At 43.7% G+C, this 57,671-nt stretch carries 60 protein-coding genes (1 of these 60 running past the window's edge); 38 read left to right on the forward strand and 22 right to left on the reverse strand.

Annotation, left to right across the window (positions count from 1 at the left end; genetic code table 11):
- The coding region (locus tag K2Y18_06740) for a hypothetical protein (GenBank protein ID MBX9805430.1) at positions 1–292 on the reverse strand (292 nt) is incomplete at its 3' end.
- Between the two features lie 190 nt (positions 293–482).
- On the opposite strand from K2Y18_06740, the gene fsa reads away from it, so the two are divergent.
- The 14 genes from fsa (at position 483) to K2Y18_06810 (ending at position 14,765) form a co-directional block, all read left to right on the forward strand.
- Positions 483–1,133 carry a fructose-6-phosphate aldolase gene (gene fsa, locus K2Y18_06745; protein MBX9805431.1) on the forward strand — a complete coding sequence of 217 codons (651 nt, stop codon included), beginning with the start codon at positions 483–485 and terminating at the stop codon, positions 1,131–1,133.
- Between the two features lie 98 nt (positions 1,134–1,231).
- Complete coding sequence (locus K2Y18_06750; protein MBX9805432.1) at positions 1,232–2,209, forward strand: thioredoxin domain-containing protein; 978 nt, start codon at positions 1,232–1,234, stop codon at positions 2,207–2,209.
- Between the two features lie 175 nt (positions 2,210–2,384).
- A complete protein-coding gene (locus tag K2Y18_06755) occupies positions 2,385–3,209 on the forward strand; it encodes a division plane positioning ATPase MipZ (protein ID MBX9805433.1) in 825 nt (274 codons plus the stop codon).
- 145 nt (positions 3,210–3,354) lie between these two features.
- Positions 3,355–3,630, forward strand: coding sequence for a hypothetical protein (locus K2Y18_06760; protein MBX9805434.1), 276 nt, complete (start codon positions 3,355–3,357; stop codon positions 3,628–3,630).
- A gap of 98 nt (positions 3,631–3,728) precedes the next feature.
- Complete coding sequence (locus K2Y18_06765) at positions 3,729–4,541, forward strand: tetratricopeptide repeat protein (GenBank protein MBX9805435.1); 813 nt, start codon at positions 3,729–3,731, stop codon at positions 4,539–4,541.
- A complete protein-coding gene (locus K2Y18_06770; protein ID MBX9805436.1) occupies positions 4,534–5,100 on the forward strand; it encodes a prepilin peptidase in 567 nt (188 codons plus the stop codon). Before K2Y18_06765 ends, K2Y18_06770 begins: the two co-directional genes overlap by 8 nt.
- A gap of 317 nt (positions 5,101–5,417) precedes the next feature.
- Positions 5,418–5,912, forward strand: coding sequence for a Flp pilus assembly protein CpaB (gene cpaB / locus K2Y18_06775; GenBank protein ID MBX9805437.1), 495 nt, complete (start codon positions 5,418–5,420; stop codon positions 5,910–5,912).
- A gap of 13 nt (positions 5,913–5,925) precedes the next feature.
- Positions 5,926–7,689: a type II and III secretion system protein family protein gene (locus K2Y18_06780; GenBank protein ID MBX9805438.1), complete on the forward strand. Its 1,764-nt coding sequence runs from the start codon at positions 5,926–5,928 to the stop codon at positions 7,687–7,689.
- Positions 7,690–7,713: 24 nt separating this feature from the next.
- Complete coding sequence (locus K2Y18_06785) at positions 7,714–8,400, forward strand: hypothetical protein (protein MBX9805439.1); 687 nt, start codon at positions 7,714–7,716, stop codon at positions 8,398–8,400.
- Positions 8,400–9,605, forward strand: coding sequence for an AAA family ATPase (locus K2Y18_06790; GenBank protein MBX9805440.1), 1,206 nt, complete (start codon positions 8,400–8,402; stop codon positions 9,603–9,605). Before K2Y18_06785 ends, K2Y18_06790 begins: the two co-directional genes overlap by 1 nt.
- A 223-nt stretch (positions 9,606–9,828) precedes the next feature.
- On the forward strand, positions 9,829–10,614 hold the full coding sequence (locus K2Y18_06795) for a hypothetical protein (protein MBX9805441.1): 786 nt from the start codon (positions 9,829–9,831) through the stop codon (positions 10,612–10,614).
- Positions 10,615–10,756: 142 nt separating this feature from the next.
- Positions 10,757–11,995 (forward strand): ATP-binding protein, encoded by a 1,239-nt coding sequence (locus tag K2Y18_06800; protein MBX9805442.1) that lies wholly within the window; start codon positions 10,757–10,759, stop codon positions 11,993–11,995.
- Positions 11,996–12,052: 57 nt separating this feature from the next.
- The gene (locus K2Y18_06805; protein MBX9805443.1) at positions 12,053–13,402 is read left to right on the forward strand and encodes an AarF/ABC1/UbiB kinase family protein; all 1,350 of its coding nucleotides are present in this window, start codon (positions 12,053–12,055) and stop codon (positions 13,400–13,402) included.
- Between the two features lie 172 nt (positions 13,403–13,574).
- A complete protein-coding gene (locus tag K2Y18_06810; protein MBX9805444.1) occupies positions 13,575–14,765 on the forward strand; it encodes an ATP-binding protein in 1,191 nt (396 codons plus the stop codon).
- On the opposite strand, the gene K2Y18_06815 is transcribed toward K2Y18_06810, so the two are convergent.
- Together K2Y18_06815 and K2Y18_06820 are read right to left on the reverse strand one after the other, a co-directional pair.
- Positions 14,757–15,629 (reverse strand): DUF2608 domain-containing protein, encoded by an 873-nt coding sequence (locus K2Y18_06815; GenBank protein MBX9805445.1) that lies wholly within the window; start codon positions 15,627–15,629, stop codon positions 14,757–14,759. The two genes, K2Y18_06810 and K2Y18_06815, sit on opposite strands and share 9 nt — an antisense overlap.
- A 99-nt stretch (positions 15,630–15,728) precedes the next feature.
- Positions 15,729–17,525, reverse strand: a complete 1,797-nt coding sequence (locus K2Y18_06820; GenBank protein MBX9805446.1) for a class I poly(R)-hydroxyalkanoic acid synthase — start codon at positions 17,523–17,525, stop codon at positions 15,729–15,731.
- 59 nt (positions 17,526–17,584) lie between these two features.
- On the opposite strand from K2Y18_06820, the gene K2Y18_06825 reads away from it, so the two are divergent.
- The 4 genes from K2Y18_06825 (at position 17,585) to K2Y18_06840 (ending at position 19,506) form a co-directional block, all read left to right on the forward strand.
- Positions 17,585–17,818: a hypothetical protein gene (locus K2Y18_06825; GenBank protein ID MBX9805447.1), complete on the forward strand. Its 234-nt coding sequence runs from the start codon at positions 17,585–17,587 to the stop codon at positions 17,816–17,818.
- A 132-nt stretch (positions 17,819–17,950) separates the two neighbouring features.
- Complete coding sequence (locus tag K2Y18_06830; GenBank protein ID MBX9805448.1) at positions 17,951–18,571, forward strand: CBS domain-containing protein; 621 nt, start codon at positions 17,951–17,953, stop codon at positions 18,569–18,571.
- 87 nt (positions 18,572–18,658) lie between these two features.
- The gene (locus tag K2Y18_06835; GenBank protein MBX9805449.1) at positions 18,659–18,928 is read left to right on the forward strand and encodes a hypothetical protein; all 270 of its coding nucleotides are present in this window, start codon (positions 18,659–18,661) and stop codon (positions 18,926–18,928) included.
- Positions 18,929–19,068: 140 nt separating this feature from the next.
- Positions 19,069–19,506, forward strand: a complete 438-nt coding sequence (locus tag K2Y18_06840) for an RpiB/LacA/LacB family sugar-phosphate isomerase (GenBank protein ID MBX9805450.1) — start codon at positions 19,069–19,071, stop codon at positions 19,504–19,506.
- Between the two features lie 18 nt (positions 19,507–19,524).
- Here the strand turns inward: K2Y18_06840 and K2Y18_06845 are convergent, their stop codons facing one another.
- Positions 19,525–19,746, reverse strand: a complete 222-nt coding sequence (locus K2Y18_06845) for a hypothetical protein (protein ID MBX9805451.1) — start codon at positions 19,744–19,746, stop codon at positions 19,525–19,527.
- Positions 19,747–19,957: 211 nt separating this feature from the next.
- Between K2Y18_06845 and nth the strand changes: the two genes are divergently transcribed.
- Positions 19,958–20,593, forward strand: coding sequence for an endonuclease III (gene nth / locus K2Y18_06850; GenBank protein MBX9805452.1), 636 nt, complete (start codon positions 19,958–19,960; stop codon positions 20,591–20,593).
- Between the two features lie 24 nt (positions 20,594–20,617).
- Here the strand turns inward: nth and K2Y18_06855 are convergent, their stop codons facing one another.
- From K2Y18_06855 to K2Y18_06905, 11 genes are all read right to left on the reverse strand, one after another.
- Complete coding sequence (locus K2Y18_06855; protein MBX9805453.1) at positions 20,618–21,916, reverse strand: hypothetical protein; 1,299 nt, start codon at positions 21,914–21,916, stop codon at positions 20,618–20,620.
- Between the two features lie 102 nt (positions 21,917–22,018).
- Positions 22,019–23,416 (reverse strand): nitronate monooxygenase, encoded by a 1,398-nt coding sequence (locus tag K2Y18_06860; protein ID MBX9805454.1) that lies wholly within the window; start codon positions 23,414–23,416, stop codon positions 22,019–22,021.
- 134 nt (positions 23,417–23,550) lie between these two features.
- Complete coding sequence (locus tag K2Y18_06865) at positions 23,551–24,093, reverse strand: hypothetical protein (protein MBX9805455.1); 543 nt, start codon at positions 24,091–24,093, stop codon at positions 23,551–23,553.
- A complete protein-coding gene (locus K2Y18_06870) occupies positions 24,090–24,590 on the reverse strand; it encodes a hypothetical protein (protein MBX9805456.1) in 501 nt (166 codons plus the stop codon). Before K2Y18_06870 ends, K2Y18_06865 begins: the two co-directional genes overlap by 4 nt.
- Before the next feature lie 14 nt (positions 24,591–24,604).
- On the reverse strand, positions 24,605–24,829 hold the full coding sequence (locus tag K2Y18_06875; GenBank protein ID MBX9805457.1) for a F0F1 ATP synthase subunit C: 225 nt from the start codon (positions 24,827–24,829) through the stop codon (positions 24,605–24,607).
- A gap of 42 nt (positions 24,830–24,871) precedes the next feature.
- Positions 24,872–25,609, reverse strand: coding sequence for a F0F1 ATP synthase subunit A (locus K2Y18_06880; GenBank protein ID MBX9805458.1), 738 nt, complete (start codon positions 25,607–25,609; stop codon positions 24,872–24,874).
- Positions 25,602–25,883 (reverse strand): AtpZ/AtpI family protein, encoded by a 282-nt coding sequence (locus tag K2Y18_06885; GenBank protein ID MBX9805459.1) that lies wholly within the window; start codon positions 25,881–25,883, stop codon positions 25,602–25,604. Before K2Y18_06885 ends, K2Y18_06880 begins: the two co-directional genes overlap by 8 nt.
- An 85-nt stretch (positions 25,884–25,968) precedes the next feature.
- Complete coding sequence (locus K2Y18_06890; GenBank protein MBX9805460.1) at positions 25,969–26,589, reverse strand: hypothetical protein; 621 nt, start codon at positions 26,587–26,589, stop codon at positions 25,969–25,971.
- A gap of 160 nt (positions 26,590–26,749) precedes the next feature.
- Positions 26,750–27,454, reverse strand: a complete 705-nt coding sequence (locus K2Y18_06895; GenBank protein ID MBX9805461.1) for a helix-turn-helix domain-containing protein — start codon at positions 27,452–27,454, stop codon at positions 26,750–26,752.
- A gap of 260 nt (positions 27,455–27,714) precedes the next feature.
- A complete protein-coding gene (locus K2Y18_06900) occupies positions 27,715–28,962 on the reverse strand; it encodes an MFS transporter (protein ID MBX9805462.1) in 1,248 nt (415 codons plus the stop codon).
- A 107-nt stretch (positions 28,963–29,069) separates the two neighbouring features.
- A complete protein-coding gene (locus tag K2Y18_06905) occupies positions 29,070–30,512 on the reverse strand; it encodes an MFS transporter (protein MBX9805463.1) in 1,443 nt (480 codons plus the stop codon).
- A 581-nt stretch (positions 30,513–31,093) separates the two neighbouring features.
- On the opposite strand from K2Y18_06905, the gene K2Y18_06910 reads away from it, so the two are divergent.
- The 8 genes from K2Y18_06910 (at position 31,094) to trmB (ending at position 40,434) form a co-directional block, all read left to right on the forward strand.
- Positions 31,094–32,365 carry a hypothetical protein gene (locus K2Y18_06910; protein ID MBX9805464.1) on the forward strand — a complete coding sequence of 424 codons (1,272 nt, stop codon included), beginning with the start codon at positions 31,094–31,096 and terminating at the stop codon, positions 32,363–32,365.
- Between the two features lie 17 nt (positions 32,366–32,382).
- The gene (locus K2Y18_06915) at positions 32,383–33,624 is read left to right on the forward strand and encodes a hypothetical protein (protein ID MBX9805465.1); all 1,242 of its coding nucleotides are present in this window, start codon (positions 32,383–32,385) and stop codon (positions 33,622–33,624) included.
- Between the two features lie 213 nt (positions 33,625–33,837).
- A complete protein-coding gene (locus K2Y18_06920) occupies positions 33,838–34,095 on the forward strand; it encodes an STAS domain-containing protein (GenBank protein MBX9805466.1) in 258 nt (85 codons plus the stop codon).
- A 5-nt stretch (positions 34,096–34,100) separates the two neighbouring features.
- Positions 34,101–34,787, forward strand: a complete 687-nt coding sequence (locus K2Y18_06925; protein ID MBX9805467.1) for an ATP-binding protein — start codon at positions 34,101–34,103, stop codon at positions 34,785–34,787.
- Between the two features lie 8 nt (positions 34,788–34,795).
- Positions 34,796–35,998 (forward strand): fused response regulator/phosphatase, encoded by a 1,203-nt coding sequence (locus K2Y18_06930; GenBank protein MBX9805468.1) that lies wholly within the window; start codon positions 34,796–34,798, stop codon positions 35,996–35,998.
- Positions 35,995–37,644, forward strand: a complete 1,650-nt coding sequence (locus K2Y18_06935; GenBank protein ID MBX9805469.1) for a hypothetical protein — start codon at positions 35,995–35,997, stop codon at positions 37,642–37,644. Before K2Y18_06930 ends, K2Y18_06935 begins: the two co-directional genes overlap by 4 nt.
- Positions 37,645–37,866: 222 nt before the next feature.
- Positions 37,867–39,648 (forward strand): ABC transporter ATP-binding protein/permease, encoded by a 1,782-nt coding sequence (locus K2Y18_06940; protein MBX9805470.1) that lies wholly within the window; start codon positions 37,867–37,869, stop codon positions 39,646–39,648.
- A gap of 168 nt (positions 39,649–39,816) precedes the next feature.
- Complete coding sequence (trmB, locus tag K2Y18_06945) at positions 39,817–40,434, forward strand: tRNA (guanosine(46)-N7)-methyltransferase TrmB (protein MBX9805471.1); 618 nt, start codon at positions 39,817–39,819, stop codon at positions 40,432–40,434.
- Positions 40,435–40,658: 224 nt separating this feature from the next.
- Here the strand turns inward: trmB and K2Y18_06950 are convergent, their stop codons facing one another.
- The 6 genes from K2Y18_06950 to K2Y18_06975 form a co-directional block, all read right to left on the reverse strand.
- On the reverse strand, positions 40,659–41,141 hold the full coding sequence (locus tag K2Y18_06950) for a hypothetical protein (GenBank protein MBX9805472.1): 483 nt from the start codon (positions 41,139–41,141) through the stop codon (positions 40,659–40,661).
- A gap of 508 nt (positions 41,142–41,649) precedes the next feature.
- Positions 41,650–42,855, reverse strand: a complete 1,206-nt coding sequence (locus K2Y18_06955; GenBank protein ID MBX9805473.1) for a phosphodiester glycosidase family protein — start codon at positions 42,853–42,855, stop codon at positions 41,650–41,652.
- Between the two features lie 3 nt (positions 42,856–42,858).
- A complete protein-coding gene (locus tag K2Y18_06960; GenBank protein ID MBX9805474.1) occupies positions 42,859–44,196 on the reverse strand; it encodes a nucleotide sugar dehydrogenase in 1,338 nt (445 codons plus the stop codon).
- Between the two features lie 87 nt (positions 44,197–44,283).
- On the reverse strand, positions 44,284–44,574 hold the full coding sequence (locus tag K2Y18_06965; protein ID MBX9805475.1) for a GIY-YIG nuclease family protein: 291 nt from the start codon (positions 44,572–44,574) through the stop codon (positions 44,284–44,286).
- 409 nt (positions 44,575–44,983) lie between these two features.
- Positions 44,984–45,499, reverse strand: a complete 516-nt coding sequence (locus K2Y18_06970; protein MBX9805476.1) for a hypothetical protein — start codon at positions 45,497–45,499, stop codon at positions 44,984–44,986.
- 81 nt (positions 45,500–45,580) lie between these two features.
- Complete coding sequence (locus K2Y18_06975) at positions 45,581–46,456, reverse strand: TIGR01459 family HAD-type hydrolase (protein ID MBX9805477.1); 876 nt, start codon at positions 46,454–46,456, stop codon at positions 45,581–45,583.
- A gap of 156 nt (positions 46,457–46,612) precedes the next feature.
- Between K2Y18_06975 and K2Y18_06980 the strand changes: the two genes are divergently transcribed.
- The gene (locus K2Y18_06980; GenBank protein MBX9805478.1) at positions 46,613–47,527 is read left to right on the forward strand and encodes a DMT family transporter; all 915 of its coding nucleotides are present in this window, start codon (positions 46,613–46,615) and stop codon (positions 47,525–47,527) included.
- A 310-nt stretch (positions 47,528–47,837) separates the two neighbouring features.
- On the forward strand, positions 47,838–49,871 hold the full coding sequence (locus K2Y18_06985; GenBank protein ID MBX9805479.1) for a hypothetical protein: 2,034 nt from the start codon (positions 47,838–47,840) through the stop codon (positions 49,869–49,871).
- Positions 49,872–49,972: 101 nt separating this feature from the next.
- Here the strand turns inward: K2Y18_06985 and K2Y18_06990 are convergent, their stop codons facing one another.
- On the reverse strand, positions 49,973–50,635 hold the full coding sequence (locus tag K2Y18_06990; GenBank protein ID MBX9805480.1) for an alpha/beta hydrolase: 663 nt from the start codon (positions 50,633–50,635) through the stop codon (positions 49,973–49,975).
- 187 nt (positions 50,636–50,822) lie between these two features.
- Between K2Y18_06990 and K2Y18_06995 the strand changes: the two genes are divergently transcribed.
- The 9 genes in view from K2Y18_06995 to K2Y18_07035 are tightly spaced (at most 29 nt apart) and all read left to right on the forward strand, a layout consistent with a single transcriptional unit that may run on beyond the window.
- Entirely contained in the window at positions 50,823–51,335 is a 513-nt protein-coding gene (locus K2Y18_06995) for an RrF2 family transcriptional regulator (protein ID MBX9805481.1), read from the forward strand.
- Positions 51,332–52,438, forward strand: coding sequence for a cysteine desulfurase (locus K2Y18_07000; protein ID MBX9805482.1), 1,107 nt, complete (start codon positions 51,332–51,334; stop codon positions 52,436–52,438). The genes K2Y18_06995 and K2Y18_07000 overlap by 4 nt, the downstream gene beginning before the upstream one ends.
- Positions 52,438–53,655 (forward strand): IscS subfamily cysteine desulfurase, encoded by a 1,218-nt coding sequence (locus K2Y18_07005; protein ID MBX9805483.1) that lies wholly within the window; start codon positions 52,438–52,440, stop codon positions 53,653–53,655. The genes K2Y18_07000 and K2Y18_07005 overlap by 1 nt, the downstream gene beginning before the upstream one ends.
- Positions 53,656–53,670: 15 nt before the next feature.
- Positions 53,671–54,072: a Fe-S cluster assembly scaffold IscU gene (iscU, locus tag K2Y18_07010; GenBank protein ID MBX9805484.1), complete on the forward strand. Its 402-nt coding sequence runs from the start codon at positions 53,671–53,673 to the stop codon at positions 54,070–54,072.
- Between the two features lie 10 nt (positions 54,073–54,082).
- Positions 54,083–54,418 carry an iron-sulfur cluster assembly accessory protein gene (locus K2Y18_07015; GenBank protein ID MBX9805485.1) on the forward strand — a complete coding sequence of 112 codons (336 nt, stop codon included), beginning with the start codon at positions 54,083–54,085 and terminating at the stop codon, positions 54,416–54,418.
- Positions 54,411–54,941, forward strand: a complete 531-nt coding sequence (hscB, locus tag K2Y18_07020) for a Fe-S protein assembly co-chaperone HscB (GenBank protein ID MBX9805486.1) — start codon at positions 54,411–54,413, stop codon at positions 54,939–54,941. The genes K2Y18_07015 and hscB overlap by 8 nt, the downstream gene beginning before the upstream one ends.
- A gap of 15 nt (positions 54,942–54,956) precedes the next feature.
- Positions 54,957–56,807, forward strand: a complete 1,851-nt coding sequence (hscA, locus tag K2Y18_07025; protein ID MBX9805487.1) for a Fe-S protein assembly chaperone HscA — start codon at positions 54,957–54,959, stop codon at positions 56,805–56,807.
- Positions 56,808–56,831: 24 nt separating this feature from the next.
- Entirely contained in the window at positions 56,832–57,161 is a 330-nt protein-coding gene (locus tag K2Y18_07030) for a ferredoxin family 2Fe-2S iron-sulfur cluster binding protein (protein ID MBX9805488.1), read from the forward strand.
- A gap of 29 nt (positions 57,162–57,190) precedes the next feature.
- Positions 57,191–57,671, forward strand: partial view of a ferric reductase-like transmembrane domain-containing protein gene (locus K2Y18_07035; GenBank protein MBX9805489.1) — the 5' portion only. Its footprint extends 92 nt past the window's final position; 481 of the gene's 573 nt are visible here — the first part of the coding sequence; the start codon lies at positions 57,191–57,193; the stop codon falls past the right edge of the window.

The following is a 57,671-nucleotide window of genomic DNA, read 5'->3' on the forward strand; positions in this document are numbered from 1 at the left end:
ATCTTGGATCATTCACAATCGTGAGACCCGCATAATTAACATGACCACCTTGAAATCTGACTTCGAGGCCCAACAAAGACCTTTTGACTTGAACAGCTGGTAGAGCTTGCAGGGGAATTTGTGTGTACTGAGGAGGGGCAATGGGGGCAATGGGTGCATTTGGAGATGCAGGAGCACTTGATAATACCGTCTCAGGTTGGGGGGTCTTTGGGGAATTCGCATACAAACTTAGCAAAATGAAAGCTAAGAGGAAACCCGCTGCAAATATCCCAATTCTTTTATATAAATCCATACCCTTGCCCACCCGTTTCATCCTTTATATAACATCGTACCCCAAAATTGATAATAAACTCTGAATAGCGCGAAATAAGTTTGAAGCAAATGTCACATGATTTAACACCACCAAAAATTATTCAGTTGTATTTTGCTTTAGGATCTTGATAATCAGGAGTCAGAGTTACAAATGGGGAGATTTTTGGAAAATGTTGTTTTTTTTAGATACGGCTGAGTTGAATGAAGTTAAAGAATTGATTGAAACAGGCATGGTCGATGGGGTCACCACAAACCCTTCCTTGGCAGCCTCCGCGGGTGTTCCTTTCACCCAACTCATCAGTCAGTTGTGTGAAATGGTTGAAGGACCCGTTAGTGCAGAAGTGACAGCCCTCGACGCTGCCACAATGATCACGCAAGGGCGTCAATTAGCGAAAATCTCTAAGAACGTGGCTGTCAAAGTTCCCTTAACGGTGGATGGACTGAAAGCCTGCCAAGCCTTAGCCAGCGAGGATATTATGGTTAATGTCACTTTATGCTTTAGTGCGACACAAGCGCTTCTTGCTGCAAAGGTGGGCGCAACCTTTATATCCCCCTTCATCGGTCGTATTGATGATGTCAGCCATACAGGCATGGACCTCATTAAGGACATTCGCACCATCTATGATAACTATGGATACACAACCCAAATTCTGGCAGCATCCATCCGCCACCCCCTTCATGTTTTAGAATCTGCAAAAGCAGGCGCAGATGTGGCAACAATGCCTCCAAAAATTCTTCGTCAACTTTATAAACACCCCCTAACAGACATTGGAATTCAAAATTTCCTCTCCGACTGGAACAAAAGCGGCCTGACCATTTAAAAAGAAACAAAAAACCTCGCTTTGAAAACAGGGATTGTTTTCTTCTCCATATTCATTACAATCAAATTTAGATAATTTGTATGAATAAGGAGAACACAATGGTCAGGGAACATAAAATCGCTTTGGGACTTCTGGTCACTTTACTGATCATTCCGACTGCCTTAGCGGCTAAAGATAGGATAATCGGGTCCTATAACAAAAGCGAAACAGCTCAAACTTCACCAAAAGACACTCCAAGTAACTCTGGGAATGAGACCGCTAAGGGTCAAGGAACACCTTCGAGTCAAGTTACAGAAACAGCCACCACACAAACTTCGTTTCCAAAAGAAACCGGGGCTAGTGGAGAAACCACCCCTGCCATCGCGACCAAAGGTCAACAATCAACCGGTGACCTTAGTGATTCCGAATTGGAGAGAAAAATTGGCGAGTTTATAACCAACAATCCTGAAATCATTGTATCATCTTTGCAAAAACTCAACCAAAAACAAGAACGCGCACAACAAGAGAAACTCGAGGCGTCCTTAACACAATATAAAGGATCCATCTCAAAAGATTCTGGTGCAATCCTCCTTGGCAAAAAGGATGCAGAAGTAAAATTAGTCGTCTTTATAGATCCGAATTGTGCTCACTGCCGCTTATTTACCCAAGCCCTTACAAAAGTTCGTGAAGGCTTCCCGAATGTAGGCGTTCTCTATCGCCCTTGGGCAATCATGGGGCCTGAGTCTAACGACGTTGCAAGAGGGTTGTGGGCTATTAAGCAACAAGGACAAGATAAGTTTAATGCCGTGTTTAACGCAATTGCTTCGAGCAAAGAAGTCTTCACTTACGCCAAATTGCTTGCCTGGGCTGAAGAAAATAAATTAGATATCGCGAAATTTAAAGCAGATACAGACTCAAAGTCTACCAAAGAAGCCATCGAAGATACCAAAAAATTAGCCAATGACATTGGTCTTTTGGGAACCCCAACCAGTCTCTTGGTTGACAAAAAGGGCATACGCCTCGTTGTGCCCACAGATGAAAACAGTCTTCATGCCATTTTAAAGGGGGCGGCTTCATCTGAGCCTCAACCTTCTTAACGACTTTATAAAAGCACCAGAGATCCTCCCTTGATCTCTGGTGCTAATTCGTTTTTGCTATATCTGGCATCAAAATAGTTTAAAGAAGCACAAAAAAAATAACTATTCAAAATCAGACCGTTTGAGTTTAAGTTAATTGTAGAGTGGAAATTTCGAAGAATAAAAGGAAACAGTAATGGCCACGGAACAAAAACCATATATTATTGTATTAGGCAATGAAAAAGGCGGCACTGGGAAATCAACGGTTGCCATGCACATCATCGTTCATCTGCTTCGAGAAGGTCGTTCTGTGGGCTCCATCGATGTGGACGCTCGTCAAGGAACATTATCCCGCTATATAGAGAACCGCCGTTTGCGAAAAGAAAGTACTGCTGAAGATTTACCTCTGCCTGATCATATCCCCATCTTTCGCAGCAAATTAGAATCCGTCCCTGCAGCAGAGGCCGAAGAAACCTCTAACTTTGGTGAAGCCTTAGAACGTTTGAAAGGGAATGACTTCCTTGTCATTGACACCCCAGGTAGTGATACCTATCTTTCTCGGCTCGCCCATTCCCATGCTGATTCGCTCATCACTCCCCTCAATGATAGCTTCATTGACTTAGACATGTTGGTGAGGGTTAATGCGGATTCTCTCGATATCTTACGCCCCAGCACCTATTCTGAAATGGTCTGGGAACAAAAGAAGCAACGCGCCATGAGAGACAATGGTTCTATAGATTGGATCGTCCTTCGTAACCGCTTAAGCAGCCTCAATTCCCGCAATAAAGAAGAAATGGAAAAAGTTCTTTCTGCTCTTTCTAAACGCATTGGGTTTCGTCTCGTCGCTGGTTTCGGGGAACGGGTCATCTTTCGTGAATTGTTCTTAAATGGACTAACGCTTCTTGACATGCGTGAAACCAACACGGCCCTCACTTTATCTCACGTTGCCGCAAAGCAAGAACTTGCCACACTTATGGCCATGATCGAGTTGCCAAGCCTACGGAAGAGCAAGACCGCCTAACAGGGCAGAGGCTGTTAAGGAACACCCTACCCTTCCATTAGCCCCTTTCATTACAATCAAATGGGCAATTTCAAAACTTGATTATAGAAAGGGGCAAACTTTAAGCTTCTTCTTGGGCTATTCACCTTTAGGAGAGGATAAATCTATGACCAAAGAACAAATTTTGTCTGACATTGAATCCATTTATCAAAGTGCTATTGCCGAAAACAAGTGGCAAGTCGCCTTACATGCGAAGGAATTACAAGGAAAAGCCTTGGGCCTTTTTAATAAGAAAGTCCTACCAGACATCATTCGAATCTCGGATATGAATGAAAACCAATTAAAGGAATTTATTGACCGCTTAGAAAAGCGAACCCCTGCGCTTAAGCTCTTAGAGTTACCAGAAATAAAAAATGCTGGAAAAGATGGCGGATTAGCTTGATTTTTAATTAATTTATGTTAACTGCAATTATTATCTAGTATTATTTTAAAATTTGTATAAAATTAAACTAAAGATAACTCTTAATTGTTGTGGTGCATATGAAACGTCCTTTGATATTCATCCTTTTATGTAGCTTTTTACAAGTAAGTTGCAACCACACGTCTGATGTGGATAATGAACAAGACAGTCTCGTCCGTGCAGGAGATCGCGTCCATGCGACAGGGGATTCCGCGTCAGCAATAAATGTATATAAAAGTGCCTTAGCAAAAAATCCAACAAATAAACTGCCCATTTATTTAAAGTTGGGTGAGGCTTATATGAACGTTGAGCGTTTAGAAGAAGCCAAAAAAACCTATGAAGAAGCCTTACCGTACGATGAACATGATGAGGTAAAGAAGCACCTGGGGCGCCTTTACCTGAGCACGGGCAAACCAGATCAGGCTATTGCCATTTTTGAAGGCATTATTTTGGTGCACAAAGATGACATCAAAGCCCTTAATGGTCTTGGAGTTGCCTATGACTTAAAAGGAAAGCATGTCATTGCACAAGACTACTACCGTAAAGCTCTCGCTATTAATGGGGAGAATGAGGACGTTAAAAGCAACCTTGGATTATCACTCGCCTTTAGCGGACATTTTAAAGAATCCTTAGAGCTGCTTGAACCTATAGGGGGAGCTGTAAATGCCACCTCGAAACAACGGCACAACTTGGCTCTTGCTTATGGGCTATCAGGAAACCAGGCAAAATCTCAAGAACTTTATGCCAAAGACTTGGAATCAAGCGTGATTAACGAGAATCTTCATGCTATCAATATGGTTCCAAAATGCAATCCATGCCCGCCAGCTTCTACGCCGCAGCCAGCCCCTTGTGTTGAGATAGACCCACTGGAAAGAGAAGCAGAAAATGACTGATACTTATCAACATTTACTTGACTCAATCCCTTTCATGGTCGGATCTATCTTCCTGTTGGCTGCCTTGTTAGACTTCCTCTATTATCGTCTGCCTAACAAGCTGTTCTATGTGATTTTCTACCTTTTTCCGATCTATATTCTTCTATCCTTTAAATTTCACCTGTTCAGCAATTACTTAGTGTTTGTGGGCTCTATTCTCATTGGGTTTACCCTGTTTTCTGCAGCCATTATAGGGGGTGGAGATGCCAAGCTTCTTGCTGCCGTTTCTTTATGGATCGGTTGGAACAATCTGGTACCCTTCTTGCTTTGGATGCTCATTTTTGGGGGCATCGTCTCTTGCGCGTACTTAATTTTTCCGAGCGCCATTCATCACATCACAGCAAAATGGCGCACCTTCATTCAAAAGAGCTCCTTCCTCAAGAAAGGCATCCAATTTTTTGTCTCTGACATGGACCGAATCGAAGGAGAAGTCGTTTCACTACAACAAAAACGGATGATCCCCTATGGTATTTCGATCGCTGGGGCTGGATTAATTATTATATTAAAGGGAATGATGTAAACTATGAAACGTCTTGAACCCATCATCGCTATAATAGCTCTCATTGTTGCCGTACTCGTAGGATTTGGAGTCTACCATTTAGTGTATGTGGCGCCAAAGCAAACTGTTTCCTTAGATCAATGCCCTCCTCTTCCAGAAATGAAAGAAGTGATGGTTGCAAGCGGCATGATCAACACGGGCGACCCCATCGCTCCTTCTATCACTTATGAAAAATGGCCAACCTCCAGTTTACGGGGTCAGATGTATTTAAAAAATCAAATGACACCAGAGCAGATAAAATCTCTCATTGCTCGCCGTATTATTAACTCAGGTGAGCCATCACTAAGAATAGTGTTGTCGATCGAAAAGAACATGGTGTTCTCTCCGCTCTTCTCAATGAAGGGATGCGCGCTGTATCCATTGGTCTCGACCAAAATGCTGGAATGTCTGGCCTTCTGAATCCAGGAGATATTGTCGATGTGATTCTGGCATTGAATCCGACCGGCAAGGAAAAAGAAGACGAAGAAATGAACAAGACAATTCTGTGCGGTGTCCGCGTTTTAGCGCTTGATCAGCATCTCTCCAGCTCTTTGGATGTGGTCAATAAAAAGATTTCTGAGGTCACTCAAACACCTAAATCCGTAACCTTGGAAGTTACACCACGACAAGCTTCAGCTTTGGCTTCAGCTGTTAAATTAGGAAGCCTATCTTTAAGTTTACACTCAACGAATGATGGCAAAAACGTATGCGTTGAATCGTCCTTAAAGGCCGTTGATCAGATTAAGATTATCCGCGGGGATGGAACACAAAACACCTCACAACCGAAACAATAGAGTGATGATGACTATGATGTATGAACACCTAAATATCAGATTGTGCTGCCGATACATTTTCATTGCGTTGATGATGGCGCCCACCTTTGCTGCAAGTTACCAAACTGGAAACCCAGCCCCTGCCGCCAAAGAGGAAGCAAAGAAGGGCTCTGCTGGCACTCCCAGTTCTGCAACGGCTACTGCTCCTGCGAGTTCAACAACCACGACCACAACGACGACCACACCAAGTGCGGCATCGACATCAACAGCCCCTGGAACGCCCCCTGCAGGGACACCAGCAACTCCAGGAACAACTGCTCCAGCAGACCCTGCGGCAACCCCTCCAGCAGCACCTCCCGCTGGGTCACCGGCACCGGAAGCTGTGCAACAATCACCATCTGTTGCAAAAAATTTGGTTCTCGAACCTCCTAAACCAGGGACCCCGGGACTCCCGGCAAAGGATCTAGATGTTGCAACGACGAAGCGCATTGAGCTCGCCAATCACGGGACGCAAGTGATCAATCTTAAACAAGCAGCTGGACAAGTCTTGCTGACAGATCCCAAAGTCGCAGATGTTCAGCTGGTGACGCCATCTACGCTTTATGTTTATGGTCGTTCTCCTGGCACCACGGAAATTATTGTGACCGGGCAAGATATGCAAACCGCATATCGATACCAGATTCATGTGATATCTGACTATCGAGAATTGGAAAATCTCATCAGAGGATTTGTTCCGAATGGCAATGTCAAAGTCCATTCTGTTCCAGACGGCCTCATGGTCCAAGGCACTGTAGACACGGCAAAACTTGCCGAAGATATTCGAGCTCTTGCCCACCGCTATGTAGGGCCACAAGGCAGTGTGGTCAACCAGCTCAAAATAAAGAGCTCCACACAGATTAACTTGCGCGTCAAAATTGCGGAAGTAAAACGTACTGTTGTCAATCAGCTCGGCATTAACTGGTCAACCTCGCCCTTAGAAAACTTACGTTTTGGTCTCTTTACAGGCCGTGGACTTGGAAGCAGAACGCCGACGACAGGTGTACCTACAAATTTTGTCCCCTCAACAACAGCTCCCATACCAGGTGGTATCGGCATGAACTTTCCAGCCGTTGATTTTGCCGGGTCTAGGACAGATTTTTCTGCGTTAATTGATGCTTTGGCTCAAGAAAGCTTGGCCTCTGTATTGGCAGAGCCCAATTTGGTGACAAGATCTGGAGAAGAAGCCAGCTTTCTTGTCGGTGGTGAATATCCATATCAAATTACCCAAGGAGTGGGAAGTGCCCAAACCACGACCATACAATTCAAACCTTACGGTATCAGTCTATCATTTGTGCCAGTTGTGATTGGAGATACCATCAGTCTTCGCGTCCGACCTGAAGTGAGTGAGCTAGATCGTACCGAAATCGTCAGAGACCAATTTGGAAACATAACGCCGTCGATCAGAACACGTCGCGCCGAAAGCACGATGGAAATGGCCAACGGACAAAGTATGATTATGGCAGGGATATTATCTGACGTGTCCGCCGGCGCAATTGATACGTTACCAGGATTGGGAGATATTCCAATCTTGGGGGCATTATTCCGCTCCGCAAACTATAAGAATCAAAAAACAGAATTGGTCATTGTTGTAACCCCTTACATAGTTGAGCCAATTGACAATACAAAAGATATTGTTTTGCCAACAGATGGCCTCAAATATGCCAACTTGTTGGATATGATTCTCTTTCAGCGCATCAATGATCCATCAGGCCATGCGCCTTGCCCAAATTTGATGGGCAACGCAGGCTTCTACTTTTAAAAGTGAGATAATAGGATGACTATCATGCATCGTAAACCGTTGATCAGCAAAGTAACCTTGGCTCTTCTTGCATTCTTGACGTTGGAGGGGTGCCAAGTACCCGATCAACAAGAAATTCCAATGCCAGATAAACCCTATGAACTACAACATGATATGAGACATTATTCTGTTGAGTTCCACCATAAGAGCAGCCAACTCTCATTCCATGAAAGAGCCAGACTTGTGGCGGCCCTTAAGCCCTCCGGGCCAGGTAAGGTCTCGATACACCTTACCATTCCTAACAATGGTTCTGGACTCGGGAAACAACGTCTCAAGCAAATCATTCGAACGGCTCTTGAAGCGGGTTTGAAGGCAAAACAAATCCATCGCAGCAATGATCTTCCTCCAGCTCACGGTTCTTGTATCCAAGTACAATTAGATACCTACCGAGCCATCGCTCCTCTTTGCCCAAACTGGTCAACGGTTTATGGATCTAGCTACAACCGTGGGAACACAAGCAACTTTGGGTGCGCCACGGCCATAAATTTCTTAATGATGATTGATGACCCAATTATTCTCTTCAAGGGCGAACATGCTCTCAGTCATGACGCTGCCAGAGATTCTTTAGCCATTGCTGATCATCGTGCCGGTAAGGATAAAGGAAAGTGGTTAAAAGTCGAAACAGCTGGATCAGGTTCCACAAGTTCTTCTAGCTTAGGGGGCACACAATAATGTCTAAAGTTACTTTTGAAAATTTTGATATTGCTTGCTTCACTCAAGATGAAGCAACTACAAAGGCATGTGTTGAGGCAATATCGCGACTTGGAGACTATCAATATAAAGTCTATGAAGGGGATGTTCAGCTTGCCATTGACTACTCAAAGTCCACGGCCCGCGCGAAAGTCATCTGTGTTGACTGCAGTAAACGCGATTTGCTGATATCAGATGTCGAAAAGCTCATGGAATTCTGCCCTCCCGATACAACTGTGATCATTTTGGGTGAAAGAAATGATGTCAGTATTTTTAGAGATTTGATGAAACTAAATATTTCTGACTATCTGGTAAAACCAGCCAGCGCAGACATTTTATCCCGCTCCCTTAGTGTTGCATTAAAACTTGAAACAGCTGAAGTGCTTGCCAAAAGAAAGCGCTCCGGGAAAGTCGTTCTCTTTATTGGAAGTGTTGGCGGTATTGGAACAACGACCTTAGCAACCAACACTGCGGCGATTTTAGCAAATGAAATGGGCAAAAAAGTCGCCCTGATTGATGCTGATTTTCAGTTCGGAAATGTGAGAACACTTCTGGATTTGCCGGCCTCTCATGCCCTCAATGATGCTCTTGAAAGCCCTGACCGCATTGACGATCTCTTCCTTGAGCAATCAATGAGTACCTATGGTGAACGATTGAGTGTGATCAGTGCCGAAGAATCATTGAACGAAAACATTGAAATGGACCCGGAGCATCTCGCGAACCTTGACCAACTTATGGAACTGATCACCACGAAGTTTCACTACGTGATTGTCGATTTGTGTCGTCACCATCCCATGATCTGGCGTTACTTCAGCCGCCATGCGAATACGGTTTTCTTTGTCAGTGGCTTAAACATTAATTCACTTCGAGATACATTACGCATATCAAATACCTTGAGTGATGAGAAAGAAAACAAGACCCATGCGGTGATCTTGAATCATACCCGAGAGAAAGACGTCATCAATGCTGAGCGATTTGAGGAATTATTAGGTCGTAAAATCGATGTGGATGTTTCCTATTGTACCGCGGCCATTGAAGCCGCAGATCTCGGCACGCCTCTTGCCCTCAAAAACAAGGGATATCGGGCCGATATTGACCGTATTATCGAAGTGATTACAGGGGTCAGCCTTCGAAAGAACCAAGCGCCATTCTTATCAAAAATCGCCAAGGGTCTGGTCGGAAAATAGGGCTTCTTCAGCGCTTTCATCTTAAGTCTACCAGCGTGTTTATGAACGAACCGCTTGTAATATAAAATGATGCTGTGTATTGTCCTAAAGAACTACACAACTCATTACAATAAAAGCTTGTTTCATGAACCCTTTCTCTATGCGATATACCCTATTATTATTGATTTTTTCTTGTCTCTTTCCCTCTCTGGCAGCGGAACCAACCCAAAAGGAAAAAGCATCTATGACAGACACCCACCTCCAGCAATTTTCTCCCGCCTGGCCCCATGGTGAAATCAAACCTATATTTCCAAATGTTTTCTTTGTCACCGGAACCAACAAAACCCATCATGAGGGCACAGACATTCAAACAAGCCGGAACATGACCATCCTTCGTCATGGTTCAGAACTAACGCTGATCAACACGGTTAGATTAACCGATCCCGCCCTAAAAAAACTTGAAGCGCTTGGATCCGTAACAAATATTGTTCGAATTGGCGCTTTCCATGGACGCGATGATGCATTTTACAAGCATCAGTATCCAAAGGCTAAACTATGGGCTTTAAAAGGGACAACTTATGACAGCGGTTTAAAAGTAGACCAAGAATTGGTGCCGAATGGCCTCATGCCCTTTTCCACTTGTTCTATTTTTGCTTTTAAAACATCCTCTCAGCCAGAATGTATCTTACATATTGATCAAGAAGGCGGAATCCTCGTTTCTTGCGACAGCATCCAAAATATAACCTCTACAGATGATTTTTATAGCTCTGAAACCGCAAAATCCTTTCATGAGATGGGTTTGGTAGCATCTGCAAACATTTCTCCCATCTGGCTCGGCGCTACACATACAAAAGCATCTGACTTTGAAGAACTGTTAAAGAAATTCACCTTCTCCCATCTCCTCACCGGCCACGGCGAACCGTTGATGGATAACGCTTATAAGAAGGTATCCGAAACTGTTCAACGCGTTTCAGAGTCTGAGAAAAAACCCAAGGCGCGGGATGACAATAAATTCAAGGCTCTCTTGTAGCTTTTGCTTGGAATTGCTACCATTCTGTTTATTTTCTCGTTTTAGAATAGCAAAAACGCGTTTGCTATTTTAGTAAAAACGCGGCACAATAATAGTAAATATGCGATACTTAAATTAGTAGAAACGCGGGAGCTTCTTTCCGATGGTATTTTATCAAAGATGGCAATTAGAAAACATAAAAAGTGCTTTAAAAACACGTCGCGTAGTACTCTTAAGCGGGCCAAGGCAATGCGGAAAGACAACGCTCGCAAAGCAACTTGTCTCTCCTGAGGTAAAATATTTAACATTGGATGACATAACTTTGCGGGAAGCAGCAACTCGAGATCCTCAAAGCTTCGTTCAGCATAAACATGTAACGCTCATTATCGATGAAATACAAAGAGTTCCTTCTCTCCTTATGGCCATAAAAAAAAATGTGGATGAAAATACAAGACCTGGCCAATACCTTTTAACGGGATCAGCAAATATTCAGTCAATCCCAAGCGTTCAAGAATCTCTTGCAGGCAGAATAACAAAGATCCGGCTCAAAACCTTATCCCAAGGGGAAATACAAGGTGCCCGCCCTAATTTTCTGGAGCATGCTTTTAATCAGAATTTTCAATATGCCTATAAAGCAGCAACTCCGGAAGATGTGTTAAGAATAGCGTCAGCCGGTGGTTTTCCAGAAGCCATTCAGTTGCAAGGACGAAGCAGAAGAAAATGGCATTTAGATTACGTAGAGTCTCTACTGGAGAGGGATCTCAAGGAAATTGCTCATATCCACAAGCATGATGCGATGGGCCGACTTGTTGAGATACTTGCTGCCTGGTCCAGTAAATATATAGATATACCATCTATTTGCTCGGGTCTCTCTTTGCGAAGAGAAACGTTGGAATCATACATTAATGCTCTGGAAAGCTTGTATCTAATTGAGCGCATTCCCGCCTGGAGAAAAACCGATTATGATCGTGTCGGCAAAAAACCAAAGTTTTTTATGGCAGATTGTGGCTTAATATTCTCGCTTTTGTCATGGAATCTAGAAAAGATCAGATTTCAATCAGATCCTTTGGGCAAACTAATTGAAACATTTGCCTTTAACGAAGTGTCTACACAGATTGATATCCACAGCGATATGTATGAATTATTCCAATATCGGGATCGAGAGAAGAGAGAGATTGATTTCATTGTTGAGCGGGAAGATCAATCGTTACTCGGCCTAGAAATCAAATCAGCCGCAGTTGTTACAAAAGATGACTTTAAACATCTGCTCTGGTTTAAAAATAATCTTGCCAAAAACAAAGAATTTGTTGGGATTGTTTTATATACAGGTGATTCTCCTCTTTCTTTTGGAAAAGACCTATGGGCTGTTCCCATTCCTATGCTCTGGGGAGCCACAATCTAAAAGAAGCAAGCCTATTAACATGTTGGCATTATGATATACAATTGCTACCATCCGCTCATGAATGATGAAGACTCCTTAAGTGCTCGTTTAAAACGATATGGCCAGGTTTCCACCGCGATGGGAGGTCTTGCAGCTCGTTTGGTCGGGCAAAAGTTCCTAGGTATTGATATAGATCAACCTTCTCACGCGCAAGGATTGACAGCCGTATTGGGCACGCTTAAAGGGCCTCTCATGAAGGTTGCGCAGTTCTTGGCCACTGTACCAGGCGCCCTGCCCCCTGAGTACGCGCAGACGTTTCTATCCTTACAAATGAACGCGCCAGCTATGGGATGGGCCTTTGTACGCCGACGGATGGTGAGTGAACTCGGGCCCAACTGGCAAGGCCGTTTCCAGGAATTCTCCCATGAAGCGGTGGCTGCCGCCTCCCTTGGCCAGGTTCACCGGGCGAAAGATCACAACGGAAATGATTTGGCCTGCAAGCTCCAATATCCCGATATGGCCTCCATTATTCGTGCAGATTTGGGCCAGCTGAAAGTTATCTTGTCCCTTTATGAAACCTGGAGCCAAGCTCTCGACACTGCCGAAGTCCAAGAAGAGATCGCGCTGCGTTTAGAAGAAGAACTGGACTACCACAACGAAGCGCGGAACATTGGCATTTATCAACAGATCTTTTCTGAAAAGCAATCATCTTTTGGTGTCCACATTCCTAAAGTTTATCCTGATTTAACCACCAAGCGCCTGCTCACCCTGTCTTGGATGCAAGGGGAGTCTCTCTTGAAAGAAGTCGAAGCACCCTTGGAAGAGCGCAACACCTTGGCGCGGCGGTTGTTTATGGCATGGTATTACCCCTTCTACCATTATGGGGTTATCCATGGAGATCCCCATCCTGGCAATTATACAGCCCGGGCGGATGGTGAGCTCAATATCCTCGACTTTGGGTGCGTGCGCATCTTCCCACCTTCGTTTATCAAAGGGGTGATTGATCTGTACCGAGCCCTCCAACAGGATGACCGTGATCTCGCCGTTCATGCTTATGAGGCCTGGGGTTTCCAGAATTTAAATGAAGAAATGATCGATATCATCACCCAGTGGGCGCGGCTTCTTTATGGCCCTCTCCTCGATGATCGGGTCCGTCCCATTCAAGATCTCCTCGATGGAAGTTTAGGCTGGGATACCGCCACCAAAGTTCATGCTGAACTTGAGCGTCTCGGCGGCATTCGTCCCCCAAAAGAATTTGTCTTTATGGACAGAGCCGCCGTTGGCATTGGCTCTGTCATCATGCGTCTTAAAGCCGAGCAAAACTGGCATCAACTTTTTGAAAGTCTTATCGAGAATTTTGATGTGAATGAAGTTGAGCGGCGTCAGAATAGTGCCTTGAAGGGAAAACAATCCCCTAAAATAGGTTAAACAATATTCTGAAATTCAAACACCTTAATCCTTGTTATCCTGTTGTTTTTACTTATTTTTTGAATTAATGGCGAAAATTATTGCAAATTTGTTCAATACATTGTACAATTTCATTCAGTGCATTGAATGATTTTGTTCAATCTACTGAACAAAAATGAAGATCGGGGTAAAAATGTTCAAAAGGACCATCTTTCAAAAAATCTTATCCCGACTTCAGGAGCCTCGAAAATTCATCCAGGTTCTTGCAGGTCCCCGACAAGTTGGAAAAACAACTCTTGCTAAACAGTTAGCAGCCGAACTTGACTACCCCGTAATATATAAAACAGCTGATGATGCTGGCTTAAGAGACTCAGCCTGGATTGAACAACAATGGAAATTGGCCCGCATCGAAGCAAATAATACACTGAATAATAGGGGTTCTTTGCTCATATTAGATGAAATTCAAAAAATTCCACAGTGGTCAGAAACGGTCAAAAAGCTGTGGGATGAGGATAAGATATCTTTTACGCCTGTGAAGCTTGTACTACTAGGGTCGTCTACATTACTCATTCAGAAGGGCTTAACAGAAAGCCTTGCGGGCCGCTTTGAATTAACCCCCATTGTGCATTGGTCATTTGAAGAATGCCGGGATGCTTTTGGTTTAACGTTAAATCAATACATTTATTTTGGTGGGTATCCAGAAGCGGTAGACCTCATTCAAGACCAAGAGAGATGGTCGCGTTATATTAGAGATGCTTTAATTGAGACGACAATCTCTAAAGATATCATGTTAATGACAACGATTCTTAAACCAGCTCTATTAAGACGATTGTTTCTACTAGGTTGTAACTATTCGGGTCAAATCTTATCTTTTCAAAAGATGTTAGGTCAACTTCAAGATGCCGGAAATGCGTCAACACTAGCTCATTATCTTGACCTTCTCTCAGGTGCTGGTCTCTTAACTGGTTTGCAAAAGTTCTCCTCAGAAGTCGTTCGACAAAAAGCTTCAAGCCCAAAATTACAGGTTCTAAATACAGCCTTAATGAGCGCCCAACGGCCTCTTTCGTTTGAAGCAACTCGTCAAGACGGTGATCTATGGGGAAGGTTAGTTGAATCGGCCATTGGTGCTCATCTTGTTAATGCAACGAAAGGGAGTCATATAGAGGTTTTCTATTGGCGTGGAGGTAATTATGAGGTCGATTTTATCTTACGCAAAGGTGACGATATTCTGCCCATTGAAGTCAAGAGCACACTCAAAAAGACAAGCTTGCCAGGCATAAGAGCTTTTAACAAACAATTTGGCTCTACAAGCGCGTTTCTTGTCGGTGGCCAAGGTCTTTCGATTGAAGAGTTTCTCCTGATGAACCCCGAGGCTCTATTCTAGAACGGTTTTTGCTTTCACGGCCAAGTCTTTCCAATATTTGGTGAAGTCTTCTTCGGTGATATCTTGGGGAGCATAAGAATAAGCCCCTTGGTATTCAATGCCGATAAAATGAATTGTGGGATCATGCGCTTTCAAGCTCTTCTCAACATCCACAAGGTTTTTCATCCGATCGTCAACCATAACGATAACTTTTGGATAATATCCTGGTTTGCTCATTTTTTGCTGATATTTTTGCCCGAGGTGGGTCAAAAAAGCAATCAGGGTTTCTCCCTTGGAAATTTTTCCTTCTCCATTTGAAGAAAGAACACCATGAAAAAACATGGGATGAGAAGTCGCATAGCGCGGAAAATCCATGTACGGTGCACATCGACAATAACCTTTAAAACTGTCTGTAAAATCGAGGCCTATTTTTTGAAGTTGATCGCGCCTTATAAAAATTCCTTTCTTAGGAAAACCTAAGAGCTTTCCTGTTAAAGTGGCTGTAAATGCAATCGTCCGCACTCCTTTTCCCTGAAGTTCCTTTATAATTTTAGGGGTTTCCTTTTCCACCAATTGGTGGGACGTGGTTTGAACCATGAGAGTGCTGACCATGTCTTTTTGCTCTGAAGAAAGACCTTCAAGGATTTCTTTATACACGTCTCGATATTTTTTCAACGCTGGGTAATAGGTGGCCGGGTGAATGGGTTGCGTGAGCGTCATATCAATATCAAAGGCCGCCAAAACATCACTTGCCTTGTTGTTTTCAAGAACATTTAAGATCTTTGCTTGAACTTCCCTCATACGCTTCAGGGAAATAATTTCAGCTTGGACCTTTCCTATTCCAAGGGTAAGAGCAAGAGTCATAATTGACTTAAAATGCTTCATATAATGCTCCTTTCAGTGAAAGTTTGCCTTAGATATAGCACAAGTTTAGGAGAACTTCAGGCGGTTATCTGGGAAGGGGTTCACTTAAATAAAGCCCTTCTACTCGTTGGCCCCTGTCGCATAACTTCCAGGCGCATCTTCTATGATTTTGGCTTTGGAAATGGATCGAGCCGGCACCAAGCCACCGTTGTAAGGCTCTAACCAGAGTCGCCACTCTTCCCACCATGACCCTGGTTTTTCACGCGCGTTTGCAAGCCAATTATTCGCATCACTCGGCAATTTATCCCCAACCCAGTAGTGATGTTTCTGAGCATTCGGGGGGTTGAACACCCCACCAATATGTCCTGAACTACTAAGGACGAATTTTCTTACCTTTGAATTTGCAACTTGGGTCAATGCATAAACAGACCGCCAGGGCGCAATGTGATCTTCTTGGGCCGCCATTACAAATAGGGGCGTTGAAATCTTGTTAAGATCAATGGGAACATCTTCGATGAAGAATTTCCCCCGCTCCATGAGTCTGTTTTCAATAAGTATTTCAGAAAGATACGCGCTATGCATTTTCGTAGGTATCCGTAACCCATCACACATCCAATAGAGCATATCAAAGGGAAATATGGCTTGTCCCAAAAGGTAGTGATTCACCTCAGAAGACCATATAAGATCATTGGCTCGAAGCAAGTTAAATGCCTGAACCATATATTGTCCTTCAAGGTATCCTTTTTCAGAGACGTATTCTTTAAGCTTCTTGTTTTGATGTTCACTTCGATACAGGCCTAATTCATCCGTTTTGCTAAAGTCAAACGGTGTTGCCAGAAATGTGGCACTCGCTATTGGAGAGTCATTTTTACCTTTTAGGTATGCCATTAAACTCGCCAATATCGTTCCACCAACGCAATATCCAACAACATTGACTGATTTCTCTTTCGTAATTTTACAGACCTTATCAAGCCCAACTTTAACGCCTTTCAAGATGTAATCTGATAAGTTCATTTGGGCCTTGCGCTCATCAGGATTCACCCAAGACATAACAAAGACCGTGAGACCCGATTCTAAAGCCCACCTAACAAATGAATTTTCAACGCTCAAATCAAAGATGTAATACTTATTAGTCCACGGGGGAACGATAAAGAGAGGCCGCTTGGCAACTTGTCCCGTCGAAGGTTCATATTGAATTAACTGGAACAAGTCATTCTGGAAAACGACTTTACCCGGAGTGGCGCTTAAATTTTTTCCCAACTGGAAGGGCTCCATTGGCCCTTTCGGAATTTTATAATGGTGTGGGGGCATATCATCCGAGGATGATTCAGAAACAATACCCGACGTCAGTATTTCTTGCACATCGTGTTTTAAAGGAAAAGTTGCCAAAGATAAAGCATTAACCAGATTACGCGTATATGATGTCAATTTACCTGTAATCGGAGGGTCAAGTTCTCCGATACAACTTGTTGCCTCTTTTAAAAACTGAACGTTCAAAACGTAAGACTGCTGAAGCAAGAAAAAGAAAGGGTTTTCATCCTCTTCGACGGAGTGAAACTGATCTTTCTGGGATTTACCCTTACCTTTCGTCATAGCTTTCCTTTGAAAACGGTCAAGGGTTGAGTGGAGAAAGGCTTGAACATCAACCAATCGAGAGCTCTTTGTGACCTGTTCACTTTTTGACTGGTCGGACATTTGCTGCATTGTTTGGGTGAATACTTTAGTCACATCCTCAGGATTAAACAGTTTTTTATCCAGCCACGGCGAAGAAAGGATGCCCGAATCAAGCATATTTTTCGAAATCATCGTTTCATTTTCTGCGGCCATCTTTTTCCAGGTATCTTTCCACTCCCCAGAAGTTCCAAAAGAACTCCCTGAAGAGGGAAGAGATTTAAATTCCTTTGGTTGCTTCGTCATAGCGATCTGTTCTAAAATAGGGTTGTATACATCTAAGGTAGTGGTAAAAGATTAATAAAATGCAAAAAAGATTTGGAATTGTTATCGCCTTTTTTTTAAGTGCATGCACAACGAATCCAATTCCTGAGGAAAATTTTGAAGCACCTACTTTGAAATTTCCTCTCTTGGGCAATGTGCCTGACCGCCCTGTTTTACCAACCCCAGAAACCCTTTCCCGTCAGCAAAGACAACTTAAAACTGACCATGATATAGCCGTTGAAAAACAAGAAGCAATTTTAAAAGCTAAAAAATAAAAATCAATTTTTCATGACCAATTTCCACTGCAGAAAATATATGGGCTCTGCGTTAATCAAATATAAACTTTTTCTACATTATACTTATTAAGTTAATGTTTAAATATTTACAATGTAACGAAGGAGTTTAAAATGACAGCGAAAACTAAGAGAGCCACGAGAACTAAGCTTGGCACATCAAAGCCGAAGACAAGAAAATTAGCTTCTAATGCTAAATCTTATAGAAGCTCAAGCACCCAAGCTAAGAAATCTGGCAACACTGTAAAGAGAATTGGTGGAACCACAAAGAGAGCTAGCACAAGTTCAAAGACAATCAAAAGAACTGTAAAGGACTTTATGCATAAAGGCATCCTTCTTATGAAACCAACGGATTCAGTGCAAAATGCAGCACAAAAAATGAACGAAAAAAACAATGGCTGTGTGTTCATTAATGAAAATGAGAGAATCTCTGGCGTTGTCACAGCACGCGACATCGTAACAAGAGGCGTTTCTAAAGGGAAAAATTTAGAAGCTCTTAGACTAAAAGACATCATGTCTGCTAAGATTCTTTATTGTTTTGAAGGTGATTCTTTGGAACAAGCAGCTAAAAGCATGGCGAAAAATCATATTCACCGTTTGCCTGTTTTGAACAAGTCTAAAAAGTTGGTCGGTCTTCTTTCCTTGGGAAATATTGCTCTTCATTCAGGTAGCAAAGCCAAGAAAACTGTAAAGACAACAAAGACTACTAAGGCTGTAAGCAAAAAAAGAAAATAAGTAACTCGATTAAGAGTTGCAGAGTATGTAAGTTCAGTACTCTGCAACTCTTTTCTTTTAAGGCTCTAAGGAGCAAAGGAGATTACAATGAAACAATATCTAATTGCCGCTGTTAGCGTGGCAAGTATCTTCGTAACGGCGTGTTCAGCCCCTCGAGGACCTAGAGAAGAAAGTGGTATGTATATAGGTGGTGCTACCGGTGCTATCGCTGGTGGCCTCATCGGTGCTGCTGCTGGGAATACGACTGGTGCCATTATCGGTGCTGGTGCGGGTGCTCTCGCAGGTGGCGCGATCGGTAAGTCAGTCGGTGCCGGCATGGATTCCGATGATCGCCGGAGCCGCAATTATCGCTATTAATCTTGTCCAATACTGCCAAGTGACCTGAAATGACAATTTTCAGATCATTTGGCAGCCCTTTTTAAATATTTTTTTTTAAATTTTCTTCCCTTAATGATAATCTATCCCTCTAATCTAAACATTAAGAAGGAACCAAACACATGAAAATTGCCGTTGCCTCAGACCAGCTGTACCCGGTTCATACCATTGTTTTGGAATGGCTCAAAGAAAAAGGGCATGAATCTATCCTCTTCGGGGCCTTAAAGACGAACCAAGATGAATCATGGGTTCATGCAGCCGCTCATGCTGCCCAAGCGATTAAAGATGGAACATGTAAAGAAGGTATCTTTTTTTGCTGGACGGGCACGGGCATTTCCATAGCAGCCAACAAAATCCCAGGGATCAGAGCTGCTTTATGTACAGATGCCGAAACAGCCCGTGGCGCCCGCATTTGGAACCATGCCAATGTCCTGACACTTTCCAATCGCCTGTTGAGCCAAGATATCGCCAAAGAGATCCTAGCCGCGTGGTTTGAGGCATATGATGCAAAGAAAGGGGCAACAGGGGTTAGTGAATTAGCGGCGTTAGAAGGGAAATAACCTCAAGAGTACAATTCCTCACGAAATTGCGAATTTTTCTGCTCCATTGCGTCCTTTCCTAGCACCAGCAGATGTGCTTCCTTGGCCCTCCCAATCTCCACCGACTTCTTCCCTGAAGGGAAGAGGGGGATGGCTAGAGGCTGCAGGATGCTCCCGTTCAGATGCCCTTAACGTACTGCAAAGGAGCGCGTAGAGGATTAATTCTGGGACAAGAAAATATTGAAAAGCTCTAGAAGTCATCTTTACCCTACTTTTTTATTAAGTAAATTCTATGATTTTCTATGTTTTTGTTAAGGCAAAAATGAGGGTTGTCAAAGCAATTTAAACATGGTTGATAATTGTGGTAAGTCTTACCTAAAAGTTCATCGCCCCCCTTTTAACCACCCCATAACATTTTTCTATTCTCAGAGTCGAATAAGGTTTAAGAATAAAAGCAAAAAGAGGATAAGGAATGACCCCAAAAAACTTGAATGAGCTGTTCGCGCGTCTAGCAACTCAAAATCCAAACCCCCAGACGGAATTGGCTTACACGAACTCCTATACCCTTCTTGTAGCCGTCATGTTGTCAGCTCAAAGTACGGATACAGGGGTGAACAAGGCCACAAAAGACCTCTTTCCGGTTGCCGATACTCCCCAAAAAATGTTGGGCCTGGGTCTTGATGGCCTGGTGAGCCATATCAAAACCATCGGCCTTTATCCCACCAAGGCCAAAAATATCATCGCAATGTCGCAGATTCTGATCAATCGGTTTGAAGGACAAATCCCGCGAAGCCGGGAAGATCTGGAATCATTGCCCGGTGTCGGCCGTAAAACAGCCAATGTCGTCTTGAATGTAGCATTTCAAGAACCTACTATCCCGGTGGACACCCATATTTTCCGTGTGGCGAATCGTTTGAAGCTTGCTTGTGGGAAAACGCCCCTGGAGGTGGAAAAGGGGCTTGAGAAGGCAATCCCTGAAAAGTTTAGAGTCCATGCCCACCATTGGTTGATATTGCACGGACGTTATGTCTGCAAAGCCCGTGTTCCTCAATGTCCCACGTGTGTCCTTAATGACTTATGTCCCTACGAGCCGAAGACGAAGGCGTAAAGATTGCCCTAATTTAATTCAGGTCTACTTGTTGTGGTGTTCGTGGAGTTGGGCCCATACCTCTTTCACCAAAGCTTCAAGCTCAGGAATCCCTTGGCCTATTGTATTAATAGCCTCCTGTTCCGTCGCATATTCACCTTCTTTGACCAACTCAAGTACGGTTTGCCGCAACGATGACTGTTGTGAGGCTTGTTTGAGTTTCTCAACAGGCACACATTCAACAAGATATTCTTGACTACCTACGAGGGAGTATGCGGCTGAGAGTAGACATCTGAACGGAGATCTTCCTACGTTTTTAGCAATGCCCACAATATCTCCTTTGGTACTATAAGGCGGCTCACCTAATGTAGTATTTTTATCATCAGCAATATCCATACAATGTTTATAAGCCCGATAACTGTGGGGATCTGGATTAGGCCCCGTTGTGAAGGAAGGTGTTGTTAACAAAAGACCGGGCGTTGCATAACCCAAGTCTAAGGGAGCTCTATCAAATATTCTATCATTAGCATTCAAAACAGCCATCGTGTATGGCTGAAGCCCCTTGCCATGGTAAAATCTGACGAGGCCAGTATCAAACAATCTTGCAGGCCCAAAGGTGATGACTTGGATATGGTCCCCTGGCACATCATGAAATGAAAGTGTCGCTAACCGCAACGCGGCCAATTGGGCAACAGCCCCTCCCATACTATGACCAGTGATCTTAAAATAGAGTTCCTTAACAGGTTTGCCGATCTTACCTGCATGGACAGCAATGTGACTGTAAATCTCATCCCAACTTAAGGCAAATCGGGCATACGCCCCCCTATGACACCGTGCACCCCCTGCCACAGCTTTCATGTAGTTTGCAGCTACCAAAAAGGCTGGGGGAGTTCCATAATATTTGTTGGAAAGTTCTTTTCCTTCTAAAATTCTGAGCGCTTGGGGTTTACCTTCTGCTCCCATGAAAAGTCCGCCATACACGATGATGACGTGATCCGCATGAAGGACAATAAGGGCCGTTCCATCCTTCGTTCGCAAAATTGTAGCGCCAGAAAGTTCTAGAGTTTTTTGCAATTCGAGTTCTTCTTTAAATAAAACCACGCTTTTTTCAGGAGGATACATTGGCGCATAGAGCATCCCAAGATAGAGGATGGCATGCTTGGCATCAAAGATCGCTTTGGCCTTCGTGAGATCTTCCTGCGGTTTAACAAGTTCCCAACCTTCTTCAATCCCTGATGGCTTTTTGTTTTCATTATGTTGTGCAGCCCCAGTCATCTCAACTGAAAAAAGTACAGCAATGAAAATGAGCAAGCCGGATATAATTTTATTATTGATAGTTGCCATTATTCACACCCCTTTTATTAAAATATAATATAATTATTGAGGTGAAATTCTTGATTTTTGGTTAATTAACGGATTTTAAAAGAAAAAACAGCTTCGCGCCCTTTATTTCCCAGTTTGAAGGCGCTCGACGAGTTGCTGGACCGTTGGAACGAACCCATTGGCATAGTAAGGATCTTTGGCAAAGCGATAAGCTTGGTGACCAGCAAACATGAGCTGGTGATTGACATCATCGCTGTGACTAATGGCCTGGAGGGTCTTTTGGATACAATAAGACCGCGGATCGGCCTTCTTGCCAGTTGATCCTTCCTCATTTTGCGCCCAATTGCTGAAGTTACAGGCAGATAGACAGCCCATGCAATTGATCTGATCGGTCAAAATTTCATTCTGTTGAGGTGTTGTTACAAACACGAGGGTAGAATCCGGTGTGCGCATGGCTTCTGTAAACCCTGCCTTGACCCAAGATTCTGCTTGTTCCTTATCATGGGTGGTCAAATACACCAACCGACCTCTTGCGCCCACAGGAAATCCCTCTGTGTGCTCCCCAACAGGGGCGATGCTATAGGCGACTTGGCGCAAGGACCTTGCTTCCAAATCTAACAAGAAATCATTGCGAACCGCAGAGGAATAAAAACCGGTGGGGCTATAGCGATTCAAACGAATATCACCCTCCTTCAGGGTGAAGAGCTTCTTCTTCCAGGCATCTGAGATGGGGCTTTCTTGAGTCAAAAGAGGGCGCGTTCCAAATTGGAAAGCTATGGGGCCGATCTCAGGGTTGTCCAACCAGTCGTTCCATTCGCTCAAACACCATACGCCGCCGGCCATAAAGATGGGCGTGTTATCGAGACCACATTCTTTCATAGCGCGACGCAACTCAATCACACGGGGCATCGGGCTTTCAGGATGGTCAGGGTGTTCACTATTGGATAATCCATTGTGTCCGCCGGCCAACCATGGATCCTCATAGACAACGCCTCCCAAAGCGTCCGGGAAACGATTGTAGGCGCGCTTCCACAAAATTCGAAACGCACGGGCAGATGAGACGATCGGATAATAATGAACCCCGTAGTGCACACAAATTTCAGCCAGCTTATAGGGCATACCAGCACCACAGGTGACCCCATGGACCAAGCCCTTGGCTTTTGAAAGAACACCGTGCAAGATGGGCTCAACAGCCCCCATTTCCCACAAAACGTTCATGTGGATACGCCCTTGACCGTTGGAACGTTCATGAGCAATTCTGGCTTGGGTAATACCACCTTGTATGGAGAATTGAACCAATTCCTCATGACGTTCGCGGCGGGTCTTTCCATGATAAATAATCGGAATAATATTCCCATGCTCATCGTGCGCGTCTGCGTTGACGGCTGAAAAGGTTCCCACACCCCCTGCTGCGGCCCAGGCGCCTGAACTCTCCCCGTTAGATATGGCAATCCCTTTGCCCCCTTCAACTAAGGGTAAAACTTCACGACCAGAGATAATGACATTTTTCAACGGCTTCATGACAGATGCTCCAAACGAATAACGATGCGCGTCTCTAATTTTTCAAAGACATTTATGATGCACTTTGTTTTTTTAGCGGTATTTTGAAAGGATGGCAAGATAAGTTTGATTTATTTGGGTGGTATTTGTGAGTTTCACACTCTTATCTGGCTCTTGGCTCGGGCTTTCTTTGGTTTAACCGCAACAGCGGGACGTCGCTTGGTGAGCTGGGCAGAGATCTGAGCAATAGCCCCATCGTTGATTGTTTCTTGTTGTTTTGAGGTAAATTTTGAAGTCACTAGCGCTTCAAATGCCACCAAGGTCTGCATGGATGCTTCCTCTTTAATGGTTTGTACCGCTTCTTGATGCATTCGCTTCATCATGTTTTCTGCCGCGTGCTGTCGAGATGTAATCATTTTATTAATCTCCTGCAAGGCTTGCTGGCGCAAAACCATGGCTTGCTCTTCGGTTCTTTTGGCAATGAGCTCTATCTCTTCAACAATTTCTCCTTGTTGGCGTCGTTCGTCGTTCAAATCCTGAATAGCCGCCTCTTTCGCTTGTGTGGCATCCTCGAGTGCTTGACGGATGGTTGCAATTTTTTGATCCAAAGCGTCCATGGATCGGCGGTAACCAAGGCGGTAGGCAATGCCCATAAAAAGGATAAAGCTGATAGCGACGATGAAGGTTGGATCAATCATGATGATTTCTTTCCCTTCTCAAGGACCTCTAGGACAAGTTCTTTGATTTCGGCTTGGCTAAGGGATTGCCCGAGGAGACGAGGAGATGTCGCCTTAATCACTTGAGAGACGAGAGGTTCAATATTTCCCAAAATCTTGTGGGTTTTCTCCTTTAGATCTTCTCGGATATTCTTAGTCTTTAAAATCAGCTCCTCATCTAAAACAGCGAGACGACTTGTTTTTCTATGGTGTATTTCAGCTAATATCTGGTGAATATGTGCATGTGCTTTTCCCCGGGCTTCAGATAGACGCGCGAGATTTTCTTGCCTCAAGGCTTGGCCTTGTGCCCTCAAGTCCTTCGACTGACTCCAGTCTTCTTGAAGACGTTGTTCGCGAATCCCGATGGACGTCGTTAGGCGCGGTACGAGATACCGGGCCATCACGCCACATAAAAAGACGAAACAAATTATCAGCCAAAATATTTGGGATGGAAATGTTGTGACATCAAATTGTGGCATGGCGAAGCATCACCCTATTTTGATAAAATGATCAGTGCTGTCACGAAAGCAAGCAACGCAATAGATTCCGTTAAGGCGAACCCAATTAACCCAACTTTCATCACATCATCTTTAGCCGAAGGGTTGCGCGCTATTGCTGTTATCAGATTAGAAAATATATTTCCCAAACCAATTCCAACCCCTAACAAGGCCATCATTGCCAAACCTGCTCCAATCATTTTTGCCGCTGCCATATCCATGTTTTGTAAGCTCCCTTGTTGAATAAATTAATGTCTCAAGATTCAATGTAAATTCAAGGCATCATGCAAGTATATACAAGTTAATATAGTAAAGATATATGCCTGAAGTAAAGCGATCAAAAACTCAAAACCCGTGATGGCGACATTGATAGCAAGCGCCGCCACAGCCACTGGAAAAAAGACAGATCCAGCCAAAGCAATCGCAAAACTCCCAAAGAGTTTGAGCATGGCATGTCCAGCAATCATGTTCGCAAAAAGTCGGATGGATAAGCTGACGGAGCGCGTTAGATAGGACATAATCTCGATCGGCACCAAAAGGGGGACAATAAAGACAGGCGTATTCGCAGGCCAAAACAATCGCAAGAAATGGAATCCGTGACGGGAAAATCCTATGATTGTCACAAAGAAAAGAACCATTACTGCTAGAGAAAAGGTAACAATGATATGGCTTGTAAACGTGAAGCTATAGGGGATCATGCCCAACAAATTTCCCATTAGAATAAACAAGAATAGGCTGAAAATATATGGGAAATAATCGAGGCCCGCTTTGCCGGTATTGTCACGAATCATATCTGAAATAAAGGTGTATGCAGCCTCACTGATGACTTGTAATCGATTCGGTACCAGGGCTTTTGGGTTGACAGAAAAGTAAAAGAAAGTCGTGATGACAAGGGTTGCCAACACCATAAAGAGGGAAGAGTTGGTAAACGAAATATCCCACCCTGCCAGCTCCAAGTGGATGAGGGGGTGAATCCTAAATTGATGTAACGGGTCAACCATCTTTATCCTCATTTGACGGGGGATTCTTTGGGGCTGATGGGCCCCACAAACCCAGCATACGAAAAATATTCAGCAAACCGGCGCTTGCCCCCAATATAACCATCACCACAAGCCCCCAGGGCTGCGTATTAAACACTGTATCTATAGCATAACCGAGAACAAGCCCAACGAGAATCCCTGATGTGAATTCAAGGCCCACGCGGTACGCAAAACCTAAGTCGGATAAAGGAGAGAAAGGTTTCTTTTGAGGGATTTTTTGACGGCCTTTTGTCACATTCGCACCTTCCTAATGTTGCCCTTAGTAAAAAAGTAGCATAGGTGGTGTTGGTTGCGGTGAAAAAAGTTATCCTTGCCCCTCCTCACAAGCTCCCTGTGAACGGGTGGATTTTTAAGTACTGTTGAATGGCAGGGTTATTGCGCTGTTCTTGCCACAATTCTTGGCGAAATTTCAAACAGACTTCATACATAAATTCAATGTAAGCTTGAAAGGTTTGCTTATCAGCTGGAATCGTCATCACGGAGACGGTTTCTGTTCCAAGATCAATCAGACCGATGAAGCTGAGAAACTCGCGATAAATGTCGAGATCTTCGGCTTGCTTGTCATCGCAGTAGATGACAAGGGTTTTCGCATAGTTGGTGGCGCAAAACAAAAAGAGTTCCTTCAAAATTTTCATTTGATACTCTATCAAAAGGATAACGAACAAGGAATCGTCTTCCATAACAAAGGTATTGAGAAGTTTCTCCTCAATCTTCGGAAAATGACAAATCACAACGCTTTCCCCTTGTTCATCGGGAGAGGGTTCAATTTCCAAGATCAACTCACATCCCAAATAATGGGAAGGATCCTCAACTGTCATCGTATAAAGACCCGGCCCCTGCAAGTGAACGCAAGAACTGAAAGGACCACGAGGTCCTTGTTCAAGCGGCTCTAGCGCTTGTGTCACTTCATGTTGATTTTCTTTTTGAACGAGCTGAAACATTTTTTTGTCATCTCCTTGAAACAGATACATGTATCTATTGTAATACGAATTATGGATACATGTGTCAATTCCAATTTTGTCGCACCCCAAAAATATGTTAATTTTATGTTGTTTTCTATGGAAGTTGCCTAAATGGCCTATGGGAAAAGCACAGGTGCGCTTAATTACGGGATCTTATTGGGTGAAGATCGGGGTCGTGAAGAGAAGAATGATTGGAAGAAATGGTTGGCTGGGTGTAGATGTTTCCAATGGATTCATAGACGTGCCAATGACGGGATACTTGGGCAAGAGAAAAGGCCTCAATTTCTTCAACAAGAGGGGGCATCCCATCATCCGCCCTTAAGGTACAAGCAACAATGTTCCTGCCATCTGTTTTAATAATTCTTCTCAGGGCTTGCTGACCTCGGGACCCTTCAATGATACAAATATGGCCATTCAGCAAAGAAAATTGATTTTCATTTGTGATCTTCTGACCTCCAACAATATCGCCCTTATTGTAAATGGGGGACATGAGGGAATCAGGAATGGTGAATATGATGGATAACGGATTGATTTTCTTAAAATAGATAACTTCATTTTGGATGTTTAAATCGTCGTTAATAAGAGCATCGCCCTGATTTGACGCTTCCGCCTCTTTTCCATAATATAAATATTCAAAGCTGACGTCGATTCCCGCAAACAAGAATATGCGGGAGTATTCTCGTGCTTTTTGAAGCGGGAGTTCCCTTGCCCCCAATTCAAATGACTTTAAAGTGTGTTCATTAATGTTCACCTCATGGGCAAATTGAGCTCGAGAAAGCCCCGTTTGCTCGCGCAAGGTGCGTAATCTGTTCCCACGTTCAATTGCTTCTGTTGTTTTCGCCATATTATGGTTTAACTCTCTGCTTCAGGTAACAAACACTTTTATTTAAAGTTTTCACCCCACAGACCAAAACGGTGAATAGAGTTTGAGTTATGTATATATTGTGCCACAAGGGGCTATTCTTTTTTTTCAAGGACAAAACTTATGAGTCCTCAACTCTTATATTGGCACAAAATTTGATTTTTTTCACTCAAAATCTTAATGCATCCTATTCTTTATAAGAATCAGAGGACATCTTCAACGATACGTTTGCTCTGATAAGCCTAGCTTTTGTTGGGTTTTAAAGAAAGGAATCCTGCCTTACTCTCTAAGCCTTCAAAGTGTCGAATGCCATAGAGATAAGCGATTGTCATCGGCAATGTTATGATCCACAACCCATAAGCACCAAAATAGCTTCCCAGATATACCAACCCAAACGACGTGAGAAGGTACACGCCTGCACGCGAGAAGGCAAACAACAGACTCGCCAGGGTAAAGCGCCGATAGATCGGTAAGTGATAAATAAAGACAGCTTCTGCAGGTACGCTATCAAGAGGCAAAATTAAAATAAGCGTTTGCAACATAAATACATGAAAGGGGGTATTTAAATTGCCAATTAAGAAAGGTAAAGCCAACATCAGCATCACAATGAATATGCCTCTGATTTTGAGGATTTTTACTGGGTGAATCCGATGACTCAAAATCGAAAGTGCCACAAGAGGAATCATGAAGATGATGGACAACAGAAAATTGTGGTAAATGATTTGGGCAGATGTATATCCAAAATCCTCCTTTAGAATGGGGTTAAAATATATATAGCCCAGGTACAAAGACAAGGGCCATCCGCAAGAAACAAAAAAGTATGACACTAGAGTCTTTGCTCTGATGCGCTCTTTCCAAGAAGAGATGGGCGACTGAGTTTCTGGCTCAGGGATGTCATCTTCCTCGTTCAGCTCTGAGATAATCTTTCTCATTTGTTGTCGTTTCAACTCTAGGAAATCGGGTGTTTCCCGAAGCCTTGTTCGAGCAACGGACCCAACAATCGCGATGATTGCCCCAATCCAGAAGGCCATTCGCCAATTCATATCAAAGGACAATACAAGGACCCCTACGCCCAGAGCCAGGGTCGTTCCAATGGATGCTCCGATGGTGATAAAGGCAACTGAGGGGTAAGAAGTTGGACGCCGAACAGATTCTGCAACATAAATTTGGGCCCCTACGATTTCCCCCATCGACGACATGCCTTGAGCCATTCTGCAAGCGATCATAATCCAGGTAGCTGAGATGCCAATTTGTGCATAGGTAGGAAGGTTTGCCATGAGAATACAGGACATAGACATAATAAGAGTTGTTAAAATAATGGTTGATTTTCGGCCAATATTATCTCCCATCCATCCAAAAATTATCGCCCCGATTGGCCTAAAAACAAAGGTAGAAGAAAAGGCAAATGCGGCGAGCAAAGAAGCAGAATAGGCATCTGTTTTCGGGAAGAAAATATCATTCAAAAGAACAGCCATGTGGATATAGAGCATCAGGTCAAAGTACTCAAGAACCGTCCCTATCTGCAACAATCCAATCGATTCTTTCTGCTCACGATTTAGCGACGATAATATCCCCACAACAGTTCAACCTTTCTTGTTTAAGCCATAACCGTTGCTTCTTCTGTGAAGTTCTTTGTCGGTAAAGCTAGATTCCCTGTCTTACGCTCCAGGGCTTCAAAATACAAAACGCCATAGATATAGGCGAGGGTAATCGGTAACGTAATAAACCAGATCCCAAAGGGCCCAAAAGAGTCACTCAAGATGACCAATCCGAAGGAAGTGATGACATACATCATGGCTTGTGTCAGGGCATACAAAAAGGTCGCAAAGGTAAATCTGCGTCGGATGGGCAAATGATACATAAACACCGCCTCTGCAGGGGTTGCATTTAGAGGCATCAAAAGAACCAAAGCCTGAATTAAAAAGATATGGGTTGTGCTCTCGAAGTTCATGATCAAAAGAGGAAGCATTAACATAAAGAAGAAAGTGAATACCCACCTCGTTTTTAATATTCGAATAGGATGATACTTGCTGCTTAACATTGCCCAAGTTAGATTTGCCAATAACACAATCAGAGATAAGAAAAAGTTGTGCTTAATGATGTCCGCTGGAGAATATCCAAAACTATCTTTTAGCGTCGGATTAAAATAGAAAAAAGCAAGGTAAAAGGTCAATGGCCAACCACAATATATTGTGGCAAACGACATTAAGGTCTTCTTATTAACGGCCTGTTTCCATCTCGATGCTTCTACTTTCGCGGAATCTTTTGCACTCTGTATAAATTCCATGGCTTTTTGTAAGTGTTGATCTGGCTCGGCTTCTTTAATAATGCTTAACAGTTCCTCCGCCTCTTCGCGATCATCTCCCTGACTCACACTGGCAATACCTTCTTTGAGCTGTTGTCTTTTCATCTCTAGAAACTCTGGCGTTTCCCGAAGGCGGGTTCGTGCAATCGCCCCAACAAAGGCAATGACAGCCCCAACCCAAAAGGCAAGACGCCAATTCATGTAAAAGGAGGTAACAAGAGAGGCAACACCCAAGGCAAACAAAGACCCCAAGCTTGCCGCGATCGGGATAAAGGCAACAGCTGGATAGGACGCGGGGCGCCGAATACTTTCTGCTACATATATTTCTGCCCCAATAATTTCCGCCATAGATGTCATGCCTTGTGCCATTCTGCAGATGGTCATAATCCAGGCAGCTGAAATACCAATCTGGGCATAGGTGGGAAGATTTGCCATCGTTAAACAGGAAATTGACATGATGAACGTTGTAATAACAATTGTGGATTTTCGTCCAATGTTATCCCCGATCCATCCAAAAATGAGGGCGCCAACAGGCCTTAAAACGTAAGTCGAACAAAAGGCAAGGGCGCCTAAGAGAGAAGCACTGTGCGGGTCGGTTTGTGGGAAGAAGATTTCATTAAGAACAACCGCCATATGGATATACAGCATGAGATCGAAGAATTCGAGAAAGGTCCCGATTTGCAAAAGCCCTATAGCTTCCTTCTGGTCACGATTCAGAGATGAAAATAGCCTCATACTGCCCTCACTTTCTACTTCGAGATCATTATTGCCCTCTATCTTGTGAGACAAATCAGAATTTCTGTCAACTCCCAAATTGCATGTGAACAAAGCGTGATCATTATTGATTTAAAAAGGCAATTAGCATTATATATTGCAAAACATATATTTCATTTAGCTTGTTTTTCTACACATTTATTTACAGTCATTTGTGCCAAACACAATGAATCATAAGTCTTAAAGATGATTTTTACATGAAAATAATAATTATTTTGAAATAAATTTTTGTAATTATTAGAAATGAAGGTTTGCCGAGTTGACTCTTCTAAAAACCTGCGATCTTAATCAGCGCACCCTCAGGATAAAGTCTATACTTGGTAGTTCGTTTCCAGTACAAACTTGAATCAAAGTAGAACGATAACGCTAAACTATCAATAAGAATGAGCTTTACATTATCGCTGAGATTATATATAAATAAAAAATTACAGGCCTTTTTGTATGGGCTCAAGACTACAATAAAAAATAAAATAAGCCATTATTTATAAAAATACCCCAACTTATCAAGTGTTAACTTTAAAAAATGAATTAGGATACTTAAAATGAACATAAAATTACTTTCCCTTGCTTTCATAACAAGCATTACCTTTGAAAATAGCGCCTTCAGCATCGATATAAACAATTTAAATGGCACCCCCCCTCCGGAGCAATCCGCCGCGACAACACGAAGCAACGCTGGTCGAAATCCCCGCCCTATCAAAAATATGGCTGTTGCGGCTCCTTCCGTCTCATTTTACGAAACCGCCTCTAGCCCAAGCTCAGATGCAATGGATGCTTTCACCAACAGTTCTGCCTCCTCAAGCGCAAGAGGCAATACCCGTCGTACTACGACAGCATTTTCCGGACTAAGACGAGGTAATCATACATTATCGCCCGTAAAGATTGATCCTAATTTTGAAATAGGAACTTTTTCCAAGATGCAGGGTTCTATGTACGTACGTGATGTTTTTGATGCTTTCGTCCCACCACGCTATTTTTATTATGGTGACGTTAAAACAAATAGATACCGGAGCTACTTAGCTGATGATGGTGAAGTATACACAATTCAAGATGTCGTCGGTGACGGCCATTGTGGTGACTATACTCTATCCATTGACCGACGAGACCTTGTTGCTAAGACTAAGGAAAAATTAGAAGAAAAGGACATTTCTGTTATGTCCTACGCCGAATCTCTAAAAATATTCAACCAACCAGACTTAATTGAAGATTTAAAAGAAAATTGGTTAGACGCAAATGTTCTTGAAAAGGATTTGCACGCTGAGAACGGGAATATTGGTTGTAACATACATTTGGCTGCCTATATATACCGCTTGAATATAGAAATTTACGTTCCTGACAAAAATTCTCATGTTTTTGATGAAGCTTCACAAGAAAATACCATTGACCGAATAAAAATAATGCTGAAAGCAACCTACAATCCCGGAGCACCCGTGATTCGATTAATTCACAGAGGAGAGCATAGAGGCAATCATTTTCGATACTTATATAACAAAGATAATTTGCAGCCTGGAGAAGAACTTAAAATTAGGAAGCTCGAGTATGCGTTGCGACAAAAGATTGCGGGCGTAAGTTATGAGGATACTCATCGTGAGATCTGCTCTTCTCAGCAAAAAATTAATTCAGAGAAAGCAAATTCAGAAAACCTTGATTCTTCTGTAAAGGGTTCAAACTTCCAGCTTATGGATCAAGATGACTTTACAATTGATCTAATTGAAAGAGCTATTGAACAAGGTTGTGACTACGAGAATCTTAAAGATATGGGATTTAATGACGATCACATTAAAGCAGCAAAAGCAAGAAAGCAACCCTTCTAGCTTGTGAAAGGATACCCATGATGAACATAAAATTACTTTCCCTTGGTTTTATAGCAAGCATAGCTATCGACCAAGGCGCCCAAGGCATAGATCTCAATAATTTAGATGGCGATTCACCGTCTAAACCACCCTTGCGAACAGTCAGTGTGAGAACATCGCCACCACGACATACCTCAAGAGATAATATCTCTGCTGTCACCACTAGACCCAAAGCTGCAGGTTTAACTGCCTCTACAAGACCAAGCAGAAGGGGCTCCCCAGGAACTCAAACCCTTCCGACGACGCCCCCCTTTACCTTCAGCTCAACTCAACAACCAACTTCATATAGAAGAGGTCCTACAGACTTTAGCTTTTCGAAATCAAAAAGCAGACTCGAAAAGGATAAAAGAACGGTTCTCTCCCAAGGACAGCGGATATATGATTTGTATTTGGCACCGCAAGGGTCCACAGAAATGGAAATTAAATGGTCTTCGGGGAAAGATTTGAACTGCTTTTTCTACAGCATTATTCGAGAAGATGAGGCTCTCCTAACAACTGTTCTGGAAGATGCAGCCTTAGCCAAAAAGCTTTTAGAGACCCCAGAATCTGGTGGAAGGCGAGATTTTGGACCTGTTCGTCGTAAATTTTATCAAGATATTTTGGCCCACCTCGACCGGTTGATTCCCATTGAAGATATTAATAACCGCGCCGACCAGCAGCCAACGATACGGGATATATTACAGCAATATGTATTTATAGAAGAGGACCGAGGGAAAAATATTGATTTGAAAAGTTTGTATAGCCTCCATACGCTTCACGATATTTTTGCTGTGATTTTTGCAAATTTGTATAAAGTTCCTGTTCATGTTATGTGCCCGATGAATACAAACGCTGTTAGATGGGTTCCATCCCAGGATACCATTATGGAGACAACCGTCAGCGCATCTTTTGCGGAAATGAGAGGTCAAGATCCAATCTTTATTTATCATGAAGGCGTGGGTGGCATTCATTATAGTAAGTTAAATATCATCACCCCTAACCAGGCTTCTACAAGCTCAAGCGAAACAACGCCTCTACATACACCAAGAGAGGGGGATTCTGGCTGTTCATCTCTTCAATCAAATCCAAAAAATCCAGATGAGACAGACAGCATTGGAATGATAAAAGCTCTAATGGATTCATTATTAGTAAATGGAACACAAATAACTTTTAAAAACTTCCTTGAACTTGGATTTGACAGGGAAGATATTTTAAAAGCCGGCGTCAAACCCGCTCACTAACCTTGGAATCGTAAGGTGTTACCCCACCTTACGCTTTTAAATTTCACAAGGCTTTCCCTCCCCTTTTTATATGTTTAACATTTTTTCTGCGTTTTAACCTTCCGTTAAGATCACATCTCCTAAACTAAGGATAGTAAGGCAAAAACACTTTTTCAGGAGTATCTTATCGTGATTTATACATTGAAATCTGCAGGTCCAAAGATAGAAGTCGATATGAAGGGTCGTCTGACTTTTGCTGATTACAGCAGCTTTCGTGAGATTACTCAGATCGTGACAGATAACAATAGCAAGTGCTGTTTATTTGACCTAACAGAACTTGAATTCATCGATTCTGCAGGCTTGGGAATGCTTTTAATTGCTCGAGATAAACTGCAGTCAGTAAACGGCAATGTTATTTTGAAAGGCGCCCAAGGCCAAGTCAAAAAAATGCTGGATCTCGGGAGATTTGATAGTTTATTTAACATAGAGTGAATTTGATGCCAATTGCTCCATCTGAAAAAGCTCAAAAGAATAGTGACCAACTGCAGCCTTTTGCAAAGGCTGTAAAGAAGGCTGACTCAAAATCTTCTAGCCTGGAAGAAAGAGCCCTCTTATATGATCATAGTCCGACGACGCAAGATCTGATTGATGCGATTCAAAATAACTATACAATACTCATTGAAGATACAACCCTGAAACATGGAATGAGTGGCTTTGAAGCTCCCATCGGAGAGTTTGCTTTGTCTTTGACAACACTCACCGCGTATATCATTGATATTATTGCCGTTCTCGACCATTTTCTCCTTCATAAAACTGTTCTTCATCCTGTTTTATGTGAGCAAATTCTAACTTCAACACATGAAGTTGTCACAAACGCAATTTTATGGAGCAATTTAGAAGTTGACTGCCCCAATAACCGGGAAAAATCACTCAATTTTTGTGATTTAATCAAAGATCGATTAAAGAATACAATTTTGGCTAGACGCTTGTTGAAGCTGAATTTTCATGTCAACCCAGAGTCGGTGGATGTTGTGATTATCAGCTCAGGCAAAGGGTTTGATTGGCATAACGCCGTTTCAAAAATTTCCAGTGACTTTCAAGGCCTCGCTATTATAAATACTTTTGCAGATGAAGTTGTGGTCCAAGATCAAGGAAAAGTTCTTCGCTTGCGATTTTTCACTTGAGGCCCAACATGCTGAATAAGCAACTCAATATCGGACAAAGAAACGCTGCCTTCTTTGATAGCCGCATTTTGGTTGTAGATGATGCTGCGCTCAACCGCGAACTTATCCTAAGCTACTTAGAAAGTGCCGGGTTTAAGAATCTGGACGTTGCTGTAGATGGCAAGGAAGCCTTAACAAAAATTGAAACTTTTTTTCCAGACATCATGATTTTGGATCTCGTCATGCCTGAGATGGACGGGGTCCAAGTGATTAAAGCTTTGCGTAAGGACATGAACCTAAAGCACTTACCCATTATTGTCCAAACGGCGTTAAGTGAACCGGAGCAACGCATTGAGGCCTGGGAATCTGGAGCAAGCGACGTCATCACAAAACCCATTCATCGATTGGAGCTCTTATCAAGAGTAAAGGTACAACTCGAAAACTCCATCCTTCTACAAGAATTGGAAGAATACCAGAAGGTGGCCCAAAAGGATATTGACCAGGCCTTTGAGGTTCAGCAGTCACTTCTTCCGTCTCCTGAATTGGTAGCTGAATTGGAACAACGTCATAACATAAAAATCGACTCGTTGTTTGTGCCTTCCCGCTTTCTAAGTGGGGATATGTGGGGCATTTTGGATATTGGACCAACACAACTTGTCATCTGGATTTGTGACTTTTCAGGTAAAGGGATTCGGGCCGCTTTGCACACCTTTCGACTTCACACACTTATACAGGAATTTAAACATTGTGCTGATGATCCTGGAGAGATTATTGATGCTTTGAATAGTCGACTGATCAGCGTCATGCCAGCTGGGCAATTCTCCACATTTCTGATTGGCGTTATTGACTTTAAAACGGATCTTTTCACCTACACCTCAGCAAGTGCAACACATCCTCTCATTTATTTCCCACAAGAAAAGAAATTTGAAGTGGGAGATGGATCGGGAGTTCCTTTAGGCATTGTTGCCCGACCAAGCTATCCTTTAAGAACCATGGCTTTCTCAAAAGGGGCATCTCTTATTCTATACAGTGACTTACTTTGGGAATTTAAAGCTGTTCCGGGTGTCTTTTTGGATGAAGGCAACCTTGACAGCTTTGCCAAAGAACTGGATGGGGAAAGAGTTGTACAAACGGTTCGAGACCAAGTTGGCCTTTTAGGAGATCCTTCTTTTTCCGATGACCTAACCTTAATTGAAGTAACCCGAATACCCGAAGAGAAGTTAGAAAGATGAACACCAGCGTAAGAAATGTCATTTTTAGAGATATTTTTCTTTATTTTTCCATCGCGATAACGATATGCCTTGGAACAATAATATTTATTACATCATCAAGTTATTGGATTATTCGATACCATGATTTTACAGACTCTCGCGTGCTCGTGGAAAATGCTCTCGATAATGAGACAAAGAAGCTTTTAAGTCTAACAAAGGGGTATGCCACAGGAAATTTAGTATATGAAAACCTCGTTTCAAACCCAAATGAAAAGTGGTTTATTGATAACATAGCTGAAGACCTATGGAAAAACTTTGGTGTGGATTTTGCTGGTATCATTAATGCAAGCGGAGAAACGCTTTTTCTCAACACCCAAGATGAGAATATTCGAAAAAACATAAGGTCTTTCCAAAACTCCTTTCAAGGCCTTGTAGAGGGGTTAAAAAAGAAAGAGAATGGGGAGGTATATTATAAGATTATTCACTATAAAAATGTTGTCTATATCTCATCAATCTCTAGAATTCATAGCTTTAACAAAAGTGAACAACTCGGTAACGACAAGCCTGCCTACTTGATTCTTACCCAAACATTGGATGATGACTTTTTCCAATCCATGAGCCAAACTTTTGGAATTGATGGATTGCGATATGTCAAGAAAAAGGATGAGGCTACCCTCATTGATTCACTTTATTTACCCTTGAGGGATGATGGTGAGACGGTTGGCTACCTCACTTGGCTGCCAAAAAATACAGCGCAAGCGCTCTTACCTAGCCTTCTTCCGACAGGAATATCCGTTACCTTATTGTTGTGTGTTATTGGAGTTTTCTTAACCCGAAATGTCATGCAAGCGGCTTCTTCGCACGATGAATTAATCCAGGAATTAACAAAAACATCGGAACGCTTGAGAGATGCCAAAGAAGTGGCAGAAAAATCAAGCAATGCAAAATCAAAATTCCTTGCAACAATGAGCCACGAAATACGAACACCTATGAATGGCATCATAGGTATGGTGAGCCTCTTGAAGGAAACAGCTTTAAATCATACTCAAAATAACTATGTAAATACGATCTACGCCTCAGCAGATGCGTTGATGAATATGCTCTCAAGCATTTTGGAATATAGCAAACTTGAAGCAGGCCAAGCGGAATTATTTCTAAAACCCATCAACGTGGTAACCCTGGTTAAGGAAATACATGGCCTTCTTGTTCCTACGGCAATGCAAAAGAAGTTGAAATTTGAAACCTTCTTTAGCAATCATTTGCCAGAAAATGTGAAGACGGATCCCGTTCGCCTTCGTCAGATTTTATTGAATCTGACGACAAATGCACTGAACTTCACCCAAAAAGGTCAAGTGCAAATAAAGGTGTCAACAGTTCCTTTAAGTGACCAAAAGCAAGAAATTATATTCCAAGTTAAAGATACAGGAGCTGGTATTTCTGAGGCTAATCAGGCCCATCTTTTTGAAGAGACTTATCAAGGCACCACCTCCACACTGGCTAAGACGCAAGGCACGGGATTAGGGCTCAATATGGTTAAGAGCCTTGTCAATTTAATGGGGGGAAAGCTCGGTGTTGAAAGCACCCTCGGACAAGGAAGCACCTTCTGGTTCAGCATCCCAGTGGAAGTTTGTGATCAAAAAAATCCATTTCCTTCCGTTGAAGTATGAGCTTTCAAGGGAAAATGAGAGAAGATAAGAATGAACGAAGAGTTGTCATTTTGACACCTCGAAACATCAAGGATTCAGTCATTTTTCTTGATTTCTCTTGCCTTTTGAGTCAATTTCAGATAAATTTATTACAATCAATGACGAATCCCTTTTCGATTTATTTGTCAAAATCATAATCACAATTGTGAAGTTTATTCCTCTATCTGTTAAGGAAATCAAGTAATGACGCGCGACTTAATGACGAAAGATGTCTGGATATTTATCCTTCGGTCCATACGGCCCTTTCCCATCGCCATTGGAACGATGGTGTTTATGGCTGTGTTTTGGGCGGTTGATTTATCTTTGCGCCCCTACATATTGAAAGTCATTTTGAATCGTTTGGCAGAAAATCATGGAGGTGATATTTTCTCCTATCTTGCTGTTCCAGTCCTTTTCTTTATGTTTCTAGCCTTCTTCATGACCACTCTTTCTCGCATTTATGGGTACTATGTTGAAATAGATATGATTCCTCGCCTTCGTCAGCAACTCGCCCAAACAGCATTTGGCAGCTTTTTGAAGCAAAGCCATTCTTTTTTCCAAAATCAATTCTCAGGAAGTTTGGGCAACAAAATTAATGATTTGAGTAGCGATATTCCAGAACTTTTGCAAACAGTGATTGACCGCTGTTTTGCGAGCTTCTTGGCCCTCTTGGTAGCTATTGTTACCCTTTGGACCGTGAGCACTCAATTTGCCCTCCTCATGGCCGGTTGGACCTCCATGTTCTTGTTGGGATCCCTCTTCTTTTCGAACCGCCTTATCACGCTTTCTGATAAATGGTCAGAGTATATTTCCATGATTACCGGAAAAATTGTGGATTCCCTTTCCAACATTTTGTCCATTCGTTTGTTTGCGCGGTCCTCTCAAGAGGCTAAAATCCTTAAGAATACTTTTGATCAAGCAGTGGTCGCAGAGCGGAAGCTTCAATGGACCTACTTTTGGGTTTGGTTCATTTATGGATATGCCTTTGTCATTGCTCAAGGCTTTAATGTCTATTTTTTGATGAAGGGGTATCAAGAAGGAGTTATCTCTGTTGGTGATTTTGCGTTGGTATTAAGCATCAATATTTCGATCGTCGAATTTTTGTGGAATGTAACGAAAGATTTCTCTCAATTTTCCAAATCCTTTGGCAAGATCACACAAGCCTTGCGCACCATTATGTTGCCTGTTGAAATCGTAGATCAGGCGGATGCAAAGACACTCCATGTCAAACGTGGGGAGATTGCCTTCAAAGATGTTCGGTTCCATTACAAAGGAACGACCCCTCTTTTTGAGAAGAAAACAATCATCATAAAACCTGGTCAAAAGGTTGGACTGGTTGGCTTCTCTGGCAGCGGCAAAACCACGTTTGTGAATCTGATTTTACGCCTTTATGACGTCACATCAGGACAAATCTTAATTGATGGCGAAGATATTCGCACCGTTACCCAAGATTCTTTGCACGAAGCCATTGGGATGATTCCTCAAGACCCGTCGCTCTTTAATCGATCCTTGCTGGAAAATATACGGTTTGGTCGTTTAAATGCCAGTGATGCTGAAGTGAAACTTGCCGCAAAAAAAGCCTATGCACATCTCTTCATTAAGGAATTGGCTGATCAATATGAGACCCTTGTGGGAGAGCGGGGCATCAAGCTTTCGGGTGGCCAGCGTCAGCGCATCTCCATTGCACGGGTGGTTTTGAAAAACGCTCCAATTCTCATTTTAGATGAGGCCACCTCGCAACTTGACTCGATCACAGAAACACTCATTCAGGATAGCCTTTGGGAACTGATGCGGGATAAGACAGCCCTTGTGATAGCCCATCGTCTCTCAACATTGCTAAACATGGACCGCATTTTGGTCTTCGACAAGGGCAAAATCGTGCAAGACGGAACGCATGCAGAGCTTCTTGAAAAAGGGGGACTCTATAAGACATTATGGAGCACGCAAGTGGGTGGATTTTTGCCCCAATACAAGAAGCCGAAGTAACGCGGATATTCACGCTTATGGACAATAGCACCTCAGAAAAGCTATGGTGACCAAAATCAACCCCTGACTTTAAGAACGAACTCCATGAATAACGATTCTTTACCCACCCAAAGGTATGTGTGGGGCCGCCGTCAGTCGCGCCCTCTTAAAGATAACCAACGAAAAGCGATGGCGGATATATGGCCAAAAGTCTCTCTGGAATTGCCAGAGCAAGCGATGATCAACCCTGACGATTTATTTTCCCCTCCCCTCAAGAGTTTATGGGTTGAAATCGGCTTCGGGGGGGGAGAGCATCTTGCCGCCCAGGCTATCCGCCATCCGGATGTTGGATTTGTAGGGTGTGAGCCCTTTGTGAATGGGGTAGCAACATTGGTGCTGCAGATTCAAGAGCAATCCTTGCAAAATATCCGCATTGTCAAAGATGATGCGCGCCTTCTTCTGGCAAGACTGCCGGATCAGTCCGTAGGAGCGTTTTTCGTGCTGTTTCCCGACCCTTGGCCAAAGAAGCGTCATAACAAACGCCGAATCATTCAAGATGCCTCTGTGGATGCGTTTACCCGCATCCTAAAGCCGGGAGGATCGTTGACCATGGCAACGGATGATGCAGACTATGCTCTTTGGATGCAAGATGTTATGTCTCGCCACCCAGAATTTGAATTGGTTTTGGAGAGTCGCACCACCATTTATGAGCGCCCTGAGAACTGGCCGATCACGCGCTATGAACAAAAGGGCATCGCTTGCGGCCGCGCGCCTGTGTATTTGGTTTATAGGGTGAAAAAGCAATAAGAACCATTAACTTGAAACACACCCCTCACCTGCTCCTCCCGTTGGCTTCGCCGCGGTGAGTATCGACCTCTCCCACAAGGGGAGAGGTGAAAATACAAAAGGTTATATTTTATGAGTCAGTTTTAGGATACGAAAGATGGCTGTTCTTTACCTCTCCCCTTGTGGGAGAGATCGACACGAATCTTTGCTTCGTGGCGGGTGATGGGTATTAAAGATGACTCCCCCTAACCCGCGACTTGTACCTTATTTTGCAGCTCACTTCTGTTTGACATTGTGTTAATAATGTTAGCGGCTGGAATTTCCTTTAGATCGATATGATCCTTATTATTTTGATGGTCAACAATCACATAGTCATGGGTATCGCAATATTCCTGGCACCACTTTTCTCTGAGCTCTGATACATTTACATCAGCAGTGACCGGAATTTGAATAGGGTTGTGATAATCGCCTTTTGAAATCTCGATTAAATCGAGTTCTTGTTCAAAAGCTTCCTTGCCAACCTTGCTAAAAGAGCGCTCGAGAGTTTTGTGGAAAATATAGGATAATCGCTTGTTCGTAAAAAGAACGAAGGTCCAAACATCTTGTGAAAAAGAAGAATTGGACTCGAGGAGCTTGGAGCTCTCAGTTGTGTTGATGTGATTAAATAGCCCATCGTAATCTTTAAAAAGACCGATGATGGTTCTGTCAGGGCCAAAGACTTGTATCATTTTCAAGTTCTCCTTGTTTTTATTCCCCTTTAACGGGTGTTTTAATCAAGTTTCCTCTTAAATGCCCACAGTTCTGGTGATCAGGCATATGTCATTTCAAATCTTGAATCTAAAAGCCTGAGCCCCAATTAAAACTCATCATGGAATAGTGACGGTATCCATCAAAAGAGGTACAACCAAGGTTGCCCCGTCATCCTGCAAGTCTCTCATCTTCCCTATGAAAGGGAGAGATTATGAGCCAAACTTTTGATCCACGATGAGCGCGCTTTTATGAGCAGGCCCATAGCTTTTATCAATTTTTGCTATTAAGGTACAATCGTATAGTTTATTTATTATCAATGTATACCTGTACCTATTACTCTGCCTCATAAGTATGGAAATGTCAATGAAAATGTATAAGATTTTCAATAACTAAAGGAGAACTGCCTCATACAGGGCGAGGATTTTTTGGGCATTGGCAGTTTTGCTTGTTTAAGAAAAGAGGCGAGAGATGCGGCCTAGTGTCTCATCAAGAAATTTGTTTAAAAACAATAGCATCCGAGAGGGGGCGCGATATTTCCCTTCCCATCCCTTCATCTTTGTCACCAACAATGTGATTTATGACTCTATTGTTGGCATACAAGCTGGAAGACCCCCCACCATCGAGGTTTATGGCTGATTCGCACCCAAGATTTTTCAAGAGGGTAGCGAGCTCTAGCAAAGACAATCCGACTGCCGTGCCCTCCCCCCTAAACTCCTTAGCAACGATTTCCTTCATTTCTGTCATCGTAAGGTCACTCAACGAGGTTTTCTTATATTTCCACATAATTTTAGCTTTATTGTTCCCAATCACGGATTTGACTTCCTCTAGCGTCACTTCTTTCAAGGGTTTCTTGTACACATGTTCTGCCACAACAATGACGACTGTCCCATCTTTGCGGATGCCAAGCGCGGTTCGTGAATGAGGTGATTTATAAAAATCTTGTTTATTATCCTCAAGAAGGGGGTTGATGTTCCCGTCTTGAAGCAAAATCGGAATTCCCATGACCGCAGAATATCCCGTCGACTTCGAAAGATCAAAAGGCTCCAAATGAATTTTGACACCATCCCCAACGGCAACTGGACCATGTGAAAACTTTATGGGGAGAGAAAGAACGAACCCCTTTTGAGGGATGAGGATATTCCCGTGTTTTGAAACTTCAACGACCTTATTGTCTTGATCTATAGCGATTTCCTGGCGCTCTTTAAGGGGCGTAAAGGTACGGGCCCCCCAGGTCTGCGAATACAAAATAACATCCCCATTTTTGCACAGTTTGTTCACTTTCTGAGGCGTGAAGGTATTTTTTCCTATTTTGATTTCGAGACGGGGCAAAACTTCTTCAATCTTGAAATTCTTTTGATCATGAATCAGACACGCATGTTTTTGAAGGGTGAGACCCACAATCTGTTGATTCACAATCAGGGTGCCACTCGGCATGCCATCTTGGGTGTGACCTATTTCAAAAAATCCCCCATTGATCGCGATATCGGCCCCGGTTCGTTTGGCAATATCCTCTATGGTTTCGCGACCCCAGACTTGATCGCGAGCTTTAATATAGTTGACGGTGTAATGTTGAGGTTGAAAGGTGATGATATGAATAACGTGTTGATCGCCTTTTCGGCATTCATAGGTATGGGCTTGAATGGCGCTGCAATTCAGGAGCAACAGCCATCCTACGATGATTAAAATATTCATTCCTTAAGCCTTTACAACATTATCCTTTTGCCCTGAAACCCGATGCATGGCATTTCGAGTATCAATCACGAGCTTGCTATGGGTACGAAGAAAATCATAATCAATATTGTCATGATCCGTGCAAATCAACACCGCATCGTACCCATTAAGGGATTCTTTGGTCCAAGCAACGGACTTCTTTCCATTGATGAGGGGATGTTCACGCGATTTGTGAACCACGGGTACGTAAGGGTCATAATAGTCCACATGGACATCTTTTGAGTGAAGTGTCTCAAAAATCGCAAGAGACGGACTCTCGCGAATATCATCCACGTTTTTCTTGTATGCCATACCAATCAGAAGAATACGAGAGCCACTCAAGGCTTTCTTAAACCGTATGTCGAGAGCTTCGCGCAATTGGTTGATGACGTAATCTGGCATGGCCGTATTCACTTCACCTGCAAGTTCAATAAATCGTGTGGAAACGCCATATTCCCGCGCTTTCCAGGTAAGATAAAAGGGATCAATGGGGATACAGTGACCGCCCAAACCAGGTCCTGGATAAAACGGCATGAACCCGAAAGGCTTGGTCTTTGCGGCATCAATGACTTCCCACACATCGATGCCCATTTCGGAATAGATGACTTTCAATTCATTCACCATGGCAATGTTAATGCACCGGAAAATGTTCTCCGTGAGTTTAACGGCTTCTGCAGTAGCAGCGGACGATACCTCCACCACTTTCGGAACAATTTGGGTATAAAGCGATACAGCAAGGGTGCGAGAAATCGCATCATCAGCGCCCACGACTTTAGGAATTGATGAAGTTGCATATTGGGGATTCCCAGGATCTTCCCGTTCCGGGGAATAGGCCACAAAGAAGTCCTTGCCTGCTTTTAAGCCCGACCGTTCCAGGATCGGAATCACGACCTCTTGCGTTGTCCCCGGATAGGTTGTGGACTCCAACACAATCAACTGCCCTTCCCGCAAATTAGGCAGGATGGTCTCAGCGGTTGCCACAACATAGCTCATGTCTGGCTCCCGATGACGGGTCAAGGGCGTGGGCACGCAAATCAGAATCGCATCCATTCGCGCCAAGTCCTTCGCATCGTGCGTTGCTTCAAACCGCTTTTCCTTTAAGAGCTGTTCCAAGCTTTCTTGCGGAAAACTTTTGATGTAGGACGTTCCTTGCTTCAAGGTCTCCACACGCCCCTTGTCCACATCAAACCCAATGACGTTGAACCCCTGGTCTCCTAAGGCTTTGACAAGCGGCAAACCGACATAGCCCAAGCCCATGACGCCAATGGTTGCTTTACGGTCCAGAAAGGCCTGATTCAGTGTTTGGGTGGATAGAGTTGACATGATCGCCCTTTTGTCTTTGATGGTATTGGTTTTTATTACAAGATCTGGGACAAGATTACAAGGGAGGTTGGGGGTTGAAAGGCTTTCTCAAGGACAAATTGTTTCATACAAATCCTTCCATTGTGGATTCATTGACTCAATAAGTTTTAGCTTTTGCTTCCGAGAACCCCCTTTAAGCTGCTTTTCTCTAAAGATAGCCCCTTCCATAGAGCCCCCTACTTCATAGTATACAAGCATTTTGCACCCATGTTTCTGCGTAAAGCCGTCAATCACACCTTCCCGATGTTGATAAGCTCGTTGGACAAGGTTGGAAGTCACCCCAACATAAAGGGTTCCGTTACGATGATTTGCCATAATATAAACCGCAGGTAGTTTCATTTCAGGTCGCAATTTTCTTTAAAAAATCGTGCCTCAATATAGCATAAATTATACAACGAAGCTCATGCGACAAAAAAATCCAGGGCATAGAAGGTAATCCTTGTTCCCCTGAACGTCATTGCGCGGAGGATAGCCGAGCGACAGCGATGGCGTACGACAAAGCAATCCAGGGGCAGCAAACGAAATTCTTTAATCTTCTATACAAAACCATCGGTCGTCATTGCGCGGAGTTAAGCCGAGCGACAGCGATGGCGAACGACAAAGCAATCCAGGGGCAGCGTGATAGTTCTGGAAGCATTGTTCGATTCAGACATCACTGAAGTCCCATGTCCTTGGCCCCTGGATTGCTTCGCATGCGCTCGCAATGACGGTGGGGAGGTTTGGTTTTATAACACCCAAAACCATTTGCTTAAGAGATGAGTATCCATCTTTTTTCATTCAATTCTTGAACGAGTTTATCTTTTTGGTCAGAACCAAACAGATGAGACCATAGTTCATCAAGACTCTTCACAGCAATCCATTCTCCAATAACTCTTCCGGCCAAAGGTAAAGCAGAAGCGTATACGCGTTTAGTCTGTAAAGTGCTGTCTTTATAATCCTTAAGTTCATCATCTAGTGAATTTGCTTTGGTGTTAATTGATCTCCTTACGCTCTCAATTTTTTCTTTATCTTTTTGTGAAATATTGGTATCTGCAAACATCACGATACTTTCAATAAACCCATTCACTTCAGCAGCGAGTTGATTGTGATCGTTTTTAAGTTCTTTTGACAAAGTTGGTTTTTCTTGCTCGTGATATCGATCAGAAATCCCTTTTAATTTTCCAAGATCATGCAGCAATAGAGGATCAACTTTTTCAGCAAATGCCTCAGTGATTAAACATAGGGTAATAATAAAAAAATATCGGATAGGGTGTTTCCAGGACATCGCTCAACTCCTTACTATTTGGATATGTGTCTACGATGGAAATTATAATGTATTATGCGTTAATAAACCCTTTAGGCGCCCCTACCCCTCCCAAACCATGGTGTCCATTGCATATTTTGGCACAACCCCAAGGTCAGTGGATAATTTCTTCAATAAATCAGGCGTTTTATCTGTGGACTTGCCATCGGTGAGCAAAACCTCGTGATGAATGCCACCCATGACCAATGCGCCATCGATGCCATTGCTCATGGCCCCCTTGATGTCGGTCGTCAAGGAGTCTCCAATGGCCAAGATGCGCGAAGAATCAACACCCCCAAGAAGCGACCGAACTGGCTTGTAGATCGCCGGATACGGCTTACCATGATAAAAGACATCACCGCCCATTTGTTCGTAGCGTTCTGCCACGCCACCACAGGCTAAAATAATTTTCCCATCCAACACAATGACCCGATCCGGATTCGCGCACAACATGGGCAATTTGCGGGCAATACCCGTTTCTAAAATCGCTTCATAATCCTTGACATCGGCCAATTCAGCACCGGTCATTAGGAGAAAATCTGCTTCATCCGGTGAGGTTACTTTTCTGTAATCTAAATCAGAATACATGGGGTGATGAAACTCTGGACCAATAGGGAACAAGTGCTTTCCAAGGCGTTGATGCCATTCATCCGGACGGTTCTTCAAGCCTTGGTGGGTATCTTCGCCGGATGTGTAAATATGGGTGTAAAGGGAGCGCGGAAGCCCCATGTCTTCCAAATGAGCCTCCGAGGAAAAGACTCGACGGGGAGAATTCGACAGCAGAAGCGTTGTTTTATTTAGATTTTTCAGATGTGTCAGCGTCTCAAGGGCCCATGGATAAGGCTTTCGCCCATTATGAATGACCCCCCACAAATCAATCAGAAATGCATCATATTGATTAAGTACCTCTTTAATGCCGGTGATAAACTGTGTTGTCATGAGAGTCTCCCTGTTGAAATTAAAGGAAACCTTAAGAGAAAAGCTCTTATATCGTCAAGGGAAATATGTAAACAAACCTTTAGGATCGTCTCATCCGATTTTTATTGTTTTCTCGAAAACCATCTCCCTATATATGTAACAAAAGGAGTCGTTATTATGAATCAAAGCACTGCACAAGCCTTAAGTCCCCATGGGCGTTTAACGGCTTTACAGGCCTTCAAGGCCAAGTTCTCTAACAAGGTCATTGGGGCCACATTTATGTTGCTGTGGGCGCTTACCTTTAGCACCGCCATGGCTTTTGCGAAAACGTTGTCACCGGAAGTTGATAGTGTCATCGTCCTTTTCATGCGGTATTTCTTCGGCCTGCTTTTCTTCTCCCCCTTTATTCTTCAAGCTGGCATCAAGGGCTTCACCACGTCCCGGCCGCTGCTTCATCTCATTCGCGTGACCACCTTGGGCATCGCTGTCGGATGCACCTATTTTGCTTACCGAAATTTGCCCCTGGCTCAAGCGACGGCCATCGGCATGACGGGACCCTTATTTACAACAGTTCTGGCCGTGATTCTCTTGAAGGACAGTGTTCCCCTCACGAAATGGTTGCTCATTCTGTTGGGCTATGCAGGCGTGATTGTGACCGTTCGGCCCCATGAGATGGCCATCAGCATTGGGGTATGGGCGGCTCTATCAGCCAATTTATTCGCCGCTCTTTCCATGATTTGTGTCAAGCTTCTCACCCGAACCGAAAGCACGTTTACGCTAATGTTGTATGCCAACACGGCAACCACATTTATCGCAGGCCTCGTCGCCATTATGGTTTGGAAAACGCCCGCATTTTGGGATGTGATGGCCCTCATTGCGGTCGGTGGCTTTGGGGTTCTCTCCCAGTTTTGCAACGTCACGGCCTTAAGACACGCCAATCCGTCATTTCTAGCACCCTTCGAATATACCCGCATCTGCTTTGCTATTCCCGTCGGATTCCTCTTCTTTGATGAAATTCCCAACATTTGGGTCATTTTGGGAAGCCTCATCATTATTGCAGCAACCTATGGATTGACGCGCGTTGAAAAATAAAGAGTTCAGTTAAAAATTTAATTACAAAAACCCCAAAAAAGAGTGTTTTTCACTTCTAATATCTACAAATCATTATGTTTATTAAATAAAAGTAAATTTAACATCAAATCAAACAGCCACAATAATACAATTTACAAAAAATAATTCCAATAATGAACTTAATACTATTGAAATATACACAAATTGTTTTATATTTTTTATTATAGATACAATGTATTTGTATTACATTAATGTTGTTTGTTTTTCTAAATTGGGATCGGCCTTGGTTGTTAAACCATTCCCCCTCCCATCAATATGGGGAGTGCGTGTTATGGCTATAAAAATCAAATTCGGAACGAATAATGACGATACAATTGACTATTCATCTGGCCCTTACGTGAATTATTACCTCATCGTTTACGGCGGTAACGGCAACGACCTTATCAAAGGGGGAAATAAGAGCGACATTCTTTTCGGGGGTCAAGGCAATGACACCATCTTTGGTGGGTTTGACAATGATATTCTCTGGGGAGATTCCGGAAATGATATCCTTGTAGGGGATATTCAAGGAGCTTCGTCTTCGCCTGGGGAAACCGTAAATTATGGGAGCAATATTCTCTATGGCGGCGGTGGCAATGACTTACTTATTGGAGGCGTAGGGGGCAATGGCTACGCTGTTCCTGTCCTTGAATCTGGCACCTTTACACTATATTATGGCCATAACCTCCTGGTCGCTGGCTCTGGAAAAGAGATTTTGATTGGCAGTTTCGGCAATATGAGCATCATAGAAGATAATGTTGCCTACACTCGAGTTGATGGTGGAAACACCCTCATAGGTGGAAAAGGCGATGCTATTCTTGCTGGTAACCGAGCCTATATTCAAGCTTATACAACACACGATGTTTCTCCCACAATAACTCACAATGCAAGTCTTCTGATAGGAGGATCCGGAAATAATATCATGGTTGGAGATGAAAAATTTAATGAAGTCAAACATTTTGGCGCCCAACCAGACGGCACTGTCACGGGGGTTAATTTCGCTGAAGTTGAAATAGGAATAGGTAGCGTTCTAATCGGGGGGGATAAAACAAATTTTATGGCTGGTGGCCGTGCAAATGCCATTAATACTTTTACGAGTGCAACGCTATCAAAATATATTGAAGAAGGGGATGATACTCTTGTCGGTGGAAAAGGTAATGATACCATCATTGGGGATCGAGAGGGACAGAGCATTTTTCTTTCTGGAGTTAATGATTTTACCCAACTTTACCAACCTCGTGGTGATGATGTTATCACCGGAGGGGGAGGCAATGATATTCTCATCGGTGATGATAGTACAATGGGTACCGATTATGTAAGAACCCCCAATTTGTTTGGATCTCAAGGGTTATTCACCAATACTGACCCAAGTGTAAAATTCTATGGCGGCAATACGTTAAATGGAAACGATACGCTCCAAGGAGGCAAAACGGGTGATGATATCATGTGGGGAGATAATGACGTTTATGCAAGCCCAACATCACCTACTTTCTTGCCAACAGTAGCCAATCTTGCACCAGGAACCCACACAGTATCTCTTTCTTTGGATGGTAGCAATATTCCGATTGTTACCATTGATGGTCATACGATTATTCACACCCCTCAAACTCCTCAGACTATAGCGACAGGGACGTTTACGAATGTTGTCGCTTCCGGAGAATGGACGGATGGCGTCTCAGTTTTCGGAATTTCAGGAGCGACTGTTCCTGGATCAGACACATTTGTGTTCGATGTGGCCAAAGGCTGGGGTCGGGATACCGTGATGGACTTCAATGGACTTGTTTCTGCTGGCTCTTCGTCCTCCAACATAAATCTCTTGGAGTATTATAACAGCCAAGGTGTATTTGCGCCTCAAGTGGTAACCGTGAGCCAAACAGACAACCTCCAATTCAAAAACGTGCATCATATCGCTGGAAATACCTTTGCCTACCAGGATGTTGACGCTCAAATTCTCTCTATTACGGCGACAACAGCAAGTACGCCGGCAGTAGGGAGCAACACAGGGAGTCTTGGTGCATATTTCACAAATGATACCATAACAAATCCAAACCTGAATCTGTCCTATGAAGCGCCATCAGCAACAGGTCCAGTCACCCATACCCTTGGAACGATGGGTGCCTATGAATCTGCTAATCTGTTTACGATTCCTGTTGGTGTGGTAGATGTCGCTTTTAAAAATGGAAGTCATATTATCTTTGCTGACGTGAAATTTGACGCAACACATGCTTACACCGGCATCGAGGATCTCTTTACAACATCCGCAGCAACGTCCACGTCTCACGACGTGAACTTACTTGCTGCACAAGCCCATGTTGTCATTGTCTAAAGAAATGATGTGTTGTTGAAAAAATTAAGGGGCCCTGCCGGGCCCCTATTCTTTTGCTAAGAGTACAGATACTATAACTAGCTTTAAACCTGCTTCAGCCCCTACTGATTTACAGCCATACTGCTGCGCAGCAAGTTCTTGGATAGATAATCTTCCACATGAGAACGAAGATCTGTAAGCTGGCCTGCGAAGAAGTGATCCGCTTGGGGGACCAATCGGTAGTCAATATTAATGCCGCGTTGTAGTTGCAGCTTACTCACGAGATTGGCAACAGAAACATGGGGGACGATATCGTCCTTTTCCCCTTGCAAAATAAGGCCAGGAACGGGACACGGAGCGAGGAAACCGAAATCGTAGCGATCCGCCGGCGGGCTGATAGACACAAATCCTTCCAATTCCGGGCGGCGCATGAGAAGTTGCATGCCAATCCACGCCCCAAAAGAAAAGCCGGCGACCCAACAGGCCGACGCATTTGTGTTGTTGGCTTGGAGCCAATCCAGGGCGGACGCTGCATCATTCAGCTCCCCTTCCCCATTATCATAAGTGCCTTCTGAGCGGCCCACGCCGCGAAAATTGAAACGCAAGGTATTGAAACCGCGCTCCGCAAAACTTCTATATAGCGCATAAACCACTTTGTTATTCATGGTTCCCCCAAATTGAGGATGGGGGTGCAAGACGATAGCAATGGGTGCTCCGTCGCGATGGGTTTGGTGATAGCGTCCTTCAATCCGACCAGCGGAACCATTAAAAATTATTTCTGACAAAACGTTTCCTCCTCCCCAATGAATTCTAAATCTTTCAAAACGAACTACCTTCAAAACAATACTTGACCAAATTGGTCGGAATAGGTATTCCTATTCTAGATGAGGGTTGTTCCCTCACTTGATAGCGCACATTTAGTGATATCGCAAGAAGTCTAGCATGGCTTCTCTGAAAAAGGTGAAAAATCGAATGCGTTTAAGTACAAAAGCTCGATATGCCGTTACAGCAATGGTCGATGTGGCTCTGGAAGATGCTTCTGGGCCTGTGTCTTTGACTACAATTGCAGAACGTCAAGAACTCCCGCTGGCTTATCTTGAACAGCTTTTTGGAAAATTGCGTAAAGCAGGGTTAGTAAAAAGCAGTCGAGGTTCTGCTGGCGGTTATGCGTTAGCCCATAAAGCTGAGGATGTTCGTATTTTAGATATTATTTCAGCGGTCGACACGCCTTTGAAAGCAACGCAATGTGATCATGAGTCGTCGAAAGGATGCCGCATGACAGGGGAGCGTTGCTTAACCCATGATTTGTGGGAGGAGCTTGGCGCCGTCGTTCAATTGTTTTTGACACGGATCACCCTTGCCGATGTTTGTGAAAAGCGTATTGCTGGAATGGGGCGTTTCGGCGCCTTTATGGACCCTTTACCAAAACACCATCAAAAAGCATACGGAGAGAAACCTTTTGATCAAAATCAGGTGGTTACATGAGCCTTTATTTAGACTATAACGCCTCAACGCCCTTATGCGGGTCGGCCAAACAAGCCATGCTTGACGGAATGGCGTTGGGCGGAAATGCGTCTTCTGTCCATCAATTCGGACGACAAGTGCGGCAAAAAATTGAACAAGCCCGCCAGGACATCGCTGATTATTTTGAAGCAAGCCCGGCAGGTGTAATCTTTACCAGTGGGGCAACAGAAGCCAACCATTTAGCACTATGTGGGTTTGAGGGTGGCGTTATTATTTCAGCCATCGAACATGATTCGATTGATCAAGCCCGCCCCGATCGGGAAGTGTGCCCGGTTGATGGTATGGGAATAATAGATTTAAAGGCTCTTGAGGCCTTGTTACAAAATAAGAGTGGACCCGTTTTGGTCTCCGTGATGGCTGCAAATAATGAGACGGGTGTCATTCAACCCCTCCCTCAAGTGGTTGCCATTGCCAAACAGTACGGAGCTTTGGTCCATTGTGATGCCGTCCAAGCCATCGGGAAAATTCCGCTTTCTTGGGAAGGCATTGATTTAATTTCAATTTCTGCTCATAAACTGGGCGGGCCACAAGGCGTGGGCGCTTTGGTCATGCGAACGGATGTTGCCTTAAAAGCCCAATTGCGCGGGGGTGGACAGGAAAGATCCTTTAGATCGGGTACGGAAAATTACTTAGGGATCCTCGGCTTTGCAGCTGCTTTGAAAAGGGCAAAACCCCAAGAGTGGATCCCTGTTAAAACGCTGCGTGATGCCCTTGAAAAGCGACTTAAAGAGAAGAACAGTGAAGCTGTGTTTTTGGCAAATGAAGCTGAGCGCCTGCCCAATACAGCCATTATCGCCATGAAAGGCGTTAAAAGCGCCACCCAAGTGATGAATTTTGATTTAAAAGGGATCGCCATTTCGGCAGGGGCCGCCTGCTCTTCTGGTAAAGTGAAAAGCTCACGGGTTCTAAAAGCCATGGGTGTGCCAGATGCCCTTGCGGATTGCTCCATTCGGGTTAGTCTTGGCGTTGATACGCCCCCCGAAATGGTCGATCGATTTTTAGACGTTTGGATAGAAATATATGAAAGAGCACATGCTCCTTCAAGTTTTGGAGAAATAATATAATGACAGCAACACAACAAATCTACCTGGACTACCAGGCAACCACCCCTTGTGACCCACGGGTCGTTGAAAAGATGTTGCCTTTTTTTACAACAAACTTTGGCAACCCACATTCACGAAACCATCCCCATGGCTGGGCCGCTGAAGAGGCCATCGAGGTGGCAAGAGCTCAAGTAGCCGCGCTTATTGGCGCGGATCCGCGGGAAATTATTTTCACAAGCGGTGCCACGGAATCAAATAACTTAGCCTTAAAAGGCGTGAGTGGATTTTATCGGGAAAAGAAAAACCACATCATCACTTGTGTCACAGAACATAAGTGTGTGTTGGACAGCTGCCGTCACCTTGAACAGGAAGGCTTTTCCATAACCTATTTGCCGGTCACACCAAGTGGGCTCATCGATTTGGATGTTTTACGAAAGAGCATTCGCCCCGAAACAGTCATGGTTTCTATTATGGCGGTGAACAATGAGATCGGCATCATCCAACCCATGGTGGAAATCGGAAAAATATGTCGAGAAGCGGGCGTATTCTTTCACACGGATGCAGCGCAAGCGGTTGGTAAAATCCCGATGGATGTTGAGGCCATGAACATTGATTTGATGAGCATCTCGGGCCATAAGATTTATGGTCCCAAAGGCATCGGCGCCCTTTATGTTCGCCGCAAACCGCGGGTCCGTCTCCAAGCTATTATTAATGGGGGTGGACAGGAGCGGGGCATGCGATCCGGCACTCTCCCGACCCCTTTATGTGTTGGTTTGGGCGAAGCTTGCACCATTGCGAAGCGTGAAATGGAAACAGAGGCAACACATATAAAAGCGTTGAGCAATCGTCTTTATCAAGGGCTGACGAAGCAATTGAAGGATGTCCATTTGAATGGAGAGGGCGCGCCACGTATCCCTGGGAATTTGAATTTAAGTTTCGCTTATGTTGAAGGGGAAGGCCTCATGATGGGCATCAAAGACCTATCTGTATCCTCAGGCTCCGCCTGCACCTCATCCTCCCTTGAGCCTTCTTATGTGTTGAGAGCGCTCGGTGTGGAAGAAGAAATGGCCCACACCTCTATTCGGTTTGGAATTGGGCGCTTCACCACAGAATCTGAAATAGATACGGCGATTGAACAAGTTGTTTCCGCTGTGACGCGCTTGCGCGAAATGAGTCCCCTTTGGGAAATGGTTCAAGAAGGCATCGACTTAAGAGATATCAAATGGTCAGAACATTAAATTTAGGAGAGAAAAATGGCCTATAGTAGCAAAGTTATCGATCACTATGAAAATCCCCGCAACGTTGGGGCATTTGATAAAAATGACTCGTCTATTGGAACGGGACTCGTTGGAGCCCCAGCTTGTGGCGATGTGATGAAACTTCAAATCAAGGTAAACAAAAACGGCATTATCGAAGATGCGAAGTTTAAGACCTTTGGTTGTGGATCCGCCATTGCCTCCAGCTCCCTCATCACAGAATGGGTGAAGGGCAAAACTCTGGGAGAAGCCCAAGCGATTCGAAACACCGAAGTCGCTCAAGCCCTAGCTTTACCTCCTGTTAAGATTCACTGCTCTATTTTAGCAGAAGATGCAGTAAAAGCAGCCATTGCAGATTACCAGGCCAAGGCTGGTAAACCCGAAGGACCGACAGTATAGGAATAAGGTTATGAAAGAAGCCCCAATTACATTAACGGATGCAGCCTTCGATCGTGTGCAAGCTTTGCTGGCTCAGCGGGGGAAGCCATCCGCTGGGATTCGCATTAGCATTCGCACAAAAGGGTGTTCTGGGCTATCCTATTCCATAGAATATGCAGACGAGAAAAATCCAATGGATGAAATGATGGAAGTGAATGGGGTGACGATACTGATTGATCCAAAGGCAATCCTCTTTATCTTGGGTACTGAAATGGATTACGTGGAAGAAAAAATGCAGTCTGGGTTTGTCTTTCGAAACCCCAATGCAAAAGGCCATTGTGGTTGTGGAAAGTCCTTCCATGTCTAATCAGACCCTGAACCCTTTTGAATTGCTCGGATTAGAACCAACCTTTGATGTTGTACCAACCTTACTTGATAAGGCTTATTTTTCCAGGCAAACCCTCTCTCATCCAGATCGTTTTATTTATCATACAGAACCAGAACGCCTTGCTGCATCTAACCAAGCTTCCGCTTTAAATCATGCTTATGAGACCTTAAAAAATCCCGCTTTGCGGGCGAAAGCTCTCTTAAAACTGCGCGGCATTGACTTCGGAGATGACCCCAGTAAGACTGTTCAGGATCCCATTATCCTGGAAGAAATGATGGATTTGCAAGAAAAGATAGAGGAAGCAGCCTCCCCAGACGATTTTAAACGCATTGAGAGCCAAATTCAGGAACGATTAAAGGATGTTATGACGGCCTTTTCAAGCTCCTTACAAAAGGATCAAGACAAGGATCTCTTAAGGGGGTACTTAACACTGACCTATCTGTCGAAAATGATCGGGGATTTAAAAACCCGTCAGCGACAATCCTCTGTCAAAGTTCTATAGAGGGAATCGCAACCAATGCTTTTACAAATTACAGAACCAAACAGAAATCTCGTACAGGAAAAATTGTCTCAAGCTCTTGCGATTGGGATAGACCTAGGTACCACAAATTCCGTTGTCGCGATTTGTGAAAATCAAAAACCAGTCATCATAACGGACGCTGAAGGAACGGGCCTTCTTCCTTCCGTTGTTGCTTATCTTAAAGGGAAAGCACCCATCGTTGGAGAAGAAGCTCTTAGCCTCATTGATGAAGTGCCTGATCATGTCGTAACCTCCTCAAAACGCCTCATGGGAAGATCTACACAAGAAGCCCTCACGAGTGCGGGAAAATTCACACCCACCCAAAATGAACAAGCCACAGACACAATGGTGCAATTAAAAATTGGGGAGACGACAAAAACACCTGTTGAAGTCGCAAGCGACATTTTGCGGACACTCAAACAACGTGCAGAAACGTCTTTAAAGCAAGCCATTGAAAAAGCTGTCATTACCGTTCCAGCTTATTTCGATGAAGCTGCGCGACAAGCAACAAAGGATGCAGCAAACCTTGCAGGATTGAAAGTCTTACGGCTCATTAACGAACCAACAGCGGCCGCGCTCGCCTATGGTTTAGATCAAGGGCTGGAAGGCATTTATGCTGTCTATGATTTGGGGGGAGGGACATTCGATATCTCCCTTTTAAACATGACAAAAGGGGTCTTTCAAGTGCTGGCAACAGGGGGCGATGTCACACTTGGCGGAGACGATATTGATCGTTTGCTCGTGGAGTATTTTCATCATTTATCTCCGGAAATTGATCTCACCCCAGCGCTTTACAAACAAGCCTTGAAAACCATGCGATCTGCAAAAGAATATTTAACTCATCAAGATTGTGGAATGTGGGCCTTGCCTGGCGGGAAGGACTTTCCATTGGATCGATCGACCCTTGAAAACTTGAGCGCACCCCTCGTCGAGAAAACAATAGACATTTGTCGCCAAGTATTGATTGATGCAGACTTAAGCCCCCAAGACCTGAAAGGTGTCGTCCTTGTAGGAGGCGCCACCCGCATGCCCCTTATCGAAGGACGTGTCACGGAATTTTTTGGGCAAGATCCCTTAAACCATGTAAACCCTGATGAAGTTGTTGCTCTTGGCGCAGCCTTACAAGCGGAAGCGTTGACAAAGGGCACCGACACACTGCTTTTGGATGTAACACCGTTATCCTTAGGTTTAGAAACGATGGGCGGCATTGTCGAGAAACTCATTCCCCGAAACACCCCTATCCCAGCAACTTTTTCACAAGAGTTTACCACTTACCAAGATGGTCAGACCATGATGAAAATTCACATTCTTCAAGGAGAGCGAGAGCTGGTCGAAAATTGTCGGTCTTTGGGCGAATTTACATTGAATGGGATTCCCCCCATGGTTGCAGGAGCCGCCCGAATTATGGTTACCCTTATGGTGGATGTGGATGGATTGCTCACCGTCAGTGCCACTGAAAAAACAACAAATACACGCCAAGAAGTCACTCTCAAACCCTCCTATGGGTTAAGCGAGGAAGATTACCGACGCATTTTGGCTGAAAACATCATTCATGGGGAAGGCGACATCAAAAATCGTCTCTTAATCGAAACAAAAGTCAAAGCACAACAGTTGCTTCACCAGCTGGATACGGCTATTAAAGTAGATGGAGATTTGTTATCAACCGTTGAACGAGAAACTTTAGTTAGGGCCATGGAGGCTTTGGAGCAACGCTTGACAGATGCAGATCAAGACGTCATTGTGGAGCGACAAAAAATGTTAGAGTCTATGAGTGTTCCTTTCGCAACGCGACGCGTTAAACGCCTGGTTGGCGAAGCCGCCGATGGCCTTTCGCCCGCAAAAGAGTAAATTATAAGTTGGAGTTTTAAAAATATGCCGAATATGACATTCATAACCCCGTCCGGAGATCGCGTTGAAGTTGATGCGCCCATTGGGTTGTCCGTCCTTGAAATTGCCCATCGTAATAAAGTCGAGCTAGAAGGTGCCTGTGAAGGTTCTCTTGCTTGTTCAACCTGTCACGTAATTATTGAACCCGAATGGTATGACCTCCTTTCAGGTGCCACTGAGGATGAGGAAGACATGTTAGATTTGGCCTTTGGTTTGACGCAAACCTCCCGGTTAGGGTGTCAAATTATCATGACAGAGGAACTCAATGGCCTCGTCGTCCGTTTGCCAGCCGCTACCCGCAACATGATGTTATAGGTCGAAAATAACAAAGGTTATAATTTTTGATGACCACGAGACTATCACCTCTATTTAAGACCTACCACGTGTGGATATGGACGCACCTCGGCGCTGTAATCATGGCATCAATGCTCCTTATTGATCCTAAGTATTGGAAGGTTCTGACCCCCTATTCAGGCTATTTTTCGGTAGGATTCTTAATCACCGTCTTATCTTTAAGCCCTCTCAAAAAACTCTTCCCGAAATGGATGCTCATCACCCTTTTAAATCGACATCGTCAAGAATTCGGCGTGGCCTGTTTTTTTTACGCAACAATCCACATCATTTGCTTTGTTATTAAAAGAGGTGGCATCCTAGAGACCCTGCCCTACGCCCTTCATCCCGCCATTGCGCCAGTGATGTTGATTGGATACCCAATCCTCTTTCTTCTCGCTATAACGAGCAATAAGTATAGTTCTAGGAAGCTTACCTTTCTAAAGTGGAAAAAATTGCATAAAAAGGTTTATATCGCTGAAGCCGCCGTGATTA

This window comes from Alphaproteobacteria bacterium (assembly GCA_019746225.1).
Taxonomy (GTDB): Bacteria; Pseudomonadota; Alphaproteobacteria; order Paracaedibacterales; family VGCI01; genus VGCI01.

Bases quoted from the DNA above. Each gene is read 5' to 3' on its own strand.
- K2Y18_06790 (MBX9805440.1), top strand. From the start codon at position 8,400: ATGTCTAAAGTTACTTTTGAAAATTTTGATATTGCTTGCTTCACTCAA.
- K2Y18_06940 (MBX9805470.1), top strand. From the start codon at position 37,867: ATGACGCGCGACTTAATGACGAAAGATGTCTGGATATTTATCCTTCGG.
- K2Y18_06820 (MBX9805446.1), bottom strand. From the start codon at position 17,525: ATGACGAAGCAACCAAAGGAATTTAAATCTCTTCCCTCTTCAGGGAGT.
- K2Y18_06770 (MBX9805436.1), top strand. From the start codon at position 4,534: ATGACTGATACTTATCAACATTTACTTGACTCAATCCCTTTCATGGTC.
- K2Y18_06795 (MBX9805441.1), top strand. From the start codon at position 9,829: ATGACAGACACCCACCTCCAGCAATTTTCTCCCGCCTGGCCCCATGGT.
- K2Y18_06760 (MBX9805434.1), top strand. From the start codon at position 3,355: ATGACCAAAGAACAAATTTTGTCTGACATTGAATCCATTTATCAAAGT.
- K2Y18_06980 (MBX9805478.1), top strand. From the start codon at position 46,613: ATGAATCAAAGCACTGCACAAGCCTTAAGTCCCCATGGGCGTTTAACG.
- K2Y18_06755 (MBX9805433.1), top strand. From the start codon at position 2,385: ATGGCCACGGAACAAAAACCATATATTATTGTATTAGGCAATGAAAAA.
- hscB (MBX9805486.1), top strand. From the start codon at position 54,411: ATGTCTAATCAGACCCTGAACCCTTTTGAATTGCTCGGATTAGAACCA.
- K2Y18_06865 (MBX9805455.1), bottom strand. From the start codon at position 24,093: ATGATTGATCCAACCTTCATCGTCGCTATCAGCTTTATCCTTTTTATG.
- K2Y18_06900 (MBX9805462.1), bottom strand. From the start codon at position 28,962: ATGCTCTATATCCACATGGCTGTTCTTTTGAATGATATTTTCTTCCCG.
- K2Y18_06995 (MBX9805481.1), top strand. From the start codon at position 50,823: ATGCGTTTAAGTACAAAAGCTCGATATGCCGTTACAGCAATGGTCGAT.
- K2Y18_06840 (MBX9805450.1), top strand. From the start codon at position 19,069: ATGAAAATTGCCGTTGCCTCAGACCAGCTGTACCCGGTTCATACCATT.
- K2Y18_07000 (MBX9805482.1), top strand. From the start codon at position 51,332: ATGAGCCTTTATTTAGACTATAACGCCTCAACGCCCTTATGCGGGTCG.
- K2Y18_07015 (MBX9805485.1), top strand. From the start codon at position 54,083: ATGAAAGAAGCCCCAATTACATTAACGGATGCAGCCTTCGATCGTGTG.
- K2Y18_06905 (MBX9805463.1), bottom strand. From the start codon at position 30,512: ATGAGGCTATTTTCATCTCTGAATCGTGACCAGAAGGAAGCTATAGGG.
- K2Y18_06890 (MBX9805460.1), bottom strand. From the start codon at position 26,589: ATGTTTCAGCTCGTTCAAAAAGAAAATCAACATGAAGTGACACAAGCG.
- K2Y18_06935 (MBX9805469.1), top strand. From the start codon at position 35,995: ATGAACACCAGCGTAAGAAATGTCATTTTTAGAGATATTTTTCTTTAT.
- K2Y18_06805 (MBX9805443.1), top strand. From the start codon at position 12,053: ATGAATGATGAAGACTCCTTAAGTGCTCGTTTAAAACGATATGGCCAG.
- K2Y18_06960 (MBX9805474.1), bottom strand. From the start codon at position 44,196: ATGTCAACTCTATCCACCCAAACACTGAATCAGGCCTTTCTGGACCGT.
- K2Y18_06810 (MBX9805444.1), top strand. From the start codon at position 13,575: ATGTTCAAAAGGACCATCTTTCAAAAAATCTTATCCCGACTTCAGGAG.
- K2Y18_06870 (MBX9805456.1), bottom strand. From the start codon at position 24,590: ATGCCACAATTTGATGTCACAACATTTCCATCCCAAATATTTTGGCTG.
- K2Y18_06965 (MBX9805475.1), bottom strand. From the start codon at position 44,574: ATGAAACTACCTGCGGTTTATATTATGGCAAATCATCGTAACGGAACC.
- iscU (MBX9805484.1), top strand. From the start codon at position 53,671: ATGGCCTATAGTAGCAAAGTTATCGATCACTATGAAAATCCCCGCAAC.
- fsa (MBX9805431.1), top strand. From the start codon at position 483: ATGTTGTTTTTTTTAGATACGGCTGAGTTGAATGAAGTTAAAGAATTG.
- K2Y18_06800 (MBX9805442.1), top strand. From the start codon at position 10,757: ATGGTATTTTATCAAAGATGGCAATTAGAAAACATAAAAAGTGCTTTA.
- K2Y18_06765 (MBX9805435.1), top strand. From the start codon at position 3,729: ATGAAACGTCCTTTGATATTCATCCTTTTATGTAGCTTTTTACAAGTA.
- K2Y18_06860 (MBX9805454.1), bottom strand. From the start codon at position 23,416: ATGAAGCCGTTGAAAAATGTCATTATCTCTGGTCGTGAAGTTTTACCC.
- K2Y18_06875 (MBX9805457.1), bottom strand. From the start codon at position 24,829: ATGGATATGGCAGCGGCAAAAATGATTGGAGCAGGTTTGGCAATGATG.
- K2Y18_06950 (MBX9805472.1), bottom strand. From the start codon at position 41,141: ATGATACAAGTCTTTGGCCCTGACAGAACCATCATCGGTCTTTTTAAA.
- hscA (MBX9805487.1), top strand. From the start codon at position 54,957: ATGCTTTTACAAATTACAGAACCAAACAGAAATCTCGTACAGGAAAAA.
- K2Y18_06920 (MBX9805466.1), top strand. From the start codon at position 33,838: ATGAAGGGTCGTCTGACTTTTGCTGATTACAGCAGCTTTCGTGAGATT.
- K2Y18_06825 (MBX9805447.1), top strand. From the start codon at position 17,585: ATGCAAAAAAGATTTGGAATTGTTATCGCCTTTTTTTTAAGTGCATGC.
- nth (MBX9805452.1), top strand. From the start codon at position 19,958: ATGACCCCAAAAAACTTGAATGAGCTGTTCGCGCGTCTAGCAACTCAA.
- K2Y18_06750 (MBX9805432.1), top strand. From the start codon at position 1,232: ATGGTCAGGGAACATAAAATCGCTTTGGGACTTCTGGTCACTTTACTG.
- K2Y18_06785 (MBX9805439.1), top strand. From the start codon at position 7,714: ATGCATCGTAAACCGTTGATCAGCAAAGTAACCTTGGCTCTTCTTGCA.
- K2Y18_06855 (MBX9805453.1), bottom strand. From the start codon at position 21,916: ATGGCAACTATCAATAATAAAATTATATCCGGCTTGCTCATTTTCATT.
- K2Y18_06975 (MBX9805477.1), bottom strand. From the start codon at position 46,456: ATGACAACACAGTTTATCACCGGCATTAAAGAGGTACTTAATCAATAT.
- K2Y18_06780 (MBX9805438.1), top strand. From the start codon at position 5,926: ATGATGTATGAACACCTAAATATCAGATTGTGCTGCCGATACATTTTC.
- K2Y18_06930 (MBX9805468.1), top strand. From the start codon at position 34,796: ATGCTGAATAAGCAACTCAATATCGGACAAAGAAACGCTGCCTTCTTT.
- K2Y18_06925 (MBX9805467.1), top strand. From the start codon at position 34,101: ATGCCAATTGCTCCATCTGAAAAAGCTCAAAAGAATAGTGACCAACTG.
- K2Y18_06845 (MBX9805451.1), bottom strand. From the start codon at position 19,746: ATGACTTCTAGAGCTTTTCAATATTTTCTTGTCCCAGAATTAATCCTC.
- trmB (MBX9805471.1), top strand. From the start codon at position 39,817: ATGGCGGATATATGGCCAAAAGTCTCTCTGGAATTGCCAGAGCAAGCG.
- K2Y18_06985 (MBX9805479.1), top strand. From the start codon at position 47,838: ATGGCTATAAAAATCAAATTCGGAACGAATAATGACGATACAATTGAC.
- K2Y18_07030 (MBX9805488.1), top strand. From the start codon at position 56,832: ATGCCGAATATGACATTCATAACCCCGTCCGGAGATCGCGTTGAAGTT.
- K2Y18_06880 (MBX9805458.1), bottom strand. From the start codon at position 25,609: ATGGTTGACCCGTTACATCAATTTAGGATTCACCCCCTCATCCACTTG.
- K2Y18_06815 (MBX9805445.1), bottom strand. From the start codon at position 15,629: ATGAAGCATTTTAAGTCAATTATGACTCTTGCTCTTACCCTTGGAATA.
- K2Y18_06915 (MBX9805465.1), top strand. From the start codon at position 32,383: ATGATGAACATAAAATTACTTTCCCTTGGTTTTATAGCAAGCATAGCT.
- K2Y18_06830 (MBX9805448.1), top strand. From the start codon at position 17,951: ATGACAGCGAAAACTAAGAGAGCCACGAGAACTAAGCTTGGCACATCA.
- K2Y18_06910 (MBX9805464.1), top strand. From the start codon at position 31,094: ATGAACATAAAATTACTTTCCCTTGCTTTCATAACAAGCATTACCTTT.
- K2Y18_06895 (MBX9805461.1), bottom strand. From the start codon at position 27,454: ATGGCGAAAACAACAGAAGCAATTGAACGTGGGAACAGATTACGCACC.
- K2Y18_06955 (MBX9805473.1), bottom strand. From the start codon at position 42,855: ATGAATATTTTAATCATCGTAGGATGGCTGTTGCTCCTGAATTGCAGC.
- K2Y18_07005 (MBX9805483.1), top strand. From the start codon at position 52,438: ATGACAGCAACACAACAAATCTACCTGGACTACCAGGCAACCACCCCT.
- K2Y18_06835 (MBX9805449.1), top strand. From the start codon at position 18,659: ATGAAACAATATCTAATTGCCGCTGTTAGCGTGGCAAGTATCTTCGTA.
- K2Y18_06970 (MBX9805476.1), bottom strand. From the start codon at position 45,499: ATGTCCTGGAAACACCCTATCCGATATTTTTTTATTATTACCCTATGT.